Below are 55,849 nucleotides of genomic sequence, written 5' to 3'. Positions count from 1 at the left end.
GATCATCGTCTTCCTGGCGGGTCTGGCGGTGTTCGGCCTGAAGGCTCTGCCGGCCGGTGTCGAGCCGTGGTGGGGCGTCGTGGGCGGATCCGTCGTGGCGGTCCTCATGCTCGCCGCCAGCGGCGCGTTGCGCTGGCGCGGGGGAATCGTCCTCGGGTGGGTGCTGCAGGTCGTCCTGCTCGCCGGTTCCGTGCTGGTGCCCGCCATCCTCATCGTCGCGCTCATTTTTGGTGGGATGTGGGCGTATGCGACGATCAAGGGGGCGTCGTTGGATCGACGCAACGCTCGCCTCGCGGCCGAGCCCGCCGACTCGAACGGAGACTGAATCACATGGCGACCGAAGAGACCCTCGTCCTGGTCAAGCCCGATGGCGTCGCACGCGGCCTCACCGGCGCGATCCTCGCTCGTATCGAGGCGAAGGGGTACGCGCTCGTCGATCTGCGACTCGTCGACCCCGACCGTGAGCGGCTGGAGCGTCACTACGAGGAGCACGTCGGAAAGCCGTTCTACGAGCCGCTGGTCGAGTTCATGATGTCGGGGCCCTCCGTCGCCATCCGCCTCGCCGGCAACCGGGTCATCGAGGGGTTCCGCTCGCTCGCCGGGACCACGGACCCGACCACGGCCGCTCCCGGGACCATCCGCGGCGACTTCGGGCGCGACTGGGGCGTCGCCGTGCAGCAGAACCTCGTCCACGGCAGCGACAGCCCGGAGTCCGCGGCCCGTGAGCTGGAGATCTGGTTCGGCTGACGCCGACTCAGCCGTTCGCGAACCCCGTCAGGTCGGTGCGCGACAGCACGAGCGAGTAGCCGCTCTTCTCGGCGCGGAGGCCGTTCTCCTCCGCTGCCGCGGCGAGGGAGACCCGCTGGCCATCGCCATCCTTCGTGTAGAGGTATGTCGTGGCGACACGCATGGTCGACGTCTCTGTCGCCAGGACGTTCAGGATCCGCGTGAGCGTCTCGGTCGAGACCCTGCCGGCGGGGTCGAGGGCCGCGGGGGCGAGCGTGACGGTGACGGTCAGGTCGCCGCCGAAGCTGGTCTGGTATGTCGCTTCCGCCGTGGTCACGCCGATGTCGGACGATTCGAGGACACGAGCGAGCGCATCGGCGCGGTCGCTCTGGGACGGTCCGAACACGGAGCAGCCCGAGAGGGCCAGGGCGAGAACGGCGGCGCCGACGATCAGCACGGCGCGGCGCGCAACGCTGCGCATCACGCCCCCAGCGCCCGTGCGCCCGTGAGGTCGCACGTGTCGTAGACGTCGGCGAGGCGGCGGATCACTCCCGCGTTGCGGGTGAGCCGCTCGGCGCGCTGCTGCATCTCGGCGAGGGCCGTGGTGCTCGCCGAGATCGCCGCGTCGGAGGCCTCGCCGCTCGTGGTGGCGCGAAGCGCGTCGATTCCCTGCCGCAGCTCCTCGGCCGCCGCGGTCAGCTCGGCCGCCTGAGAGTCGAGGCGAGCCGCCTGATCGATCAGCGGCCCGAGCTGGATGTCGATGTGCGCGGACACGGGGATCACCGCCCTCCGTGCTGGCGCAACTGAGCCACGATGGGCGAGGACTCGCCGAGAAGGGTTGCGGCCCGTGTCGCCGCGGCCTCCCTGGCGGCGGCCTGCGCGCGGGCGATCGTGCGGGTGAGCGTCGCCGCGAGCGCCGGCCCTGCCTCGGCATCCGAGTCCAGCTGGATGGCGGTGACCGCTCCCTCGACGCCGGCCGTCACGGCGCACTCGCCCCGTTCACTCCGCACGGTGGCGGTGATGGTGCGGAGCTGTTCGAGTCCGGAATCGAGGTCGGCGCGAGCCTCGCGGGCAGCAGCGAGCTGCGCGTCGAGTCGCGCCCGTGCCGCCTCCAGACGTGTATCGATGTCCGTGCTCATCCGTCACTCTCCTGTTCGTGCGACATAGACCTCTTCGACCGTGCCGTTGAGGAAGCTCCAGTCGTTCTTGAGGGCTCCGCCGTTGTCGAGATAGCCGGTGAAGTCCTTGTCGTAGTTGTCCGCGTTGTGGGTGTCGCCCGGGGACATGGATCCACCGGGGTCGGGGAGGACGACCCAGTCGACGTTGTCGGGAACCGTCGCGGTCGTGCCGAAGCCCGGCCCGAGCGGTCCGTTGTAGATCTCGGGGTGCCCTCTCACCGGCGTCTGAAGGTCGAGCTTGGCGACGGGATCGGAGACGTGCTCGACCTGCAGCACGGGAATGTTCCCGGGGATGTCGAACCCGTCGATGGGAGAGCCGTTCGTGACGACGCCCACCGTGTCGTAGGGGAGCGAGCCGTCCGCGGCGAGGTTGCCCGCCATGATCCCGCCCTGGCTGAAGCCCGACCACACGACGTCCGACCCGGGCGGGACCCCGGCGTCGGAGAGCGCCTGCATGACGGCCCGCTCGTACTGTGTGCGCAGCACCGGGTTGTTCATGACCATGAGGGCGATGTTGCTGTCGAGGTCGTTCATCGGACCGAGGTCGGCGAAGGTGTCCGCCCAGTCGCCCCCGAAGAACCCCTTGAGGACGCCCCAGTCCTGGGTGGACGGCAGGTTCACGAGCGTGTAGGTCGATCCGTCCGGGCGGCGCACCGTGGTGACGCTGATCGCGGTCTGCTCGTCGCCGCTGATGCGGTCGATCAGACGGTTGCCGGCGATGAGATCGGCGGGGGAGGTGATCTCGCCCCGCTCCATGAGCGCTTCGTACTGCGCCGGATCGGCTGCGTCCGCGGGATCGAGCTCACCGACCCGAGGGTCCGCGCGCAGGAGGTCTCCGAGCCCGGTGCCCAGCAGGTAGGCCAGCGGGCCGCCGATGATCCCGGTCAACGCCGGCAGCATCCGGCCCAGGAGGTCCCGCAGCACGACGAGGCCGTCCTCGACGATGGGCGCGAGCTCGGCGAGCAGCCGCGCGAGCTGCGCGACGGAGGTCAGGAGCGCGTCGATCAGGTCGCGGCCGAGCTCGACGACGTCCCAGGCCGCGTCCGCGAACCGTCGGATGTCGTTCAGCTTGTCGAGGGGGTTGAGCGAGAAGCCCACCATCGAGTCGGCGAGGCGGGCGAGGGACGAGAGCAGCCCGCAGACGGCGTCGCGGCAGGCCGTGACGAGCGTCGAGGCGAGTGCCAGCGCGGCGGAGGCGGCACCCGACCAGTCCCGTACGTCGCTCAGCAGCTCGGACAGCTCGCCGTGACGCTCGCGGAGCGCGCGCACGGTGCGCCCGTCGCCCTCGTCGAGTGCGCGGCGCGCCGCTTCGAGATCCTCCGCGACCTCGCCGACCGTCGCCTCGACGGTGCTCCACTCGGCGCTGCGGGCGGAGACGGCGCCCGGGTCGCCCTGCAGCTCGTCGAGCCACTGCGGAAGCGGCTGGACGTACGTCAGCACCCATCCGACGAGACCGGGGATCGAGGTGCACCCCTGGTCGGAGCCGCGAGGAACGCCCGCTGCCCACGTCTCGCTGCGCAGCCGTGCCGCAACGGTCGCCGCAATGCTCACGCGCTCGTACTCCCGCATGACGGCGACGGCTTCGCCCTCGACGTCGTCGAAGGCCGCGCGCGCGGTGTCGACGCCGCGTTGCATGGCGGCCGTCACGCGGCCGGCGTCGGTCAGAAGGCGCGCCGCCTGGTCGGCGAGGCCGTTGACCGCGGGGACGAGGATGCTCGATGCCAGCACTCCGAATGCCGAGGCCGGGACGTTGCCCGACGCGGCGGCTGCGGCGCTTCCGAGCGTCGAGGTCGCCTGAGCGAGCGTCGACGACTGTGCGTGCAGCACGTCCGTGTCGATCGCGATGTGCGTTCTGCCCGTCATGGCACCCCCGTTCTCCGCTCGCGGCCACCCTAACCGAGCGCCGGGGCGGAGCGCGGGGGCATCCGTCAGGGCTGTGGAGAACGCGCCGGCGTCAGAACAGCGTCCCGAGGATGTCGAGATTCAGCTGCGCCGCGCCGAAGATCACGATGTAGCCCGCGAGGCTGATGAGCGGCACCCACCAGACGAGGGCGCGGCCCACCCGGGCCAGCGCCGGGCCCGCCAGTCCCGCGGCCAGATTGCGCACGGTGGTCCCGGTCCACATCGGGATCACGACCAGGTACACGAGAGCGCACCAGGGGCACAGCGTGCGGATGTCGAAGATGCTCTCGAACGCGAGCCAGAAGACGAAGCAGATCGCGAACGTCAGGCCTGCGTTGAACAGCCACCAGAACCAGGCCGAGAACCGGGCTCGCGCCAGCAGCGCGACGCCGACCGCGACCGGAGCCGGGAACGTCATGAGACCGAGGATCGGGTTGGGGAAGCCGAAGACGCTGCCCTGCCACGAGCCGATGTTCTTGCCGCATTGCAGGTACGCGTTCACATTGCAGCTCAGGCCGGCATTCGGGTCCTGGAGCAGCGCGATGTCGTCCATCGTGAGTGAGAACGACGCGAGGAGCCCGAGCAGACCTCCCACGATCAGCAGGATGGCGAGGGCGGGGGAGCGGTGCGGCGCTGGGGCATCGGGCATGGGTCGGATTATCGCACCGCCCGCTGACCGATCGCCCGCCACACGGCCGGAAGAAAGCGTCGATCGCGCAGAAACGCGCCGAGGATGCGATAATGATCCAGATGCGTGCTGCGGCCGCGCCGCGCCGCGCATCATCGCAGACTTTCGGGCGACGAACGCCCGCCGCAGTTCGAGCGACGAGCCGACTGCAGACCGAGTGAGTTCGCGGCACCGCTGGTGCGGCGCCGCACCAGATTTCGCCGGGCGACGCGCGGTGTCGCCCCGCCAGGGAGTACGCCGGTGATGGCCGATGATGAGAACACGCAGACAGCACACGACGCCGCGGATGACGCGACTCTGACGTTCCCGGAGGAGACGGCGCCATCGCCGGCGCCGACCGGTGACGAGGCCACGGCGCCCGCTCCGGAGCCCACCGCGAGCGAGGAGGCCGTCGCGAGCGAGGAGCCCACCGCGAGCGAGGAGCCCGTCGCCCGGGAGGTGGACGAGCCCGTCGCGGAAGAGGGTCGAGCAGCCGACGCCGGCATCGTCGTCCGACGAGGCCGATCAGCCCGCCGCCGCGCCCGCGGAGGAAGCCGCCGCCCAGCCCGCAGCCGCGGAGCCGGCAGAGCCGGAGGCTCCTGTGACGGCCGTCTCGCTTGGGCTGCTGCCGGAGCAGTTCGTGTCCGCGGTCAGCACCGCGCTCCACTTCTACGCCCCCGAGATCGTGCCGCTGCCGGCCCTGCCCGACGAGGAGCCCGAGCGCACCGGTCCCGCCTCCGCGGGCTCGAACCGCCGACGCAACCGTCGCCGCGGCGAGGGCGGCGAGCAGAACGAGGCCCCGCGGCCTCCGCGCGCCGTCGAGGTCATCACCGAGCCGCAGCGCATCAAGGGCTCGACGCGGCTCGAGGCCAAGAAGCAGCGCCGTCGCGACGGCCGCGATGCCGGACGCCGCCGCCCCGTGGTCACCGAGGCGGAGTTCCTCGCCCGTCGTGAGGCGGTGGACCGCGTCATGGTCGTGCGCTCGAAGAACGGCCGGGTCCAGATCGCGGTTCTCGAGGACAACGTCCTCGTGGAGCACTACGTCGCCCGCAACCAGGACGCATCCCTCATCGGCAACGTGTACCTCGGCCGCGTGCAGAACGTGCTCCCGAGCATGGAGGCGGCCTTCGTCGACATCGGCCGTGGCCGCAACGCGGTGCTGTACTCGGGCGAGGTCGACTGGGACAACGTCGAGACGGGCAATCAGCCGCGCCGCATCGAGCTCGCGCTCAAGAGCGGTGACCGCGTCCTCGTCCAGGTCACGAAGGACCCGGTGGGCCACAAGGGCGCGCGGCTGACGAGCCAGATCTCGCTCCCCGGCCGTTACCTCGTGTACGTGCCCGCCGGTGCCATGAACGGCATCTCGCGCAAGCTTCCCGACACCGAGCGTGCGCGCCTCAAGCGCATCCTCAAGGAGGTCCTGCCCGAGTCCTCCGGTGTCATCGTGCGCACGGCCGCGGAGGGGGCGACGGAGGAGCAGCTCACCCGCGATGTGCAGCGGCTCACGGCTCAGTGGGAGCACATCAGCCGTCAGGTCGAGTCGATGCAGGCTCCCGCTCTGCTCCACTCCGAGCCCGACCTGCTCGTCAAGATCGTGCGCGACGTCTTCAACGAGGACTTCACGAAGATGCTCATCCAGGGCGAAGAGGCGCAGCAGACGATCGAGAGCTACCTCCAGAGCGTGGCCCCGGACCTGCTCGAGCGTGTCGAGCGGTACGAGGGCGATCACGACCCGTTCGACGAGTTCCGCGTGACGGAGCAGATCGAGAAAGCCCTCGACCGCAAGGTGTGGCTGCCCTCCGGCGGGTCGCTCGTCATCGACCGCACCGAGGCGATGACCGTCGTCGACGTCAACACGGGCAAGTTCGTCGGCTCCGGCGGCAACCTCGAGGAGACCGTCACCAAGAACAACCTCGAGGCGGCCGAGGAGATCGTGCGTCAGCTCCGGCTGCGCGACATCGGCGGCATCATCGTCGTCGACTTCATCGACATGGTGCTGGAGTCCAACCGCGACCTCGTGCTGCGACGGCTCATCGAGTGCCTGAGCCGTGACCGCACGAAGCACCAGGTGGCCGAGGTCACCTCGCTCGGCCTCGTCCAGATGACGCGCAAGAAGCTCGGTCTCGGGCTGCTCGAGACCTTCAGCGAGCCCTGCGAGGTCTGCGCGGGCCGCGGCGTCGTCGTGCACCACGACCCGGTCATGAAGCACCGTGCCGCGTCGCCGGCGGGCGGCAACGCTCGTCGCAGCCGCCCGGCGGCGACAAGCCCGGCGCAGGGCGCGGGAGCGCACGTGATCACGGAGGGCGTGAAGTCCGCGCTGGCGCAGATCGCGGCATCCACGATCCACCACGAGCAGGAGCCGGAGGCGGCCCACGTCGTGGAGCCGGTCGTCGTCGAGGAGGTCGCCGAGGAGCGGCCCCGCAAGCGTCGCAAGCGTCCGGAGCCGCAGGCGCCCAAGACCGAGAAGGACATCCTGCTCGACTCCGTGCTGAACGCGCTGCCGGAGCCGAAGGCTCCCGGGCAGGGGCGCGCGCGGCGCCGTGTCACGACGGCCGCGTTGAGCGGGACGCCCGTCGTCCACACCCCCGAGTCGGAGTGACTCAGACGGCCCGGCGCTGCCGGGCCGTGATGCGCAGTCCCGAGGCGATGAGCGCACGAACGAGCGTGTGGCCGTCGACATGACGCGCGCCCGCCGCGACCAGGCGGGCGTGCGCCTCCTCGGGGACGTCGTAGTGATCGCGGTCGAAACCGCGGCGCGGGATGCCGTTGCGCGCGGCGAAGCGGTGCAGCTCCTCCAGGTCCGAGTCGCTGATCAGATGCGCCCACAGCCGTCCGTGCGCAGGCCAGCGGGGGTCGTCGATCAGCACGGTCATCCCGGCATTCTAGATTCCGCTCGCGACACGGCGATGCGCGCTTTTGCCCCTGGGCTCCGGATCCGGTAAAGTATTCCTTTGGTGCGTTGAGACATCCGCACCGCAGTCTTTGTTACCGGAGCCGAGCGCTCCCAGACGAAACAGGTGTGAAGTGGTCTACGCAGTTGTGCGCGCCGGCGGTCGGCAGGAGAAGGTCGAGGTCGGCACCATCGTCGTCCTCGATCGGCAGTCGGCCTCGATCGGCGACACGATCGAGCTCCCCGCCGTGCTGCACGTGGACGGTGACACCGTCACCACCGACGCCGACAAGCTCGCGAAGGTGACCGTCACCGCCGAGGTGCTCGGCGAGGAGCGCGGCCCCAAGATCGTGATCCAGAAGTTCAAGAACAAGACCGGCTACAAGAAGCGTCAGGGGCACCGTCAGGACCTCACGCGCGTCAAGATCACCGGCATCAAGTAAGGCCAAGAGGGGACGCTTCAGATGGCACACAAAAAGGGCGCAAGCTCCACCCGCAACGGCCGTGACTCGAACGCGCAGCGCCTCGGCGTCAAGCGCTTCGGCGGCCAGACCGTGAACGCCGGCGAGATCCTCGTCCGTCAGCGCGGCACCCACTTCCACCCGGGCGCGAACGTCGGCCGTGGCGGCGACGACACGCTGTTCGCGCTGTCCGCCGGTGCTGTCGAGTTCGGCACCAAGGGCGGCCGCAAGGTCGTCAACGTGGTGGCGGCCGCGGAGTAATCCACACTTCTCGACGAGGGGCGGGCTTCGGCTCGCCCCTCGTCTCGTTTCGAAAGCAGGCACCCTGATGACCACCTTCGTCGATCGAGTGACCCTGCATCTGCGTGCGGGAAAGGGCGGCAACGGCTGCGTGTCGGTGCGCCGTGAGAAGTTCAAGCCGCTCGCGGGACCGGACGGCGGGAACGGCGGGAACGGCGGCGACGTCGTGCTGGTCGCCGACCCCCAGACCACGACGCTGCTGTCCTACCACCACTCGCCGCACCGGTCCGCCGGCAACGGCGGGTTCGGCATGGGCGACCACCGTTCCGGCGCGCTCGGCGAGTCGCTCGAGCTCCCGGTGCCCGTCGGAACGGTCGTGAAGGACGCCGACGGCACGACCCTCACCGACATGATCGAGCCCGGCATGCGCTTCGTGGTCGCCCCCGGCGGCCGCGGCGGTCTCGGGAACGCGGCTCTGGCCTCGCCCAAGCGCAAGGCGCCGGGCTTCGCGCTGCTCGGCACGCCCGGCTGGGAGGGCGACGTCGTCCTGGAGCTCAAGACCGTCGCCGACGTCGCGCTGGTCGGCTTCCCGTCCGCCGGCAAGTCGAGCCTGATCGCGGCGATGTCCGCGGCGCGGCCCAAGATCGCGGACTATCCGTTCACGACCCTGCACCCGAACCTGGGTGTCGTCCAGGCCGGCGACATCCGATACACGATCGCCGACGTGCCCGGCCTCATCGAGGGCGCCAGCGAAGGTCGCGGGCTCGGTCTCGAGTTCCTGCGTCACGTCGAGCGGTGCACGGCGCTCGTGCACGTGCTGGACTGCGCGACGCTAGAGCCCGGGCGCGACCCGCTCAGCGACCTGGACGTGATCCTCGCCGAGCTCGGCGCCTATCCCGTGCCGGAGGGGCAGACACCGCTGCTCGAGCGCCCGCAGGTGGTCGCGCTGAACAAGATCGACGTGCCCGAGGCCCGTGAGCTGGCCGCCTTCGTGCGTGCCGACCTCGAGGCACGCGGCTACCGCGTCTTCGACATCTCCACCGTGAGCCGCGAGGGACTGCGTGAGCTCAGCTTCGCCCTGGCCGGAATCGTCGAGGAGCACCGCAAGGCGCTCGCCGACGCGCCCGCGCCCGAGCGCATCGTCATCCGTCCCCGCGGCGCGGAACGCGAGTTCAGCGTGCGTGTCGAGGGCGGCTCCTACGGGCCCGTCTACCGCGTGCTCGGCGAGAAGCCCGTGCGCTGGGTGCAGCAGACCGACTTCCAGAACGAGGAGGCCGTCGGCTTCCTCGCTGACCGCCTCAACAAGCTCGGCGTCGAGGACGAGCTCGTGCGTGCGGGTGCCGCGCCCGGCGCGACCGTCGTGATCGGCGAGGGGGACGGCATCGTCTTCGACTGGCAGCCGTCGATGACCTCGGCGGCCGAGGTCATGGTGGCCCCGCGTGGCACCGATCCGCGTCTGGACCAGAACCCGCGGCGCACGACATCGCAGCGCCGCGAGCGGTATCACGAGCTGATGGACGCGAAGGCCGCCGCGCGCGCGGAGCTGGAGACGGACCGGTTCGAGGAGGACGAGTGACCACACACGAGCGCGAAGAGCTCCCCGCGGCGCGGCGGATCGTCGTCAAGGTCGGCTCCTCCTCGATCAGCGGCGAGCACGCCGGCAACATCCAGCCGCTCGTCGAGCGCCTTGCGGCGGCGCACGGCCGCGGCACCGAGGTCGTGCTCGTCTCGTCCGGCGCGATCGCGACCGGGATGCCGTTCCTCGACCTCGACACGCGTCCGAGCGACCTGGCCACGCAGCAGGCAGCCGCCGCGGTGGGGCAGAACATGCTCATCTACCGGTACCAGGAGGCGTTGCGTCCCTTCGGGATCGTCGCCGGACAGGTGCTGCTGACCGCGGGAGACCTCGAGAACGCCACCCACCGTTCCAATGCGCGCCGCGCCATGGAACGGCTGCTGGGACTGCGCATCCTGCCGATCGTCAACGAGAACGACACGGTCGCGACCCACGAGATCCGCTTCGGCGACAACGACCGGCTGGCGGCGCTCGTCGCGCAGCTCATCCACGCCGACGCCCTCGTGCTCCTCAGCGACATCGAGTGCCTGTACACCCGGCCGCCGGACGAGCCGGGCGCGCGTCCCATCGAGCGGGTCGCACACGACGACGATCTCGCCGGCTTCCAGTTCGGCTCGGTCGTCGTCAACAGCGTCGGCACCGGGGGAGCGGCCACCAAGGTGTCGGCCGCCCGTGTGGCCGCGGCATCCGGCGTCGGGGTGCTCGTCACGAGCGTGGATCTCGTGGCGCAGGCGCTGGCGGGCGAGCCGGTCGGCACCTGGTTCGAGCCCGATCCGAACGCCGTCCCCGCTCCCGCGACGGGAGCGGTCGGCACGGTCGGCGCGCGTAGCTGACCTACTCCCGCCGGAGTACGCCGACCGCCTGCGAGAAGCCGATGCGGCGCTCGCGGCGCGGGCATAGCATCAGGGGATGTCGGTGCCCGATGTCCCCGTGAGCGTCGGCGGACGTCGCCCGAGCGCCCATGCGCGCCTGGTCCTGCCCGTGGCGATCTCGCTCGTCGTGCAGGTGCCGGCAGCGCTGTGGCACGCCGCCGTCCTCGCGAGGGCCGCGCCCGCGATGACCACCGTGCACGTGGTACTGGCGATCGCGGGTCCGCTGGTGCTCCTCGCCGCGCGGAGACTGCCCGGGCCGGTCGTCGCCGTCGTCAGCGTCTTCGCCGTCGTCGACGTCCTGGTTGTGCCGGGGGCCGGGCCGCCCTACGTCGCGCTGGCGTTCGCCATCGTCGGCGCGGTGGCACGCGGTGCGCTGGTCTGGGCGGCGGTCGCGGTGGGGGCGGGCTGGTCGCTCGTGGTCATCGCCGCGTCGCTGACCGACCGGGAGTGGCGGCCGCCGGTCGTGGTCGGCGCGACACTCGCGCTCGCCGCCTGTTTCGGGATCGGCACCGCGCTCCGTCACCGGGAACAGCGTCTCCGGGCCGCGCGGGAGGCGGCGGATCGGCATCGCGTGCAGGCCGAGGAACGCGAGCGTGTCCGCATCGCGCGGGAGCTGCACGACGTGCTCGGTCACGCGCTGTCGCAGATCAGTGTGCAGGCCGGCGTCGGTCTGCACCTGTTCGACCGCGATCCCGAGCAGGCACGGGCGTCGCTGACGCACATCCGGGATGCGGCCGGACTCGCTCTGGACGACGTCCGCGGCGTCCTCGGGGTCCTGCGTGACGGCGAGGCTCCGCTGGCCCCCGCGGGCGACATCGATGCCGTGGGCGACCTCGTGAGCCGCACCCGCGGCCCGGGCCTCCGCGTCGAGCTCGATGATCGCCTGGGAGGTGCACGGCCGTCGCCGGCGACGCAGCTGGCGGCCTACCGGATCGTGCAGGAGGCGCTCACCAACTCGCTGCGCCACTCGGCCGCGTCCCGCGTCGTCGTCACGCTCGAACGGTCGGGGGAGGCGCTCGTCGCCGCGATAGAGGACGACGGCGTGGGCGTGGGAGCGGTCGGCGACGGTCACGGCCTGCGGGGCATGGGAGAACGGGCTGCCCTGCTCGGCGGCGACGTCGAGATCGGGAACGCCGCCTCCGGCGGGGCGCGGATCATCGCCCGGCTGCCGTGGACGGAGAACCCGTGATCCGGGTGGCGCTGGCAGACGACCAGCTGCTCGTGCGGGCCGGCTTCCGCGCATTGCTCGACGCCGAGAGCGACATCGACGTGCGCGTCGAGGCATCCACGGGGCGCGCCCTGATCGAGGCCCTGCGTGAGACGCCGGTCGATGTCGTGCTGATGGATGTGCGGATGCCGGACGGCGACGGGCTGTGGGCCACCGAGCAGATCGCCGCGGACCCGGCGCTCGTCGGCATCCACGTCGTGATCGTCACGACCTTCGAGCTCGACGAGTACGTCATCCGCGCCGTGCGGGCCGGTGCCGCGGGCTTCCTCGTGAAGGACACGGACCCCGCGGACCTCGTGCGCGCCGTGCGCGCCGCAGCCGCCGGTGATGCGTTGCTCTCGCCGGGCGTGACCCGGCGGCTGCTGGCCCGCGTCGCCCTCGGCGCGCGGGATGTGCCTGCCGCCACCACGCTCGACGTGCTCACGGAGCGGGAACGCGAGGTGCTGCGCCTGGTCGGCCTCGGGTTGAGCAACGAGGAGATCGCCCGCGAGCTGTTCCTGAGCCCCCTCACGTCGAAGACGCACGTCTCGCGCATCATGACGAAGCTGCACGCCCGGGACCGGGTGCATCTGGTGGTCGTCGCCTACGAGACGGGACTGGTCGCCCCCGGCTGGCAGTGACGTACTCCGGAGGGAGCACGGGCAGTGTCGCCTGCCGCCGGATTCGCCCGATGCCCTCGCGGACGAGAGTGGATCGAGCCGGCCGATGGGCGGCCGGCTCGATCGAAAGGTCATGTCATGTCCACTTCCCTCACCATCCTGTCCGCGATGCCGGTCGCGCACTGGATGGGTCCCCACCCGGGGCCGTTCCTGTTCCTGATCCCGCTCGTCTTCCTCCTGCTCGTCGGGGCCCTCGTCTTCGCCCTCGTCTTCCGGCGTCGCCGTTTCGCTCCTCAGACCGGCCCCTGGGCGGCACCGTCACGAGGCAGCTCGGCGGAACAGATCCTCGCCGAGCGGTTCGCGCGCGGCGAGGTGGACGAGCCCGAGTACCGCGCGCGGCTGGAAGCCCTCCGTGCCCACCGTCCCGACGCCTGAGGAGCCGGCCGTCGGGCCGGTCCTGCTGGCTAGAATGACGGAATGAGCCTCACCACGACGACCGCGCGGGAGCGCATGGTGCTCGCGAAGGATGCCGCCCGCCAGGTGGGCCTTCTGGGCGACGCGGAGAAAGCCGAGCTGCTGCGCGCGATCGCCGCAGCGATCGAGGCGGCGACGCCCGACGTCGTCGAGGCCAACGAGGAAGACCTGCGCCGGGGTGTCGAGAACGGCCTCTCCGACGCGTTGCGCGACCGGCTGCGTCTGGATGAGGGCCGCATCGCCGCGCTCGCCGCCGCCGTCCGCGACGTCGCCGAGCTCCCCGACCCGGTCGGGCGGGTGATCGAGCAGCGCACGCTGCCGAACGGGCTCGAGCTCACCAAGGTCTCGGTCCCGTTCGGGGTGGTGGGTGCGATCTACGAGGCACGGCCCAACGTGACGGTCGACATCGCCGCCCTCGCGCTGCGCTCCGGCAACGCCGTCGTGCTCCGCGGCGGGACGGCCGCGGAGCTCACGAACGCGGCGCTCGTCGAGGCGATGCGCGCGGCGCTCGCCGATCAGGGCGTCGATCCCGAGGCGATCCAGACGCTGGACTCTTTCGGACGAGACGGTGCCGCCGAGCTCATGCACGCGCGAGGTCTCATCGACGTCCTGGTGCCGCGCGGCAGCGCCGCCCTGATCGAACGGGTCGTGACCGAGTCGACCGTGCCCGTCATCGAGACCGGTGCCGGCGTCGTGCACATCTTCCTCGACGAGTCGGCGCCGATCGAGCGTGCGCAGGAGATCGTCGTCAACGCCAAGGTCCAGCGGCCGAGCGTCTGCAACGCGGTCGAGACCGTGCTCGTGCACCGCGCCGCCGCCGACCGGCTCGTCGCACCCGTGACGGCCGCGCTGCAGGAGGCCGGCGTCACGGTGCACGGCGACGCAGATGTCGCGGCTCGGGCGGAGGGCGTCGTCCCCGCCGATGAGACCGACTGGGCGACGGAGTACCTGTCGCTCGACATCGCGATGCGCGTCGTGGACGACCTGGACGGCGCCCTCGCGCACATCCGCGACTACTCGACGCAGCACACCGAGTCGATCATCACGGAAGACCCGGACGCGGCGGAGCGGTTCCTGGCCGAGGTCGACTCCGCCGTGGTGATGGCCAACGCCTCGACGCGGTTCACCGATGGGGGCGAGTTCGGCTTCGGCGCCGAGGTCGGCATCTCGACGCAGAAGCTCCACGCTCGTGGTCCGATGGGCCTTCCCGAGCTGACCAGCCAGAAGTGGCTCGTGCGCGGCGACGGCCAGGTGCGCCGGTGAACGATAGACTGGCTCGACCGTTGACGTCGCCCACCCGATCGGAGTCCTGATGATCGTCGCCACGCTGCTGGCCGCCGCTGCAGAGACCGAGCACCACGGCAACGTGATGCTCGAGACGATCGGCTACCCGATCGTCGCGGCGATCGTCTTCCTCTTCCTCGGGCTCGTGACGCTGTCCTACCGTCATGTCTCCAACCGTCACCCGCGCAAGTCGGCGGTCTACGCAGAGAAGCACGCGAAGGATCTGCAGCCTCACGGGCACGGCCACTGAGGCACATGACGGCGACGCGCGCCCCGCGGATCGGGGTGATGGGCGGAACGTTCGATCCCATCCATCACGGTCACCTGGTCGCGGCGAGCGAGGTCGCCGCATCCTTCGACCTCGACCGGGTCGTCTTCGTCCCGACGGGGCAGCCCTGGCAGAAGTCGAAGGTGTCGCCCAGCGAAGACCGGTATCTCATGACCGTCATCGCGACGGCGTCGAACCCCAGCTTCACCGTGAGCCGCGTTGACATCGATCGCACAGGCCCGACCTATACGATCGATACCCTGCGCGACCTGAAGCGGCAGCATCCGGAGGCGGAGCTGTTCTTCATCACGGGAGCCGACGCCGTGGCGCAGATCTTCAGTTGGCGAAACCATGACGAACTGTGGGACCTCGCGCACTTCGTGGCGGTGTCCAGACCGGGACATGCGCTGTCGGCCGCGGAGCTTCCGGAGGGCAAGGTGAGCCTGTTGGAGATCCCTGCCCTGGCGATCTCGTCAACGGATTGCCGCGACCGCGTGAGACGAGATAAGCCGGTGTGGTACCTCGTCCCGGACGGAGTCGTCCAGTACATTGCGAAGCATCACCTCTATCGGAGCAAGGCATGAGCACCCCTGACCAGCCGAGCACGCCGCCGCTGACGCGGCGCCAACTGCGGGAGATCCGCAACACGGGATCGACCCCGATCGTCTCGGAGGAGACGACGGAGGAACCCACGGCGCCGGAGCAACCGGCGCCTCCGGCTCCGCTCCCGCGCGCGGCGGAGCCCGCCGCGGTGGCTCCCGCGCCGCGGCCGGATGCGAGTGTCGATCTCGGGGTGTCCCCCCTCACCCGGCGTCAGGCGCGTGAGCAGGAGCGCATCCGCACGGCGTCCATCCCGGTCGTCTCGGCGGATGTCGCGCCCGAGCCCGCGTTCCCCCCGGTGGTCGTGCCGGCTCTCGACGTCGAGCCCGTCGTGGACGTGCCGGCCGTCGATGCCGAGGCCGCGGCGGAGGTGCCCGTCACCCGCGCGGAGGAGGCGCTCGGCACCGCCCCGTCGTCGGAGGCCGAGGCTCCCGTCACGGTCTCCGAGAAGCTCGGCAGCAAGCTGCTGAAGGGCCAGGCGCCCGACGCCGCGCTTCCCGCGTCGTTCGATCAGCTCCTCACCCGCGACAGCTCGTCGACCGGGGCGGTCGCGACGCCGAACGCGCTCATCCTCACCCAGACGCCTTCTGCGCCGCTCGTGGGCCCTGTCACCGCGACGGGGGAGGTCATCATCACGGGGACGTTCGATCTTCCCGAGGGACTCGGATCGCGCGGACACGCGACGGGCGCGGCCGACGGCACCGAGGTCGATGCGGTGCTCATCGACGGTGAGCTGCCGCCGGCGTCGTCGCCGACGCCGATCGCGGCGAGCGCTGCGATCAGCACCGTGAAGGCGGCCGACGAGATCATCCGGCCTCCGGCGCCCGAGAAGGGCAGCCGACTCATGCTCGCGCTTGCGATCACGGCCGGTGCCCTGGCGCTCGCTCTCGTGGGCGTGCTGATCCTGGCCTTCGTGACGGGGGTGTTCTCGTGACGGCGACCGACACGGTGTTCGAGGTGCTGCAGATCGCCGCGCGTGCGGCGGATGAGAAGGGCGGGGAAGACCTCGTCGCCCTCGACGTGTCGGGTCCGCTTCCCCTCGTCGACGTGTTCCTGCTCGTGACGGGGCGCAACGAGCGCAACGTCGCGGCGATCGCCGACGCGATCGAGGAGAAGCTTCTCGAGGCGGGGGTGAAGCGGCTGCGCCGCGAGGGTCGCGAGGAGTCGCGCTGGGTGCTCCTCGACTTCGGTGATCTGGTGGTGCACGTGTTCCACGAGCAGGAGCGGGTGTTCTACGGCCTGGAGCGCCTGTGGAAGGACTGCCCGGTCCTGCCGATCGAGCTTCCCGTGCCGAGCTCGGATTGAGTCGCACCCCGTTCGGGCGATCTCCGCGATCCGCGCAACATCAGCAGGCTTCGGCCGATTCGACTGAGATTGTGCGGATCTCCGCGTTTCGGGGAGCTCGAGGCCGACTCGATTGGCTCATCCGCGTCCGCGTGTAGTAGTCTTTCAGGGTTGCCCCGCGAGGGGCGGCGAGGGCCTGTGGCGCAGCTGGTAGCGCACCTGCATGGCATGCAGGGGGTCAGGGGTTCGAGTCCCCTCAGGTCCACCACATCGGTCTTTTGAGAACAAACGGCTTTGTAAGAGCCATTCGCATGCGGCGTCACTCCTTCGAGAGGGGCGCCGTTTGCCATTTCGGACACGTACGTCAGAGGTTTTGGCCGTACCTTGCTGGTCGTCATTCTCAGCAACCGGCGGGGTCGGCGGTAGAGCATGCGAAGCCCACGAAGCGCTCGTGGCAGCGGTAGCTGTCACTCCGTCGGGGTGACGTGTCTCATGAGAGGGAAGTGTCGCGAGCTCCGACGACACCAGGGCATTCACTGAGTGCGCGGCTGATCTCATCGCCCGCGTGCGCGGGTGTACGCAGACCCTCTGTCGCCCGGACACCGGCCCGGGCGACAGAGGAGCCCCGATCAGCTATGCACGTCGCCGTTCGACGACGGGTGCGGCAGCGTGACCACGGTCTTCAGCGGCATGTGATCGGACGTGGTCGTCGCGATGACCTCGGCCGCGATCGGCGTCACCTCTGACGAGGTGAGTGCGTAGTCGATGCGCTCGCGCGGATTGGCGCTGTCGAACGTGTAGCCGGGGCCGTCGCCTACAACCGGCCAGGCATCGGAGAGCACCTGGGTGAATACGTCGTACTCGGCGGAGTCGGGCTGGGAGTTGAGGTCGCCGACGAGCACAGCGGGCATGCCGGCGGAAGCGGCCTTCTCGTTGAGGACAGCGGCCTGGTCGAGGCGGCCCTGCTCGCTCTGGTGGGTCAGATGGGTGTTGAACACGCGCAGCTCGACGCCGCGCACACGCACGTCTGCCTGAGCCAGTCCGCGCTGCTCGCCGCCGGGGTGGTTCGGCAGCAGCGTGTTCTCGCAGTCGTCCATCGGGTACGCCGAGAGGATCGTCGTGCCGTACTGACGCCGCTCGGTCTGGCCCGCCTCCGGGTCGAGGTCGAGGTTGGCCGAGTAACAGTACGACATGCCCAGCCGCTGCGCGAGCCATGCGGCCTGGTCGACGTATTCCGTGCGCGCACCGAAGTGACGGTCGACCTCCTGCAGGCCGATCACCTCCGCGCCGGAGTCCTCGAGCACCTGCGCGACGCGTTCAAGGTCGACCATGCCGTCGGCGCCCTGTGCATGCTGGATGTTGTACGACACGATCGTGAGCTCGACGGGAAGCGCATCGTCGGATGCGCTTGGGGCGCCGGAGCTCGAGCTCTCGGTGCTGGCGCAAGAGCTCAATGCCAGAGCGGGCAGGAGCACGAGCGCGGAAGCGACGATGCCGCTTCTCCGTCGGTGCAATCGGGCGCGGGACATGGGCGACTCCTTCACGTCGAGGTAACAATGCGTCGCAAGTGTGACATATCGACGCAGATTGTACATAGTCGTTTCACGGGGCTGTTACGGAGTCCGTGCAGCCGTGCGTCGGCTGCTCGGGTTGCCGTCACAGGGTGATGCAACATGACACACTCGAGCCATGACTGCGCACCGCTCCACGCTCAGAGCCGCCCACGCCCATGCCACGCGCATGCGAATCATCGACGCATACGTGGAGTGCATCGAAGAGGTTCCGGCCGACAGTGTCACCGTCACGCTCATAGCCGACCGAGCGGGCGTTGCCACCCGGACGATCTACCGTCACTTCCCGACTCGCACGGACCTCCTCGCTGGCCTCTCCGAGTGGAGCCTGGAGCACTTCCTCCCGATCATCGAGTTCACTCATCTCACGGAACTGCCGAGCGTCTATCGCGAGGTCGCTCGACGAATGGACGCGCGTCCGCAACTTGCGCGAGCACTGGCTTCCTCGCAGGTGGGCCGCGAGGTATACGGCGGTGTCGTACACGCCGTGCGAACCCTCATCGAGGCTGCTGTCGACCGCGACCTCCCGCACCTCCGGCCCGCCCGACGAACACAGCTGATCGCTCTCCTCATTCTGCTGGACAGTGCGCCCGCCTGGTCTCACCTTTCCGAAAACTTCGGCCTCCAAGCCGACCAGGTTTCGGAGGCGGTGGGGTGGGCAATGACGGCGCTCGTCGCTGCTGCCGCGAACGAGCACGACCCGACGAGCGGGGACATCTGATCGCCTGCATCGTCCTCAATGCGCCGGCACGAAGACGTGGAGCCGGCCCGCACGGCGGTCGCCGATCTCCATCGCGTACCTTGCTACCGCCACGCTGACGGTGCGCCGCTCCATCGACGCGCACGCATCGGCGGGCTCGTGTTCCCCGCGTGCCGCCCGCGTACGCTTCGCGAGTTCTACGACTGGCATCCGCTCGACGTCGCACCAGAGCTGGCGGCGGAGAGCATCGCCGGTGGCGAAGCCGTCATCTGAAGCGAGACGCCCACGGACGTCACGTCTCCGCCTGTCGGGACTTCCCGGGTTCGCGGAGCGCGCATGGGCGCCCGTCGTGCGCGATGAGCGCTCCAGTTCGTTTGGTCGAAGCTGTCGAGCGTGCTCGGCAATCGGGACTGCCTGCGGTGGACACGCGAGTGTGTGTCCGATCGGGCTTTCGCGTTCAGCCCGCACGTGGCCTTCTCCAGGTTCGGGGAGTCGTCCCGGCTAGGCCGTGGGGATGTATGCGGTCGACACGAAGACGTTGAGTCCGAGGACGCGGGAGAGGTAGGCGGTCGCGATCTGGCCTCGCACGCTGTTGCCCACCCCGTCCAGCCGCGGCGCGTAGGCTGCGATGCCGGCCTTGCCGGGCGCGACCGTGAGCAGTCCGCCGGAGACGCCGGACTTGCCTGGCAGCCCGACCTCGAACAGCCACTCCCCGGAGTTCTCGTACAGCCCGGATGCCGCCATCACCGCGAGCGTGTCGCGGGCGACGTCCGCCGCGACTACCCGGACGCCCCTGACCGGGTTCACGCCGCCGTCGGCGAGGGTCGCGCCCATCACCGCCAGATCGTGCGCGTCGACGAGCAGTGAGCATTGGCGCGTGTAGACGTCCACGACCTCCGCGGGGTCCTCGGTGATACGGCCGTAGCTCGCCATTAGCTGCGCGATCGCGCCGTTGCGCTGATTCGTCGCCGCCTCCGATCGGTAGACCTCTTCGTCGAGCGCGAGGTCCCTTCCCGCGAAGAGGGAGAGACCGCGCTGGATGAGGTGCCACCGGTCGGCGGCGTCCGACGCCGGAAGGAGCGCTGTGGTCGCCAGTGCTCCGGCATTGACCATCGGATTCATTGGATGGCCGTCGTTCAGTTCGATCGCGACGACCGAGTTGAACGCGAGACCGGTGTTGTTGACACCAACGACCGCCAACGCTTCCTCATGGCCGACAGCGTCGCACAGCAGCGCATAGACGAAAGCCTTGGAGATCGACTGGATGGAGAACCGGCTGCCCGTGTCGCCCGCCTCGTGCGCCTCGCCGTCGACTCCGACGACGCTCAGCCCGAAGAGGGCCGGGTCTGCGGATGCCAGTGCGGGGATGTAGTCCGCGACCGCCCCCTCGGCATGCCGGGAGGCGTGAGCGAAGGCGGCGTCGACGAGTCGGTCGATGCGGTCGCCGGCCGGCAGGGTTCCGTGGCCGCATGCTGCGGCACGGATGCGACGTCAAGCTCCATGCCCGGACCTCTTCGCTCTCTCGCGGGGCGGCACCGTGGGACTCCTCGGGGCGCGCGGCACGTCACCACGCTAGTGCTTTCACGCCACCTAGGCAGGGGAGTCCGGGTGCGAACGTCCTGTCGCCGCCGCATCGCCTGATCCGGCGCGCAGGAGAGCACGCAGGGTCTGGATCGTGTCGGCCTCATCGGGACGTTTGTCGTCGCGGTAGCGCTTGACGCGCGCGAAGCGAAGCGCGATGCCGCCGGGGTACCGCGTGGAGCGCTGGACGCCGTCGATCGCGATCTCCACGACGACCCGGGGCTCGACCCACACGGTGCCCGGCGTCTCACGGACCGCGATCCGGGGGAACCGCTCCGTCTGCCACGCGAGCAACGCGTCGGTCAGGCCTTTGAACGTCTTGCCGACCATGACGAAACCCCCGCCGAACTCTCCGGTCTCGTCGCGCGCGCCCAGATGCAGGTTCGAGAGGAGTCCGGTGCGGCGTCCGTAGCCCCACTCCGCCGCCAGCACCACGAGGTCGAACGTGTGGACGGGCTTGACCTTGATCCAGCTCGCGCCGCGTCGGCCGGCCGCGTACGACGAGTCGGTCGCCTTGACGACGACGCCCTCGTGCCCTGCGGCCAGCGCCTCGACGGCGACGCGCTCGGCGACGGCGGGATCATTCGTGACCTCGCCCGGGACCCGGTACGCTGCGGCGACGCGGCCGAGCTCTTCGCGGCGCACGCGCAACGGCTCGTCGATGAGGTCACGCCCGTCGACGTGCAGGATGTCGAAGAACCACGGACGCAGCGCGACGTCGCCCGCGTGATCGGCGCCGAAGCGCGCCATCGTGTCCTGGAACGGACGGGGCGCGTCGTTCTCGTCGAGCGCGAGCGTCTCGCCGTCGAGGATGACGTCGTGCACCGGCATCCGCCTCACGATCTCGGCGACATCTGGGACACGGTGCGTGATGTCGGCCAGGGTGCGGGTGAAGATCCGCACGTCGTCGCCGCGGCGGTGCACCTGGATGCGGGCACCATCGAGCTTGTACTCCACGGAGGCCTCGCCGGTCGTCGTGATCGCCTCGGTCGCGCTTCCTGCGGTCGCGGCGAGCATGGGCAGGACGGCGCGCCCCACCACGAGACCGACACCGGCCAGCGCCTCCGCCGAGCCGGTGAGCGCGATGCGCGCCGTCTCTCCGAGGTCGCCCGAGAGCATCGCAGCCCGGCGCACGAGCGCGGCGTCCCGGTCCGACGCGCGCGCGATCGCATCGAGCAGCACCCCTTCGAGCGCCCCCGCGCGAAGCTCGCCGAGGATCACGCGTCGGAGGAAGTCCCACTCGGGCGCGGTGGCGCGGCGGGCAAGCTCCGCGAGGGCATCGGCGCGCACGGCGACCGACCCTGCTCCCGCCGCAGACGCCAGGGTGTCGAGCGCGCGGTCGACATCCTCGAGCGACAGCGTGGCCGCGGCAGCCGGATCCGCCGTGACCGCGGCGATCCCGCGCCATCCGGTGCCGATGCGCCCCTGGCGCGGTGTGGCCACGAGGAGGCCGATCGCGATCGGGATCTCCGGCTCGTGGACCCGCTTCAGCAGTGCGGCGAGCGCGTCGACCTTCGCCAGCCGGGACCGCGTGCCGGCGACGGACTGCACGGTCTCGACGACCTCACTCAACAGCATCCCCCCATCGTTCCACCCGCCCCCGACATGGGGGAGTGACGACCGATCCCGCCCTGGTGGGTCGGCGATCCTCCGGCATCGCGAAGGCCCCGGCATCCATCGATCGGATGCCGGGGCCTTCGTCGTCGCGGGTCTCAGCTCATGGCACGCTTCGTGCGACGGCGCATGAGGAGCGCGCCGCCGATGATGAGCAGCGCGCCGCCGATGCCGCCGACGAGCACCACGGGGGTGTCGTCGCTGCCCGTCGCGGGCAGCTGCGCAACGGTGCCCGACGAGGTCAGTCCGGCGGCGGTGGTTCCCGAACCTGTCGTCGATGATCCTGTGGTCGACGCCGGCAGCGCCGCGTTGACGATGTAGTGCGCGACTGTCGTGCCGTCCTGCGCCGTGGCCGTGATCGTCACGGTGCGGCCCGACACCGCGGCGGATGCCGTGGCGTTCGGGTTCGTCGTCGTAACCGTGACGCCGCTGGTCGTGAGCGTCGTCTGCGGGTCGGTGATCGTGGCTCCGGCGGCACTGGCCGCGGCGTCCAGGGGCACCGAGACACCGTCGACGGTGATCGCGGAGACCGTCGCGTCGTTCGAGACGAGGAGGTTCGTGCGCAGGGCCGCGAAGTCCTGGTCGGTGAGGCCGATCGTCTTGCGCAGGTAGGAGTCGATGCCGCCGTACTTCGAGTCGACGTCCGACTCGAACGTGCCCTGCAGAAGCGCGGGTGTTGCCCACGTGACGTTGAGCTGGGTGTTGGACAGCAGGTAGTCGTGCAGGATGTCCGACTCGCCGACGCCGAGGATGTTGTACAGCAGGTCCATGACCGTGCCGGTGCGGTCCATGCCGTGCGAGCAGTGGATCAGCACGGTGCCGGTGGTGTCCTGCGCGATGAGGCGGAGGATCTGCGCATACGCGGTGATCATCGGGCCGCGGTCGGACGGCCCGTTGTAGCCCTTGTCGACGAGGTCGTGGTACATCACCGTGTCGTCGTTGTAGTTGCCGTCGGCGCCGAACATCGAGATGTTCACGGTCTGGGCTCCGGGCACGGGTACGTCGGGCTTGGCGGCGACCTGCGTGGGCGTGCGCAGGTCGATGACGAGGTTCACGTGGTACTCGTTGGCGAGTGTCGCGGCGCCGGCGCTGGTGATCTTGTCGAGCGACTCGGTGCGCAGCAGGCGCGGGGCGTTGACGAGCTGCCCGTTGAGACCGGCGAACGAGCCGAGCTCACGGCCGTTGACCAGGCCGGGGACGTCGGTGATGGCGTGGTCCTTCGAGGTCAGCGGGGGCTGGTTGGACGGCGAGGCGGCATTGGCGCTCGTGGCGCCGAAGCCGATGGAGCAGGCGACGACGGCGGCAGCGAGGGTGGTCGCGCCGAGTCGGCCGAGGGTTCCGCGTCGGGTGCGGTAGGCGGTCACTTGTTTCCTTACAGTCGGGGACGGGTGTCCGGATCTCTCGCGCCGGTCGGGCACGGCGAGCGGACGGTCACTCAGACTGCGTGGACTGCACGGCGCGCGTGACAACCCGTCGTGAACCGCGGCTGACGGGATCCGATGGCTTTCGTCGGCGCGGGTTATGCGAACGCTGGGAGCCCGTGTTCGCGCGAACACGGCGGTTCGCTCCCCCCAAGACCCGCGTCCCGCTGTGCTCAGGGCACGAACACGGTCCGCACGCCAGGCTCCTCCGGAGCGATCCAGACCGCCCGGACGTCGGCGATGCGTGCTGTTCGCGTCGTGACGTCGATACGGCCGTCGTCGATCGCGTCGACGAGGGAGGGGAGCTCTGCGAGGTACTCGCGGCCTCCGATCGATCCCTGCCCGCTGCCGATCAGCCGGAGATGGGCGGAGCGCAGGGCGGCCGAGGGCAGCGAGATGTCGGGGCCGGCGACGGATCCGATCTCGATCCAGTCGATCGCGCGACTGCGATCGGCGCGCGCCCGGAGGAGGGCGGGGATCGCCGCCTCCGTCGGCGCGCCCCACAGATAGTCCAGCACGACGTCGACATCCGCGGCGACCTCGGCCAGGGCGGCGGCCGAGGCGCGCGGGTCGTCGGCGAGGGCGACCGTGGCGTCGGCGCCGAGCGCCGTCAGCCGCGCGAGGCGCTGCGTGTCGCGTCCGGCGGCGACGACGACCGACCCGACACCGAGGAGCTTGGCGATCTGCACCGCCATGGTGCCGGCGTTGCCGGTCGCGCCCAGCACGAGAACCGCCGCACCGGGAGCGAGCGCGATCCGCCGGCGCAGCGCGACCCAGGAGGACATCGCGGGGTTCATGGCGGCCGCCACGCGGACGACGTCCGCGCCGTTCGGCAGCGCGATCACGCGCCGCGGGTCGACGATCACGCGCGTCGCGAGCGAGCCGAACCGGTCGTCGTCGAGCGCGAAGTACACGAGCGAGCCGTCGTCGCGTCGCCCGACACCGTCGATCCCGGGGACGAGGGGGAGGCGTCCGGTGCTGGTGTAGTGGGACCCGCTGGCGCCCGAACGCACCCGTGGATGCAGACCCGCAGCGAGGACGTCGACGAGCTCCTCGCCTTCACGCAGAGGACGGAGGTCGATCGAGCCGTAAGCCGGTGGCTCGGCGAGATCGGTGACGACGGCGGCGTTGATCCGGACCATGGAGGTCTCCTGACTAGTTCGTGTTACGTACTAATATAGTACGCGATACGAACTATGTCGATAGGATGTCGGCATGACCGACCAGCAGCTCTCGCCCGCCGACGCGCTCGCACAGCTCGCCTTCCTGGTGACGGCGAAGATCGAGGAACGCTCCGCGGCCAACGGCCTCTCGGTGATCCAGGGGCGGATGCTGGGCATCCTGCGCGACCGAGTGCCGCTCATGAGCGAGCTCGGCGCCCGGCTCGGTCTCGACAAGTCGAGCGTCAGCGGTCTGGTCGACCGCGCGGCCAAGCGCGGGCTGGTCGAGCGGGTGCCCTCGACCGAGGACCGGCGCGCGGTCCACGTCCGATTGACACCGGAGGGGCGTGCAATGGCCGCGGCCGGCGCCGACGGATTCGAAGCCGACGTCACGGGGCTCCTCGCACCCCTGAGCGACGATCAGCAGCGCGCGCTCGTGGCTCTCGTGGCGCAGCTGCTCGAGGCGCACGCGGAGGCGGAGGGCTTCGACATCCGTTGAGCGCTGCGCGGCCCGCGGCCGTGCAGGAGCGATCGGGCTCACCGACCCCTCCGTCGGTCATCAGCCCGAGCGGGAACCCTCCGCGATGCGGCGGAGCGCTGCACGGATCGGCTCCGCCCGCGCGGCGAACGCTCGTTGCTGCGCGGCGTACATGCGCTTTCCCGCATACGTCTCGACGGGGATGGGCTCGACGCCCCAGTCGCGCAGATCGTAGGGCGAGGCCCGCATGTCGACCACGCGGATGTCGCGGGCCAGCTCGAACGCGTCGAGCAGAAGCTCGCCCGGGGTGAGCGGCCCGAGCTTGACCGCCCACTTGTACAGGTCCATGTTGGCGTGCAGGCAACCCGGCTGCTCCTGCGTCGCCTGCTGCTCGCGCGAGAGCCGCACCGTGTTGCGGGGCTCCGCATCCGCCGTGAAGAAGCGGTACGCGTCGAAGTGCGTGCAGCGCAGCTCATGTGCCTCGACGACCTCGTCCGTCCCTGCCGCGCCCAACCGCAGCGGGACGGCGTGCCGTGTATGCCGGTCGCGGTACACCATCGCCCACTCGTGCATCCCGAAGCAGCCGAAGCCCGCTTCGCGCCCGGCGGTCGCGCTCAGGATTCCGGCGACGGCCCGCAGCAGCGGTCCTCGCTCCCGGCGGAACGCGTCCTCGTCCACCTCGACGCCCTCCGGGCGCGGACGGTACCACCGCCACGACGCTCGTTCGTCGCCGTCCGCCAGCACGGTCCCACCGCCGGGATGCCAGCGGCGCAGCAGCGACGGCTTGTACGAGTAGTAGGTGTAGAGGAAGTCGTCGACGGGATGCGTGGCGCCCCGGGCGGCGCGCTCGCGTCGACCGGCGGTCAGCCCATCGGCCCGATCGACGTGCGCTGCCTCTCGATCACGCCACTCGGCGCGATCGAGCACGGACACGGCGGCGATCACCCACCGAGGATAGCGGCCGCGGCGGGCGTGACCACGCGTCAGGGCTCGGAGACGGGGTCGATCAGCCCGGGGTCGTCGTTGCGCGCATCACCGACACGCGGCGACACGATCTCCACCTCGAGGGTGTCCGCGACGGCGGGTGCCGCATCCATCGCCGCGTCGAGGACGTCGCGCACGTTGTCGGTGTCCGTGTCGAGCCAGGCGTCGGCGAAGTCCTCGTCCACGAACAGCGGCATCCGGTCGTGGACGGAGCCGAGGGCGCCGATCGAGTCGCGCGTGAGGATCGTGAACGAGAGGAGCCAGCGGTCCGGGTCGCCGTCGGGCTTGGACGCGTCCTTCCACCACTCGTACAGACCGGCGAGGAACAGGGGCGCGTCACCCGCAGGATGGATGTAGTGCGGCGTCTTCGTGCCCGCGTCCTGCTTCCACTCGTAGTAGCCGCTGACCGGGACGATCGCACGGCGCGCGTGGAAGGCGTTGCGGAACATCGGCTTGTCCTCGAGCTCTTCGGCGCGGGCGTTGAACGCGCGCACGCCGATCGAGGGGTCCTTCGCCCACCCCGGGACGAGACCCCAGCGGGCGGGCTCCAGACGGCGTGTGGGCGGGTCGGTCTTCGCAGAGTCGAGCACGATCGCGGCGGTCGCGGTCGGCGCGACGTTGAAGGACGGGAGCGGCAGGCGGTCGCTGCGCTGGTCCACGGCGAGCACGCTCACCAGCTCCTCCGCGGGCCTGGCCACCACGAATCGCCCGCACATGGGCTCCAGCATAGGGGCGCGACAGAGGTCGCAGGATCGCACGGATGTCGCAGCAGCCGGCCGGAATCCTGCGACATCCGTCGTGTTTTGCGACGCTCGCGTCGATCCGCGCCGAGGTCAGTCGCTGAGCACCCCGTGCTCGACGAGCCGGTCCATGATCTCGGCGCCGTCGACTCCCGTCACCCAGGGGACCGCCGCCGCGGAGTGGTCGTCGACCACCGTGCGGCCTCCCGCGAGCACCGCCTCGGCCGGCGTCAGACGCCGGATCGCGACGGCGGCGACGTTGTCGGGATGCGCCGCGGTGAACGTCGTGTACAGCTCGTCGTCGTGCTGGCCGTCGTCGCCGACGAGCAGCCACGCGATGCGCGGGAACTCGCGCGCCAGGCGCTGCAGGTTCTCGGTCTTGTGCGCGCGGCCGCTGCGGAACCAGCGATCGTGCGTGGGACCCCAGTCGGTGAGGAGCATCGCGCCCGCCGGGAACAGGTGGCGGCGGAGGAAGCGTGCGAGCGTGGGAGCGACGTTCCAGGCGCCCGTCGACAGATAGACCATGGGGGCGCCGGGATGCTGCTGCACGGCGCGTTCGAGGAGGACGGCCATCCCGGGCACGGGCTGGCGTGCGTGCTCGTTGACGACGAACGAGTTCCAGGCCGCGAGGAGCGGCCGGGGGATGGCGGTGACCATCACGGTGTCGTCCACGTCCGAGACGACGCCGAAGCGCACGTCGTCGGCGACGACGAAGACGCGGCTCTCTATGGGGTCGGATCCTTCGACCGACATCGTCAGCGTCCGCCACCCCGGGGCGAGCGTGGCCGGGAGCACCGTGTCGACGACCCCGCCGCGGTCGGCGACGACCTCGTGCGTCGCGCCGTCGATCGTGACGCTCACCCGCGCGAGCCCCACCGGAACGGCCGCGAAGCTGCGCCAGCCACGCATGCCCGAGTAGGGGTCGGCCCGGCGCCCGGGCTTGGGTGCGATCAGCACCCGTCCGAGGACGCGCACCCAGGTCTCGGAGCCGTAGCCGGGGAAGGCCGCCACCGTCGCGGTGCGACCGCGCCGCCGGGCGCGGTGCTCGCGCCAGGCCTGCACGCGCCGTTCGAGGCGTGCGAGCCACAGGACCTTGACGGGGGTCGGAGACGGTGAGGTCACACGCCTCAGTCTTCCACGCCGTGCGTGGCCGGATCGTCCGCGTCCGCGAGGTGACGTCGCTCGAGGTGGGTGATGAGCTTCTTGGCGCCCAGGACCAGCACGAGGAAGACCACGACGACGGCGACGAAGATGTATCCGGCGAAGTGGATGCGCTCCGACAGCTCGCGGTAGGTCCCCGCCGCGGCGACGGCGAACCCGATGTAGAGCCCGGCCCAGATGGCGCACGCCGGGGCGCTCCACGCCAGGAAGCGACGGTACGAGTAGCGGCTCATCCCGACCGTCAACGGCACGAGCGAGTGCAGCACGGGCAGGAACCTCGAGAGGAAGATGGCGGGTCCGCCGCGGCGTCTCAGATACCGCTCCGACCGCGACCAGTTCGCCTCGCCGATCCGCCGTCCGAGAGCCGAGCGGCGCAGCCAGGGGCCGAGGTAGCGGCCCAGCAGGAACCCGATCGACTCGCCCGCGAGGGATCCCGCGACGACCGCCAGCCAGAGCACGACGCCCTCCGCGGGTGAGCCGACGCCCGTGCCGGCAACGATGACGATCGTGTCGCCCGGGACGATGAGGCCCACCAGCACGCTGGTCTCGAGCATCATGGCGATCCCCGCGATCACGATGCGCAGCTCCGCCGGCACCGTCTGCACGGCGTCGAGGATCCAGGTCAGGACGTCGTTCACGGCACTGAGCCTAGGGTTCGCCCGGTGGCCGTAGCCTGGGAATGTGCATCCGTCGTACACCGTCGTCGAGCTGCCGCCGGGATGCACGCCCGAGCGGGCCTTCGCGGCCGTGCGCGACGAGCCGCACGCCTTCTGGCTCGACGCCGGCCCGGGCGCCGTCCGCGGCTGGAGCATCCTCGGGACCGGTCGTCCGGCGGATCCCGCCGAGGTCGCGGCCACGCCGCTGTCCGAGGGGCCGGCCCCGCGGCACGAGGCGGGTCCGCTCCGCTCCGGCTGGGTCGGCTGGATCGGCTACGAGGCGGGCGCCGCCGCGGCCGGTGCGCCGCTCGATCCCGCGCCGGACCCGATGCCCGCGCAGTGCTGGATCCGCGCGGAACGGATCGTCTCGTTCGACCATGCGACCGGGAGGGCGTGGGTGAGCGCCCCGGATGCCGACGCCCTGGCGACGCGCATCGCCGCGGCATCCCCGGTTCCCGCCCCCGTGCCCGTCCCGAACCCGGTGGCCTCCGTCGCCCGGGTGAGCCCCGCCGAGTACGCGGCCCGGATCGAGCGATGCCGGGCGGCGATCGGACGGGGCGACGCCTACCAGCTGTGCCTCACGACCCGGTTCGAGGTCGACGGCGAGTTCGAGCCGGACACCGTGCACGCCGCGCTCCGCTCGTCCTCGCCCTCGCATCACGGCGCCTACATCCGCTCCGCCGGGCACGCGCTCATCGGTGCGTCGCCGGAGGTCTTCCTCGAGGTGAGGGACGGCATCGTCCGCACCGCGCCGATCAAGGGCACCCGGCCGCGCGGCGAGTCACCGGAGGAGGACGTCGCGCTCGCGCACGAGCTGCACGCCAGCCCGAAGGAGCGTGCCGAGAACGTCATGATCGTCGACCTGATGCGCAACGACCTCGCCACGGTGTGTGAGACCGGGACCGTCAGCGTCGAGCGCCTGCTCGAGGTGGAGAGCTATCCCGCGGTGCATCAGCTGGTCAGCGCCGTGGCCGGCCGCATCCGCGGGGGGACGACCGTCGCCGATCTGCTGCGCGCCGCCTTCCCGGCGGGCAGCATGACGGGTGCGCCGAAGCTGTCGGCGATGACCCTGCTGCGGCAGATCGAGGCGGCGCCCCGCGGCGCGTTCGCGGGCTGCCTGGGATGGATCGGCGACGACGGATGTCTCGATCTCGCGATGACGATCCGCACGGTCCTCGTGCACCCCGACGGCGCATACGTCGGGGCCGGCGGCGGCATCACCTGGCACTCGCACGCCGCCGAGGAGGTCGCGGAGGTCGGGCTGAAGGCGCGCGCGCCCCTCGCCGCGCTCGGAGCGACCGTCCCGCCGGGCTGGTGAGCGCTTCGGGTAACCTGAAAGACGCGCATCGCGCAGGAATTCCCGACATCCCTTCCGTGAGGTCCCCTCTTGTCTTCGATCACGCCGTCCGACACCGCTTCGTCCGCACCCGAGAACGGGTTCGACGTGCACGCGATCCAGGAGAAGTGGCAGCGTCGCTGGGAGGAGCTCGACCCCTTCCGTGCCGGTGGCGACGACGACACCCGGCCGCGCAAGTACGTGCTCGCGATGTTCCCCTACCCCTCCGGCGATCTGCACATGGGGCACGCGGAGAACTACCTCTACTCCGACATCGTGGCGCGCTTCTGGCGCCACCGCGGCTACAACGTCCTGCACCCGATCGGCTGGGACTCGTTCGGGCTGCCCGCGGAGAACGCCGCGATCAAGCGGGGCGCGAACCCCGTCACCTGGACCTATGACAACATCGCCCAGCAGCGCGCGAGCCTGAAGGCGTACGGCGTCTCGTTCGACTGGTCGCGCGTGCTGCACACCTCCGACCCGGAGTACTACCGCTGGAACCAGTGGCTGTTCCAGCAGCTGTTCGAGCGCGGGCTCGCATACCGCAAGGACGCGCTCGTGAACTGGGACCCGGTCGACCAGACCGTGCTCGCGAACGAGCAGGTGCTCGCCGACGGGACGAGCGAGCGCAGCGGCGCGCTGGTCGAGAAGAAGAAGCTCACCCAGTGGTTCTTCCGCATCACGGACTACGCCGACCGTCTCCTCGACGACCTCAACCAGCTCGAGGGGTTCTGGCCGCAGAAGGTCATCCAGATGCAGCGCAACTGGATCGGGCGTTCGGTCGGCGCCGACATCGACTTCGAGATCGAGGGCCGCGCCGAGAAGGTGACGGTCTTCTCGACGCGTCCCGACACGCTGTACGGGGCGACGTTCATGGTCGTCGCGCCCGACTCCGATCTGGCCGCCGAGCTCGCCGCGGGCGCCAGCGCCGAGGTCCGCATGCGCTTCCAGGACTACCTCGACACGGTGCGCGCGACGACCGACATCGACCGTCAGAGCACCGATCGCCCCAAGACCGGCGTGTTCCTCGACCGTTACGCGATCAATCCCGTCAACGGGGAGCGGCTGCCGATCTGGGCGGCGGACTACGTGCTGGCCGACTACGGGCACGGCGCCGTCATGGCGGTCCCCGCCCACGACCAGCGCGACCTCGACTTCGCCCGCGCGTTCGACCTGCCGGTGCGCGTCGTGGTCGACACGACCGCGCCGATCACGGGCGCGATCCCGGTCATCGAGCTCGACGAGAACGGCGTCCCGATCGATCCGCTCGAAGGCGCTGACACGCTCGAGGAGATCGACCCGGTCCGCACCGGCGTCGCCTTGAGCGGCGAGGGCCGCATGATCAACTCCGGGCCGCTGGACGGGCTGAGCAAGCGGACCGCCATCTCGCGTGTCATCGAGCAGCTCGAGAAGAGCGGCACCGGGCGCGCCGCGAAGACGTACCGGCTGCGCGACTGGCTCATCTCACGACAGCGCTACTGGGGCACGCCGATCCCGATGCTGCACACCGAGGACGGCCGCATCCTGCCGGTCCCCGACAGTGAGCTGCCGGTGCGGCTGCCCGAGGCCGCCGGCCTCGACCTGCTGCCCAAGGGCACCTCGCCGCTGGGCGCGGCGACCGGGTGGGTCGAGACGACCGAGCCGGGCACGGGGCAGCCGGCCCGCCGCGATCCCGACACGATGGACACCTTCGTCGACAGCTCGTGGTACTTCCTGCGCTTCCTGTCGCCGCGCAACGAGCACGCGCCCTTCGACGGCGCGCAGGCCCTCAAGTGGGCGCCGGTCGACTTCTACATCGGCGGCGTCGAGCACGCGATCCTGCACCTGCTGTACGCGAGGTTCATCACCAAGGCCCTGTACGACATGGGTCACCTGGACTTCACTGAGCCGTTCTCGAGCCTGATCAACCAGGGCATGGTGATCCTCGACGGCGCGAAGATGTCCAAGAGCAAGGGCAACCTCGTCCTGTTCCAGGAGGAGCTGGACGCGCACGGCGCCGACGCGCTGCGCGTGGCGCTCGCCTTCGCGGGCCCGGTCGAGGACGACAAGGACTGGAAGGACGTCTCGACCACGGGCGCCCAGAAGTTCCTCGCGCGTGCGCTGCGCATCGCCGCGGATGTCGACAGCCCGAAGGACGTCGTCTGGGCCGAGGGCGACAGCGCGCTTCGTCGTGTGACGCACCGCCTCTGGGCCGACGCGCCCGGACTCATCGAGCAGACCAAGTTCAACGTCGTCGTCGCGCGGCTCATGGAGCTCGCGAACGCGACGCGCAAGACGATCGACTCCGGCGCCGGTCCGACCGATCCCGCGGTGCGCGAGGCCGCGGAGGCCATCGCGATGGTGCTCGACCTGTTCGCGCCGCACACGGCCGAGGAGATGTGGGAGCAGCTCGGCTACGAGCCCTCGGTCGGACTCGTGACCTGGCGTGCGGCCGACCCGACGCTCCTCGTCGAGGAGGCCGTGACCGCCGTCGTCCAGATCGACGGCAAGGTGCGCGCGACCCTGGAGGTCCCGGCGCGGATCGATGGCGCCGAGCTCGAGCGTCTCGCCCGCGAGGATGCCCGCGTCGTCCGCGCCCTCGGCGGCAAGGACATCGTGCGCGCCGTCGTGCGCCCGCCCAAGGTGGTCAGCTTCAGCACGCGCTGAGCGGGCCCGCTCTCGGGCGGATCATAGCTGGCAGCGGGGCTCCTCCCATCCTCCGCTGCCAGAGTCCATGCGTGTTGTGCGCTCTCCCGCCTCGTCCTGCCCTGAGCATCGCCTCGTGAGGCGCCGTCTGTCGCGGCGCGAGCCCATCGCGCAGCATGGACGTCTGCGCAGTCCCGGCGTCCTGTCGCAGCTGTTGACCTTCGTCGGGGTGTCTGTCGCGGTGGTCGCGGTCTCCGCGATCGCGGTGGTCGGGTACTCGGCCTACAGCCTCACGTCGAGCTTCGCGGCGAACCAGTTCACCCTCGAGGGCGAGACGGCGCTGCCGCCCGACATCGGCTCGATCGAGGGCGGCCTCGACCTGCTGCTCGTCGGCTCGGACGAGTGCGATCCGAGCTTCTCGGCGATGTTCGGGGACCGGTGCGACGGCCCGGACGCGGAGGGGGCCCGCAACGACGTCACGATCCTCGTGCACATCTCGGACTCTCCGCGCCGTATCACCGTGATCTCCTTCCCGCGCGACCTCGAGATCCCCATCCCCGCGTGCACCGACCAGACGACGGGCCAGCCGATCTCCGCCATGAGCAAGCAGATGCTCAACTCGACCCTCGATCCCGGCGGCGTCTCGTGCGTGGCCAAGACGATCACCCAGCTGAGCGGCCAGAAGATCGACATGGCCGCCAAGGTCACCTGGGGCGGCGTGATCAACATCACGGACGCGATCGGCGGCATCGACGTGTGCGTGCAGAACGGCATCGACGACCCGGATGCGGGCCTGCACCTGCCCGCGGGCGTCACGACCGTCCAGGGCGCCGAGGCTCTCGCGTTCCTGCGCAGCAGGCACGGGGTGGGCAACGGGGGCGATCTCGCGCGCATCTCGAACCAGCAGCAGTACTTCTCCGCGCTCGCGCGCAAGATCACGAGTCCGGAGGTGCTGTCGGACATGCCGACGCTCTACCGGCTGGCGACGACGGCCGTGCAGAACATCAGCCCGAGCGCGAACCTCGCGAACCCCCTGACGCTCATCCAGATCGCGCTGGCGGCCAAGAGCGTGCCCGCCGACCAGATCGTGTTCCTGCAGTACCCGACCAAGACCGATCCGGACGACCCGAACCGGGTCGTGCCCGACGAGACCGCCGCCTCCGCGCTGTGGACGGCCCTCGCGAACAACACCGCGCTCCAGATCAGCGGCGGGGTGAGCCCGGCGGGCGGAGTCGAGCAGGTCTCTCCCACGGGGGCTCCCATCCCGTTGCCGTCGACCAGCGCGACGCCGTCGCCGGATCCGTCGGCCAGCGCCACCCCCGGAGCGGACACGAGCGTGCTGCCCTCGGCGATCACCGGCACGAATGCGAGCCAGCGCACCTGCTCCAACGGCAACGGGTGAGCGGCTCGTCCGCGGGACGCCCGGGCGCGGTGGGACGGCCGCTGCGTGGTGTCGTCTCGGCCCGGGGCGCGCCTGCGCGACGTTCCTCCACAGGCGCGCGCGGGGGTCGGTCCCTCCACCGATAGGGGTGGGCTCGCGCCGTCACGACGCGGGGATGCCTAGCGTCGGGGCGTGGAGAACGAGAAGGCGGATGCCGCCCGTCGCCGCATGCGGATCGGCGTCGGCGCGGCGCTCACGCTGCTGGTCGGAGGATTCGCCCTCGTCGTCGCCACCGGCATGCTCCGCGGGGTGGTCGGCGCGGAGCCCGTTCCCGTCGTCTCACCGACAACGACGGCCTCGCCGGGCGCCGCGGACGTGCGGGAGGCCGCGGTGTACGTCCACGTCGCGGGCGCGGTGCGGTCACCGGGGCTGTACGTGCTGTCGGCCGGCTCGCGCGTGGTCGACGCCGTGGGCGCGGCCGGCGGCCTGGCCGACGACGCGGACGCGGCCGCGCTGAACCTGGCGCGGCCGCTGTCGGACGGGGAGCAGATCCGCGTGCCGCGGGTGGGGGAGAGCGCGCCCGCGGCCGGAACCGGCGTACAGGCGCCCACGGACGGCGTCGTCGACCTCAACACGGCCGACGCGGCGGCGCTCGACACGCTGCCGCGCGTCGGCCCGGCGATCGCCCAGCGCATCATCGAGTGGCGCGAGGCGAACGGAGCGTTCACGAGCGTGGACGACCTGCTGGCGATACCGGGGATCGGGGAGAAGATGCTCGAGTCGCTCCGCGACCGGGTGCGGGTGTGACGCGCGCGGCGTTGCGTCTGGTTCCCGCGGCCGTGGTCGCGTGGGCCGCGGCGGCGCTGTGCATCCTGACGCCGGGCGCGGCCGTTCCCCTCGCGCTCGTCGGCGCGCTCGCGGCGCTCGCCGCCACCGCGCTGCTGGCCCGAGCGGGCTCGTCCCGTATCCGCCGACGCCTCCTCGCCGTCGTCGTGGCCGCCGGCGCCGCTGCGGCGGTCGGTCTCGCGGTCGCCGCAGCGGAGCCGGGTCGGTCGGCGGTCGCTGCCGCGCAGACCGGGGGAGGACGAGCGCTGGTCGCGGACGTCGTCGTCACCGGGAAGCTCGATCGCACGGCCGCCGGCGGACTCCGCGCAGACGCGACGCTCATCGACCTCCGGGCGGGTCCCCACGTCGTCAGGGGACCGGCTCCCGTCGTGCTGCTGCTGCAGGACGCCCCGCCGGGACTCGACATGGGCGCTGGCGTGCGGCTGCGGGCGACGGCGTTCGCGGCCGGGCCGGGGGAGCGTGCCGTGCTGGTGCTGCGCGCCACCGGCGTCGAGGCCGCGTCGGCGCCCACGGGGCTGCTCGCCGTCGCGGCCGACCTGCGCGGACGGCTGCGGACCGCATCCGCCGGCCTTCCCGGACCGGGTGCCGGGCTCGTCGCGGGACTCGCCGTCGGCGACACGCGTGCGGTGTCCGCCGACGTCGACGCCGACATGAAGGCCGCCTCGTTGACCCACCTCGTCGCCGTCTCCGGGGCGAACTGCGCCATCGTGGTCGGAGCGGGGTTCGGTCTCGGGGCGCTGCTCCGGCTCCGGCGGGGGATACGGGTCGCGATCGGCGCCGTGTCCCTGTGCGGCTTCGTCGTGCTCGTGACGCCGGAGCCGAGCGTCGTGCGCGCGGCGGCGATGGCAGGCATCGCCATGCTCGCGCTGCTCACCGGCCGCGCGGCATCCGGGCTCTCGCTCCTGAGCATCGCCTCGACGACGCTGCTCGTGATCGATCCCTGGCTCGCCTTCGAGCTCGGCTTCGTGCTCTCGGTCGCCGCGACGGCAGCCCTCCTCGTCCTCGCCCGGCCGCTGGCCGCCGGGTTGCGCAGGTGGATGCCGGGCTGGCTCGCGCTCGCGCTCGCGGTGCCGCTCGCCGCGCAGATCGTCTGCGGTCCGATCATCGTGCTCATCGCGCCGCAGCTCACGACCTACGGAGTGGTCGCGAACCTGCTCGCCGCTCCCGCGGCGCCGGTCGCGACGGTGACGGGCCTTCTCGCCTGCCTCGCCGCCGCGGCGCCCTGGGCCCAGAGCGTGCTGCTGTGGCTGGCGTGGGTCCCCGCCTCGTGGATCGCCGCCACCGCGCACGGCGCGGCATCCCTCCCGGGAGCGCTGCTGCCGTGGCCGGAGGGCATCGCGGGGCTCGTATGCCTCGCGCTCGCGGGTGGCGTCGTCGTGTGCGCCGTCGTCGTCCGCGGCGACCACGCCTGGGCGCGTGTGGGCGGGGGAGCCGCCCGCGGCGCGGTCGCCGCGCTCGCGGGGTGCGCGGCCGGCGCGGTCGTGCTCACGAGCGTCGCGGCCCCCGCCACGGTGCCGAGCGCCTGGTCGCTCGCCGCCTGCGACATCGGCCAGGGCGATGCGATCGTGCTGAGATCCGCGGGGCGCGTCATGCTCGTCGACGCCGGGCCGAAGCCCGAGCCGCTCGAGGTCTGTCTGCGCCGGCTCGGCGTCGGCCGCATCGACGTCGCCGTGCTCACGCACTTCGATCTCGATCACGTCGGCGGCGCGCCGGCACTCGCGGGGCGGGTCGACACGCTGCTCCACGGACCGGTCTCACCGGGCGAGGACCGCGTCCTCGCCACCGTCGGGGCGGCGGAGACCCTCGCCGCGACGGCGGGGATGACCGGCACGCTCGGCGACGCCGCGTGGCGGGTGCTGTGGCCGCCGGCCCGGTCGCGTCTCCCGCCCGGCAACGACAGCAGTGTCGTGCTCGAGATCGCGGGCGGCGGCATCCCGCGGTCGATCCTGCTCGCCGACCTCGGTGCCGAGTCCGAGCGCGCGCTCGCGGCGTCCGGCGAGCTGCGCCCGCCGTATCAGGTCGTGAAGGTCTCGCATCACGGCTCGGCCGATCAGGACGCCGGGTTCTACCGGGCGCTGCGCGCCGCGGTGGCGATCGTGTCGGTGGGGGCGGACAACGACTACGGTCATCCCCGCGCCGAGACCCTGGCCCTGCTGACCGCGAGCGGGACGGCGATCGCGCGGACGGATCTGAACGGGATGCTGATGCTCGACGCCTCTCGCGGCGCGCTGACGTGGTGGCGCGAGCGCGCGCCTCCGGAGACGGCGACGTCGGAGCCGGCGGATACGCTGGAGACATGGCAGCACCGAGGCGATCGACTCCCGCGAAGTCGGCGATCCCGCAGCTGCCCTGGCGTTCGCCGCGGCCCGCTCCCATCGTGCTGGTCTCCGGTCCCGAGGAGATCTGCGCCGAGCGGGCGATCGCCGGGGTGCGCGACATCCTCCGCGCCGAGGATCCGAGCCTCGAGGTGAGCGACATCGATGCGTCCGACTACACGTCCGGAACGCTGCTCGTCGTGACCTCGCCCTCGCTGTTCGGCGAGCCGCGCCTCGTGCGGGTCAGCGGTGTGGAGCGATGCTCGGACGCGTTCCTCTCCGAGGCGCTGTCGTATCTCGCGGCGCCGCAGGAGGGCGCGACGGTCGTGCTGCGGCACACGGGTGCCTCCGTTCGGGGCAAGAAGCTGCTGGACGCGATCCGCTCGGGGACGGGCGGCGGGGTCGAGATCGCCTGTCCGGCGGTCAAGCGCGACTCCGACCGCTACGACTTCGCGGCGGGCGAGTTCGGCGCGGCGTCCCGGCGCATCGCCCCCGCCGCGCTCCGTGCCCTCGTGGGGGCGTTCAGCGACGACCTCACGGAGCTCGCGGCGGCCTGCCAGCAGCTCATCGCGGATGTCGACGGCGACGTCACCGAGCAGATCGTCGACCGCTACTACGGCGGACGGGTCGAGACATCCGCCTTCACGGTCGCCGACACCGCGATCGCGGGCCGCTACGGCGAGGCGCTGCTCGCACTGCGCCAGGCGCTCGCCTCCGGCTCCGACCCGGTGCCGATGGTGGCGGCGTTCGCGGCGAAGCTGCGGAGCATGGCCCGGGTCGCCGGCAGCCGAGAGCCCGCGGCGGCCCTCGCCTCCCGGCTGGGCATGAAGGACTGGCAGGTCGATCGCGCCCGGCGTGATCTCTCCGGGTGGTCGCAGGAGTCGCTGGGTCGCGCGATCCAGGCGTGCGCGCGCGCCGACGCCGAGGTCAAGGGCGCCTCCCGCGACCCGGTCTTCGCCCTCGAGCGTCTGGTGACGGTCGTGGCGACGCGGGCGCCTTTCGGCGCGTGAGCCTCCGTCCCGCGGCTCCCGATGGAACGACGAAGGCCCGCCCCCCAGCGGGACGGGCCTTCGGCAACGGTACGGCGGCTCAGAGAGCGGCGACCTGCTTCGCGATGGCCGACTTGCGGTTCGCGGCCTGGTTCTTGTGGATGACGCCCTTGCTGACGGCCTTGTCGAGCTTCTTGGACGCCGTGACCAGCGCCTTCTCGGCGGCGGCCTTGTCGCCGCCGGCGACGGCCTCGCGCGTGCGGCGCACGGCGGTCTTCAGCTCGCTCTTGACGGCCTTGTTGCGCTCGCGCGCCTTCTCGTTGGTCTTGTTGCGCTTGATCTGCGACTTGATGTTTGCCACGTGTCGTCTGACTTTCGTATCGGTAGGACGGGATTGTTGCCGTGCGCAGGTAGAGGGGCTGCGCCCCGGCGATCGTGGGGTTGGGATGACCCACACGCAAGCCAAGGACCAATGCTACCAGCCCGAACGCCCTCAGCGAATCAACGCCCGTCTGCCGAATCCACATCCGAGGCGCGCGTATCCGGTGTGGAGTCGGCAGGGGTGTATGGACTCGCGGGGGAGGCGGCCGTGACCGTCGCGAGCGCGAGGGCCAGCACGGCGTTGAAGACCTCGGGGCGCATCGCGGTGACCAGGTGCGACGTGCGCGGCACCACGACGAGCTCGGCGTGCGGCACGAGCCGGGTGAACAGCCGCTCGTTGACGCGCAGCTGGTCGTACTGCCCGTTCACGAACCACGTCGGCACGCGGATGCGGGAGAGCGCCGTCGCGAGATCCAGACCGGCCAACGCCGCCAGGGCCACGTGCTGGGTGTCGAGCGCGTAGCCGCCGGCGCCGAAGTCGGCGCGGGTCTGCGCGGGCAGCGTGCGGTCCAGGACGTACTCCGCCGCCCACATCCCGCGGTCGGGCAGCACGTCGGCGGAGCGCACGAGCGCGCGGTAGGTGGCCAGCGCCGCACCGCGCGGTATCGCCGTGCAGGACGCCGCGACCAGCGCTGCGAGGGGCGGGGAGGGGTCCGAGCCCGCGTACTCGACGCTCAGCAGGCCTCCCATCGAGTGCCCCACCAGGATGACGGGACCCGAGGCGGCCGCCTCCCGCACGGCGCGGTCGATCGTGGCGAACGCCTCCGCCAGCGTGAAGTCCTCCGACATCCGTGTGCCGTGCCCCGGAAGGTCGAGCGCCACCGTGCGCACGTCCCGCTCGTCGAGGTACTCGCGCTGTGCGCGCCACATCGTCGCGGACGTGCGGATCCCGTGGACCATCACCGCCGTCACCGTCACCACGACAGAGTACGTCCGGCGCGCCCGTAGAATCGTCGGAACATGTCACCGCGCGCCCTGAAGCCCCTCGAGCCGTCCGCGACCCCGCCCGAGCTGATCCGCAACTTCTGCATCATCGCCCATATCGACCACGGCAAGTCGACCCTGGCCGACCGGATGCTGCAGATCACCGGCGTGGTCTCCGACCGCGACATGCGGGCGCAGTACCTCGACCGCATGGACATCGAGCGCGAGCGCGGCATCACGATCAAGAGCCAGGCGGTGCGGATGCCGTGGGCGACCGTCGACGGCACCTTCGCGCTCAACATGATCGACACGCCGGGTCACGTCGACTTCACGTACGAGGTCAGCCGCTCGCTCGCCGCCTGCGAGGGGGCGATCCTCCTGGTGGACGCGGCACAGGGCATCGAGGCGCAGACGCTCGCGAACCTGTACCTCGCGCTCGAGAACGACCTCACGATCATCCCGGTGCTGAACAAGATCGATCTGCCCGCGGCCGATCCGGAGAAGTACGCGGCGGAGCTGGCCAACCTCATCGGCGGCGACCCCGCCGACGTCCTGCGCGTGTCGGGCAAGACCGGTGTCGGCGTCGAGGACCTGCTCGACCGCATCGTCGGCGAGATCCCGGCACCGACCGGCGACCCGGATGCGCCGGCGCGCGGCATGATCTTCGACTCCGTGTACGACGCCTACCGCGGCGTCGTCACCTATGTGCGCATGGTCGACGGCAAGCTCGAGCCGCGCGAGCGGATCCAGATGATGTCGACCAGGGCCACGCACGAGCTGCTGGAGATCGGTGTCTCCAGCCCCGAGCCGGTGCCCACGAAGGGGCTCGGCGTCGGGGAGGTCGGCTACCTCATCACCGGCGTGAAGGACGTGCGCCAGTCGAAGGTCGGCGACACGATCACGAACCACCGCAAGCCGGCCTCGGAGGCCCTGGCCGGGTACACCGATCCGAAGCCCATGGTCTTCAGCGGCATCTACCCGATCGACGGCAGCGATTACGCCGACCTCCGCGAGGCGCTCGACAAGCTCAAGCTCTCCGATGCATCGCTGCAGTACGAGCCCGAGACCTCGGTCGCGCTCGGCTTCGGCTTCCGCTGCGGGTTCCTGGGGCTCCTGCACCTCGAGATCATCACCGAGCGGCTCTCCCGCGAGTTCGATCTCGACCTCATCACGACGGCCCCCTCCGTGACGTACGAGGTCACGACGGACACGGGCGAGACCGTCACCGTCACCAACCCCAGCGAGTACCCCGACGGGCGCGTCGCCTCGGTCTCCGAGCCGGTCGTGAAGGTCGGCATCCTGCTGCCGAAGGACTACGTGGGCACGGTCATGGAGCTGTGCCAGTCGCGGCGCGGCACGCTCCTGGGCATGGACTACCTCAGCGAGGACCGCGTCGAGCTGCGGTACAACATGCCGCTCGGCGAGATCGTGTTCGACTTCTTCGACCAGCTGAAGTCGAAGACCCAGGGCTACGCGAGCCTCGACTACGAGCCCGCGGGCAGTCAGGAGGCCGACCTCGTCAAGGTCGACATCCTGCTGCAGGGGGAGAAGGTGGATGCGTTCAGCTCGATCGTGCATCGGGAGAAGGCGTACTCGTACGGCACCATGATGACCGAGCGGCTGCGCAAGCTCATCCCGCGACAGCAGTTCGAGGTGCCGATCCAGGCGGCGATCGGCGCGCGGATCATCGCCCGGGAGAACATCCGCGCGATCCGCAAGGACGTGCTCGCCAAGTGCTACGGCGGTGACATCACCCGCAAGCGCAAGCTGCTGGAGAAGCAGAAGGAGGGCAAGAAGCGCATGAAGATGGTCGGGCGCGTCGAGGTCCCGCAGGAGGCGTTCATCGCCGCGCTCTCCGGCGACGTCGAGACGAAGAAGTAGGCGGTTCAGCGCAGCAGGTGCCGCAGGTAGCGGCCCGGCGAGTCGAGGTACGAGCGCCAGTGCTGCACGAGCTCCAGGTCCTCCCACGCGGTCGCGCGCATGCCCCACTCGCCGAGCTCCAGGATCCGGGCGCCGGGCATCGCCGCGAGCACGGGTGAGTGGGTTGCGCACAGCACCTGCCCGCCGTCCTCGACGATGCGGGACAGGGTGGCGATGAGCGACAGCGTCGAGGTGAACGAGAGCGCCGCCTCCGGCTCGTCGAGGCAGTAGAACCCGGGCGAGTCGAAGCGCGTGTCCAGGATCGACAGGAACGACTCGCCATGGCTCATCTCGTGGAACACCGGCTCCGACCCCGGCCGCGCCGTGGGGTTCTCCTCCAGGTAGGTGTAGAACGAGTGCATCGTCTCCGCGCGCAGGAAGAACCCCCAACGGGAGCCCCCGAGCCCCCGTTGCACGCGCAGCCACGACGAGAGGGCGGACTCGCTCGGCCGGGTGGAGTGGCGAGCGGATGCGGACCCTCCCTCGGGCGAGAAGCCGTAGGCGATAGCGATCCCTTCCAGCACCGTCGACTTGCCCGAGCCGTTCTCGCCCACGAGGAAGGTGACGCCGTCCGAGAGCTCCATCCCCTCCCTCAGCAGCTGAGCCACGGCGGGCACGGTGCACGGCCACACGCCGGGAGTGGTGGCCGCGTCCGGCCATGTCCGCACGGCCACGACCGGCGGCTGCCGGAAGTCCTCTGTCCTCACCCCCGGAAGTCTGCCAGCCTCGTGCGGCCCGTCGGAACCCGCTGCGCGGCCGGCCGACGGCGCACGGCGCGCGTGGTGGATTCCCACCCCCGAGGGAGCGGCGGAGGCCGCACCCAGGTCTGCTCGGTACTCTTGACCTCATGCGACGCGGGACCTTCAGGGACGAGACCGTCGACTACGCGGCCGTCGGGGCCACGCAGGCGTCCGACCTGCTGCAGTATCCGCCGGAGCGGAGCATCCCCTCGCACGAGTCGTGGAAGATCGGCAGCGGCGAGGAGCGGTTCCGCGCCGCGGGCGAGGCGCTGCTGTCCTGGCACGCCCAGCGCGACGCCGGACTCGAGCTCGTCGACGTGCGCCCCGCATCCGGGCCGGCCTACACCGGCGTCAGCTTCGACGAGGAGGGGCACCCGATCGCCCCGACGAGGCTCGAGACCGACCAGCGCTTCGACGAGGACGGCGTGCCCTATGTCGGCGCCGGCACCACGTTGCGCGTCCGCGGGCGCATCGCGGGCCATCGGAGCGACGCCGAGCTGCGGGTCATCTTCGTCGTCGAGGAGAAGCGACGCATCGGCTTCGCGCTCGGCACGGTCGGCGAGTCGGTCGTCAGCGGCGAGGAGTCGTTCATGCTCGACTGGTATGAGAACGACGAGGTGTGGTTCACGGTCCGCGCCTTCGACGCCCCGGTCTCGCTCGCCTACCGCCTGCTGCCCGTTCTCATGAAGCGGCGACGCCGAGCGCTCGCGCTCGGGTACCTCCGAGCCATCTCGCCGATGTACACGTCGGCGTCCTGATGGCTCCGTCCGCGCTGCCCGTCGGGGACCCGGTCCCCGCAGACGGGCGGCTCCCGCTCGCCTCGGTCGACTCGAGCACCGACTTCGGCGTGTACGTGCACGTCCCCTTCTGCCGTGTCCGGTGCGGGTACTGCGATTTCAACACCTACACGGCGGAGGAGCTGCGGGGCGTCCGCCGCGACGACTACCCCGGCTCGGTCGCGGCCGAGGTCGCGCTGGCAGCGTCGGTGCTGGGCGAGCTCGGTCCGCTGCGCCGCGCCGCCACGGTCTTCTTCGGCGGCGGCACGCCGACGCTGCTCGCGGCCGAGGCGCTGGCGGGGATGCTGGACGACGTCCGGGACGCGTTCGGCCTCGAGGACGGCGCCGAGGTCACCGTCGAGGCGAATCCCGACACGGTGACCCCCGAGCTGGCCGAGCGGCTCGCCGCGGCCGGGGTGACCCGGCTGTCGATCGGGATGCAGTCCGCGGTTCCCGAGGTGCTCGCGATCCTCGACCGCACGCACGACCCCGAGAACGTCGCCACGGCGGTGCGCTCCGCGCGCGCCGCCGGGCTCGACGTGAGCCTCGATCTCATCTACGGCGCGCCGGGGGAGACGCTCGCGCAGTGGCGCACCTCGGTCGAGACCGCGCTGGAGCTGGGCACCGACCATCTGTCGGCGTACGCGCTGATCGTGGAGGAGGGCACGCCCCTGCATCGCCGCATCCGTCGTGGCGAGCTCGCCCTGCCGGACGACGACCTGCAGGCCGACATGTACGAGCTCGTCGACGATCTCGCGGAGGCCGCGGGGCTCGGATGGTACGAGGTGTCGAACTGGGCGCGCGACGAAGCCCGCCGCTCGCGCCACAACCTCGCCTACTGGCGCGGCACGGACTGGTGGGGATTCGGACCCGGCGCCCACAGCCACGTCGGCGGCGTGCGCTGGTGGAACGTCAAGCACCCGGCTGCCTATGCGCAGCGGCTGGCGGCCGGCTCCTCGCCCGCGGCGGCCCGCGAGATCCCGGATGCGGAGGCGGCGCGGCTCGAGCGGGTCCTGCTCGGATCGCGCATCCGAGAAGGCCTCGCCCTCGCGGAGCTTCCCGCCGACTCCCGTCGCGCCGTCGCGCCGCTCATCGCGGACGGACTGGTCGACCCCGGCGCCGCTTTCGGAGGCCGTATCGTGCTGACGCGGCGGGGTCGTCTGCTCGCGGATGCGGTCGTGCGCGCGCTCGCCGTCTGAACGTCGTCGCCCCGCGGTAGACTGGCACTCTCATCGAACGAGTGCCAATCGGGAGGAGCGCAGGTGGTCAGCGAACGCGGACTCGAAGTGCTGCGCGCGATCGTGCAGGACTACGTCGCCACACGTGAGCCGGTGGGCAGCAAGTCGATCGTCGACCGGCACTCCTTCGGCGTGTCCGCCGCCACGATCCGCAACGACATGGCCCTGCTCGAAGACGAGGAGCTCATCGTGGCTCCGCACACGTCGTCGGGTCGCGTGCCCACCGACAAGGGCTTCCGCGTCTTCGTCAACCACCTCGCCGAGCTGCGCCCGCTGACCGCGGCCCAGCGCTCGGCGATCAGCGCGTTCCTGGCCGACCCGGCCGACCTCGACGACCTGCTCGCGCGGACGGTGCGTGCGCTCACTCAGCTCACGGGCCAGGTCGCGCTCGTGCAGTACCCCTCTTTCGAGCGCGCCAACGTCACCCACGTCGAGCTCGTGCATCTGGGCGGCACGCGGATCGTCGCGATCCTGGTGACGGACACCGGACGCGTCTCGCAGCGCGTCGCCGTGCTGCCGGACGAGCTCGACGAGACGGACGTCGCCGCGCTGCGCGCGCGCGTGTCCGTTCTGGTGACGGGGCGCTCGGTGCGTGAGGGCGTCACCGTCGTGGAGCAGGCGGTCGCAGCGCTGCGGGCCGACGGCCCGCGCGGCGACCGTGCGGTGCGCGCCGCGCTCCGGGTCGTGGCCGAAGAGCTCGAGGAGTTCCGTCAGGACCGCCTGGTCATGGCCGGCGCCGCCAACCTCGCCCGGAGCGAGGGCGACTTCCGCGGCAGTATCTTCCCGCTTCTCGAGGCGATCGAGGAGCAGGTGACCCTGCTGCGGCTGATGGGCGAGATGGTGGCCGATGAGCAGGGGCTGGCGGCGTCCATCGGCCGGGAGAACGAGCCCTTCGGGCTGGCGGAGGCGTCCGTGGTCACGAGCGACTACGAGACCGGCGTGGGGGCGGCGCGCATGGGCGTGCTCGGCCCCGTGCGCATGGACTACCCGAGCAACCTCGGCGCGGTGCGGGCGGTGGCCCGGTACCTCAGCCGGCTGCTCGACGAGGACGAGCGCGCCCGCTGAGGCGGGCGCAGACGATCTCCGCGCGGTGCGCGGACGGGAAGGCGGAAGTGGCTGACCACTACGAGGTTCTGGGCGTGTCCCGCGACGCGACCCCGGACGAGATCAAGAAGGCGTACCGGCGACTGGCGCGTGAGCTCCACCCCGACGTGAACCCGGGCGAGGACGCGTCGGAGCGCTTCAAGCTCGTGACGCACGCGTACGACGTCCTGAGCGACCCGGAGCAGCGCCGTCGCTACGACATGGGCGGCGACTCCGGCGGAGGCTTCGGCGGCGCGGGCTTCGGCGGCTTCGGCGACATCTTCGACACGTTCTTCGGCGGGGGCGGCCAGCGGTCGCGTCCGCGGTCGCGCCGGGAGCGCGGTCAGGATGCGCTCGTGCGCGTGAACCTCGAGCTCGGCGACGTCGTGTTCGGAGTCCACCGCGACCTCGAGGTCGACACCGCCGTGCTCTGCGAGACGTGCGAGGGCAGCTGCTGCCAGCCCGGCACGGCGCCCGTCACGTGCGACGTCTGCCACGGCGCCGGCAACGTGCAGCGCACGGTCCGCAGCCTGATCGGCAACGTCGTGACCAGCCAGCCGTGCACCGCCTGCCAGGGGTACGGCACGACGATCCCGTACCCGTGCGCGACCTGCCACGGCCAGGGCCGCGTGCGTGCGCGCCGGACCGTGTCGGTCGACATCCCCGCCGGTGTCGAGACCGGGCTGCGGCTGCAGCTGCCGGGCTCGGGCGAGGTCGGGCCCGCCGGCGGCCCCTCGGGCGACCTCTACCTCGAGATCACCGTCGCGCCCCACGAGGTGTTCAGCCGCGACGGCGACGATCTGCTCGCGACCCTCGACGTGTCGATGACGGACGCGATCCTCGGCACGACGACCCGCATCGAGTCCCTCGACGGGCCCGTCGATCTCGAGCTGCGTCCCGGCGTGCAGGCCGGGGACGTGCTCACGATCAAGGGACGCGGCATCACTCCGCTCCGCGGCTCGCAGCGCGGCGACCTCCGCGTCGGCGTGCACGTCGTGACCCCGACGCGGCTCGATGCGAAAGAGCGCGCGCTCATCGAGGAGTTCGCCAAACGCACGAAGGCGCCCGCGCCGCGCCTCGCCGAGTACCAGCAGGGCCTGTTCGCGAAGCTCCGCGACCGCTTCCGGAACGGCTGACGGATGCCGCTGCACTTCGTCGCCGACGCCGCCGGCGCCGCGTACCCCGGCGACGTCGTCACCCTCGAGGGCGCCGAGGCGCACCACGCCGCGACGGTCCGCCGCGTGCGGGTCGGCGAGGAGGTCACGGTCGGCGACGGTGCGGGCACCTGGCTGACGGGCGCCTGCGAGACCGTGTCGCCCCGGGAGGTCGTGGTCCGCGTCGCGGAACGGAGCGAGGTCCCGGCCGCCGCCCCCCGGCTCGCGCTCGCCCAGGCGCTCGCGAAGGGCGACCGGGACGAGCTCGCGATCCAGGCGGCGACGGAGCTCGGCGTCGACGAGGTCGTGCCGTGGCAGGCGGCGCGGAGCGTGTCGCGCTGGGAGGGGCTGAAAGCGCAGAAGGGCAGAGCGCGGTGGGAGGGCATCGTGCGCGAGGCCGCCAAGCAGGCGCACCGCGCGTGGATCCCCGCCCGTCGTCCCGCTCGCGGGCACGGCGGACCTCGCGGCACGCGCGGACTCGGCGCTCGTCATCGTCCTGGACCCCGGCGCCGCGCAGCCGTTGACCGCGCTCACCGAACGGGTGCGTGCCGCGACCGATGTCGTGCTCGTCGTCGGCCCGGAGGGCGGGATCGCGCCGGAGGAGGGGGAGCGGCTGCGCGCGGCCGGCGCGGTGTCCGCGCGCCTGGGCCCCGAGGTGCTGCGCACCTCGACCGCCGGTCCTGCGGCGCTCGCGGTGATCGCGGCCCTCCTCGGGCGCTGGTGACCGGGCTCGATGTCGGAGCGCTCGATAGACTGGGCACCATGAGCGAGCCTTCCATCTTCACGCGCATCCTGGAGGGCGAGATCCCGAGTGAGATCATCGCCCAGACCGACCGGGTCTTCGCCATCCGCGACATCGCTCCTCGTGCGCCCCTTCACCTGCTCGTCATCCCCAAGTCCGCCCAGTACCGCGATGTGGTCGAGCTCGCCGCGGGCGATCCGTCGCTGATGGCGGAGATGGTCGCGCTCGCGCAGCAGCTCGCCGACGAGCACGCCGACGGCGACTTCCGTCTCATCTTCAACCGGGGCGCCGGTGCCGGGCAGACGGTGTTCCACGTGCACGCCCATGTGCTCGGCGGCGGCCTCACCGAGGGGAGCCTGGGTGACTGACGCCCCCGAGGGCACGGTCGTCGAGCACCTGTTCGCCGACGGCATCGCGATGGTCCGGCTGCTCGGTCCCGACGACCGGCTCCTGCGCGTCGTCGAGCGGGAGCATCCGGATGTCGATGTGCACGTGCGCGGCAACGAGATCACGCTCTCCGGAGCCCCCGCCGCGGTCGCCGCCGCTCGTACGCTCGTCGAGGAGATGCTGGAGATGACCCGCACGGGCGTCGACCTCGCTCCCACCGACGTGGCCTCCTCGCAGCGCATCCTCGCCGACGGGCAGGGAGTGCGGCCGTCGGAGGTCATGGGCGAGGCGATCCTGTCGTCCCGCGGGCGCGTCATCCGGCCCAAGACCCTGGGGCAGAAGGCCTACGTCGATGCGATCGACGAGAACACCATCGTCTTCGGCATCGGTCCCGCCGGCACCGGCAAGACGTATCTCGCGATGGCCAAGGCCGTGCAGGCGCTGCAGCGCAAAGAGGTCGACCGCATCATCCTCAGCCGGCCCGCGATCGAGGCGGGGGAGCGGCTGGGATTCCTGCCCGGCACGCTGACCGACAAGATCGACCCGTATCTGCGGCCGCTCTACGACGCGCTCAACGAGATGCTCGATCCGGAGCTCGTGCCCAAGCTCATGGCGACGGGCACGATCGAGGTCGCCCCGCTGGCGTACATGCGCGGGCGCACGCTCAACAACTCCTTCGTCGTTCTCGACGAGGCGCAGAACACGACGCCCGAGCAGATGAAGATGTTCCTCACCCGTCTCGGCTTCGGCACGAAGATGGTCGTGACCGGCGACATCACCCAGGTCGACCTGCCCCAGGGCGCCTCGGGTCTCCGGCTCGTGACCCAGGTGCTGAGCGACATCGACGACATCCACTTCTCGACGCTCACGAGCGATGACGTCGTGCGCCACTCGCTCGTCGGTCGCATCGTCGACGCCTACACCGCCTACGACGAGAAGCGTCTCGCCGCGCGACGGGAGCGCGACGAGGCCGCCGAGTTCGCCAATCGTGCGGAGCGCCGCTCGGGCGCCCGTGACCGCCTTCCCAAACGAGGACGACCATGACGATCGAGATCACCAACGAATCCGGCGTCGAGGTCGACGAGACGGTGCTGCTGCGGCTCATGGAGAGCAACCTCGCCGAGCTGCGGGTGAGCCCGGACGCGGATGTCGCCATCCTCCTGGTCGATGAGGGCGCCATGGAGGCGCTCCACGTGCAGTGGATGGACGAGCCGGGGCCGACGGACGTGCTCAGCTTCCCGATGGACGAGCTGCGGCCCGGCACGGACGACAGTCCGACGCCGGCGGGTCTGCTGGGCGACATCGTGCTGTGCCCGCAGGTCGCGCAGACCCAGGCCGCGCAGGCGAGCCCGCCGCATCCGCTCATGGACGAGCTGGTGATGCTGACCACGCACGGCCTGCTGCACCTGCTCGGGTTCGACCACGCCGAGCCGGCCGAGGCGAAGGAGATGTTCGGTCTGCAGCGCGATCTCATCGTCTCGTTCACGCTGGGCGAGCGTCGACGATCCCGATGACCGTCCTCCTGCTCCTCCTGCTCGCGGTCGTGCTGATCGCGTTCGGAGGCCTCATGTCCGCGATCGACGCGGCGCTGGGGGTCACGTCCCGGCAGGATCTGGCCGAGCTCGGCGAGACCGGTCGCAACGAGAAGGCGCTGCGGCGCATCGCCGCCGACCCGGAGGCGCACGCGAACGCGGTGGCGTTCATCCGGGTGCTGGCCGAGACGGCGGCCGCCGCCGTCGTCACGGCGGCGTTCATGCTGGTCTTCGACAGCATCTGGTGGGCGCTGCTGGCGGCCGTCGTGATCATGACGGGCATCTCGTTCGTCGCGGTGGGCGCGAGCCCCCGCGCCGTCGGCCGTCGCAACGCACGGGGCCTGCTGCGCGGCTCGGCGCGCATCGTGCGCGGCGTGCGGATCCTGCTCGGCCCGCTCGCGCACGGTCTGGTGGCGCTCAGCAGCCGCGTCACGCCCGGGGGCGCCCGCGCGTCGTCGTTCGACTCGGAGGAGCAGCTGCTCAGCATGGTCGACGAGGCCGCCATGCAGGACCTCATCGAGGAGGACGACCGCGACCTCATCCACTCCGTGTTCGAGTTCACGGACACCTACGTGCGGCAGGTCATGGTGCCGCGCACCGACATGGTCGTGATCGGCGCGGACGCGACGGCGCGCGTCGCCCTCGGGGTGTTCCTCGACAAGGGCGTCTCGCGCATGCCGATCATGTCCGACGACGGTGAGGAGGTGGAGGGCATCCTCTACCTCAAGGACCTCGTCCAGTTCGCCTTCCGGGACGAGCGCGCCTGGGAGGATCTCCCGGCCGTGCGGATCGCTCGTCCGCCGGAGTTCGTCCCGGAGTCGATGCGGGCCGAGACCCTGTTGCAGCAGATGAAGCGCGATGCCGTGCACGTGTGCATGGTGGTCGACGAGTACGGCGGCATCGCCGGTCTCGTGACGCTCGAGGACCTCATCGAGGAGCTCGTGGGCGAGATCTCGGACGAGTACGACGCGCCGAACGCCGAGGTCGTCGAGCTCGAGCCCGGTCGCTACCGGGTGAGCGCACGGCTCGGGCTCGACGAGGTCGGCGACCTCTTCGGGCTCGAGCTCGACGACGACGACGTCGACTCGATCGGCGGTGTCCTCGCCAAGGTGCTCGGACGCGTGCCGCAGCCGGGCGATACGGTCGAGTACGAGGGTCTCGAGATCACCGGGGGCACGTCACGTGGCCGGGGTCGGGGGCTCGCGACAGTGTTCGTGGAACGGAAGGACGCCGACGATGACTGACCCCGGGTTCCGCAGCGGCTTCGTGACCTTCGTCGGACGCCCCAACGTGGGCAAGTCGACGCTCATGAACGCCCTGGTGGGAGAGAAGATCGCGATCACGAGCGAGAAGCCGCAGACCACGCGTCGCGCGATCCGCGGCGTCGTCAACCGCTCCGACGGTCAGCTGATCGTCGTCGACACTCCCGGCATCCATCGCCCGCGGACGCTGCTCGGGCAGCGGCTCAACGACCTCGTCGAGGACGTTCTGGGCGACGTCGACGTGATCGCCTTCTGCGCTCCCGCGACCCAGGACGTCGGGCCCGGCGATCGACGCATCGCCGAGTCCCTGGACGGCTACCCGCGTGCGAAGAAGATCGCGCTGGTGACCAAGACCGATGCGGCCTCGCGCGACCAGATCACGCAGCGGCTCATGGAGGTCGACGCCCTGCGCGAGGACTGGGCGGCCGTCATCCCGCTGTCCGCGGTGGCGGGTGCGCAGCTCGACGTGCTCGTGACCGAGCTGCTGGCCCTCCTGCCCGAGGGGCCGCCGCTGTACGAGGACGGCGTCGTCACCGACGAGTCGACCTCGGACCGCATCGCCGAGATCATCCGCGAGGCGGCGTTGGAGGGGGTGCGCGACGAGCTCCCGCACTCGATCGCGGTCACGATCGACGACCTCGAGGAGCGCGAGGGCGGCGGGCTGACCGACATCTACGCCAGCATCGTCGTCGAGCGCGACAGCCAGAAGGCGATCATCATCGGGCACAAGGGCTCGCGCCTGCGGGATGTCGGTTCGCGAGCCCGCGCGCAGATCGAGCCGCTGGTGGGCACCAAGGTCTTCCTGAAACTGCACGTGCGCGTCGCGAAGGAGTGGCAGCGCGATCCCAAGCAGCTGGGACGGCTCGGGTTCTGACAGGGAGCGGGCCGAGCATCCGCGCCCGTCGTTCACCTGTGACCGGCCGCAAGTGCTCGCACGTCGTGAGCGGTGTCCCTAGGATGACGCGCATGGACGATCCCACGAAGGAGCAGCTCGAGGCCTCCGACAAGGTCGAGAAGCGCACGGTCGGCGACGAGATCCGCTACTACCTCAAGGACATCACGGCGCACTGGCCGGTCGTGGTCGAGCAGCACCCCGACGCCGCGGGCCACGAGGCCTGGTGGACCGCGGACGGCAGGTTCCACGCGACGCACGAACAGCTGCGTCGTGACGCCATGATCGGGGGGATCGTCTGAGCGGTCGGCTCGGCGACCCGCGCCTCCCCTCGGTACCCGAAGGATGGGCAGGCCCGAGGTCGTCGCGGAAGCCGCTGCAGATGATGACGGCCGAGATCTTCAATCGCAGCTTCACACCTGCGCCGGATGCGACGATCCACGTGGCCCCGCTCAAGCGTCCGCCGCTCGCGCTCGTCATCGCGTTCGGCGTCATCGCCGCGGTGTTCGGCCTGATCGTGTGGGCCGTCCTCGCGCAGGCCGGGCAGACGCCGTCGATGCAAGGACCCATGCCCTTCGTGATCGCGACGCTGTTCGGCGTGTTCGGCCTGTACTTCCTCCTCACCTTCATCAACGGCGTCGTGGCCCTGAACACCCGTGGATCGTGGGGGAACCGGGAGTGCGTCGGGCTGGGGCGCAGCGGGATCGTTCTTCGCACCCAGGGCGGTGCCGTCGACATCCCCTGGCAGGAGGTCACCGCCGTGCGCGCGATGCACACCAACACCGAGAGCGTCCGGCGGCTCGCGCGCGCGCACGTCCCGGTGCTCCGGCTGGAACGCGGCGACCGGCACTGGGACATCGGTGTCTTCGTGCTGGATGCGGCCCCCGTCGCGGTCTACGCGGTGCTGCACTACTACTGGACGCACCCCTCCGACCGGGCCGAGCTCGGCACGACGTTCGCGCAGCAGCGGATGGATCTGCAGGCGGGCGTGCCGCCGACATCCCTCGCCCCCGGAGTCACCCGCTACGGCGCCTGAGCGCACCGCGTGTGCGTCGCCGCGTGGGTCGGGTGTAGCCTGTCCGTATGCGTGCAGGCGTTCTTCTCCTTCTTAGCCGCCGCGGCGAGACCTCGTTCTAGGGCCTTTCTCGTCGCGGAGCTCGTCGTCGGCCCGCATCATCTGACGAGAGAGAAGCGATACCAGCCATGGAGAACACCCAGAAGCCGTCGGGCATGCCGACGCACAAGTACCGGCCGTTCCACGAGCAGATCCGCGTCGACCTGCCCGACCGCACCTGGCCGGACGCCCGCATCACGACCGCGCCCCGGTGGTGCGCGGTCGACCTGCGCGACGGCAACCAGGCGCTCATCGACCCGATGAGCCCCGAGCGCAAGCGCGTCATGTTCGAGCTGCTGGTGCGCATGGGCTACAAGGAGATCGAGGTCGGCTTCCCCTCCGCGAGCCAGACCGACTTCGACTTCGTGCGCGAGCTGATCGAGCAGGACCTCATCCCGGACGACGTCACGATCCAGGTGCTGACGCAGGCGCGCGAGCACCTGATCGCGCGCACGTACGAGGCCATCGCCGGCGCCAAGCGCGCCATCGTGCACCTGTACAACTCCACGAGCGTGCTGCAGCGCGAGGTCGTGTTCCGCTCGGACAAGCAGGGCATCATCGACATCGCGACGGCGGGCGCCCGCCTGTGCCGGCAGTACGAGAAGACGGTGCCCGAGACGCAGGTGTTCTACGAGTACTCGCCCGAGAGCTACACCGGCACCGAGCTGGAGTTCGCGGTCGAGGTGTGCAACCAGGTGCTCGAGATCTTCGAGCCGACCCCGGAGCGCAAGGTCATCATCAACCTGCCCGCGACGGTCGAGATGGCCACGCCCAACGTGTACGCCGACTCGATCGAGTGGATGGGGCGTCACCTCAACCACCGCGAGAACGTCATCATCTCGCTGCATCCCCACAACGACCGCGGCACGGCGGTCGCCGCAGCGGAGCTGGGGTACATGGCCGGTGCCGACCGCATCGAGGGGTGCCTGTTCGGCAACGGCGAGCGCACCGGCAACGTCGACCTGGTCGCGCTCGGGGTGAACCTGTTCACGCAGGGCATCGACCCGCAGATCGACTTCAGCGACATCGACCAGGTCAAGCGCACGGCGGAGTACTGCAACCAGCTGCCGGTGCCCGAGCGCAGCCCCTGGGCGGGCGATCTGGTCTTCACCGCCTTCAGCGGCTCGCACCAGGACGCGATCAAGAAGGGCTTCGAGGCGATGGCGGCGAAGGCCGACGCCGCGGGCGTCACGGTCGACGAGATCGAGTGGGCGGTTCCCTACCTGCCGATCGACCCGAAGGACCTGGGCCGGTCGTACGAGGCCGTCATCCGCGTCAACTCGCAGTCCGGCAAGGGCGGCGTCGCCTACCTGCTGAAGAACGATCACGCGCTCGACCTGCCCAGGAAGCTCCAGATCGAGTTCTCCGGCGTCGTCCAGGCCAAGACCGACGCCGAGGGCGGCGAGGTCACGAGCGACGAGATCTGGCGCATCTTCACCGACGAGTACCTGCCGGCCGAGGTCGACGAGGAGCGGTGGGGCAGGTTCGAGCTGCTCGGGACCCGCACGCAGAGCGATCTCTCCGGCGACGTGCGGCTCGACGTGACCCTGCGCGACGGCGACCAGCGCTTCGACGCCTCCGGCGCGGGCAACGGCCCGGTCGCGGCGTTCATCGAGATCGTGCGGGAGCAGGGCTTCGAGGTGACGCTGTACGACTACGTCGAGCATGCGATGAGCTCGGGCGGCGACGCGCAGGCCGCGGCCTACGTCGAGCTGCAGGTCGACGGCGAGCGCCTGTGGGGCGTCGGAATCGATGGCGACATCTCCACCGCGTCCCTCAAAGCGATCGTGTCGGGCGTGAACCGGGCGATCCGCACGCGGGAGCGCTCCGGCGAGCTCGCCGCCGTCTGACCCGTCCCTGACCGCGAGACCAGTCTCGTGCGCCGAGACCGGTGGGTAACCCGCCGGTCTCGGCGCGGCGGACTGGTCTCGCGGTCAGTCGGCGGGCGGGGGGACGATCGGGATCGCCGCCGTCTCGACGGCGACTTTGCGCCGGTGCAGCATCCGCTGCTCCGGGAGCGACACGTCGAACACGACGGCGAGGATGCGGATGACGGTCGTCACCGTGATCCCGACGATCGCCGCGACCACGATCTCGACCCCGAACACGTGCAGCACACCGAGCACGAGACATCCCGCACCGGCAGCGACCGCGTAGAGCGATCCCACGTGCATGATCGCCACCGGCAGCCCCATCATGATGTCGCGAAGGACGCTGCCGCCCACCGCCGAGCATGCGCCAACGAACACGGCGGGAACGAGCGGCAGCCCGAGCGCGAGCGCCTTGCTGGTCCCGAACGCGCCGAACAGCCCGATGACGAGGGCGTCGAGGATCACGATCACGCGGTTGAGGCGCTGGAACACGTTCGCGAGCAGCATCCCGACCAGTGAGGCGGCGATCGCGGTGAGAAGGTACCCGTTGGTCTGAAGGGTCGCCGGAGCGACCCCGAGCAGCAGATCGCGGATGAGGCCGCCGCCCATGCCGATGATGATGCCGATGATCGTGACCCCGAGCAGATCCAGGCGCCGTTGTCCCCGGAACCCCGACGCGAAGAGCGCGCCCTGGACGCCGCCGAGCCCGACGGCGGTCAGGTCGGCCCACAGCGGTATCGAGAACAGCGGCTCGGTCACGCATCCATTGTCCGCCACGGGTGGGAGGATCGAGGGGTGCCCACCTATCGCGACGAGGTCGTGGTCCTGCGCACCCACAAGCTGGGTGAAGCCGACCGCATCGTGACGATGCTGAGCCGTCATCACGGCAAGGTCCGCGCCGTCGCCAAGGGGGTGCGGCGAACGACCTCGCGCATCGGTGCCCGGCTCGAGCCGTTCATGGTCGCCGAAGCCCAGTTCTTCGTGGGCCGCAATCTCGACATCGTGCAGCAGGCCGTGACGCTCGGCACGTACGGCGCCGACATCGCCGCCGACTACGACCGGTACACCGCCGCCAGCGCCATGGTCGAGACGGCCGACCGGCTGGGGGATGCCGAGGCCACACCGCAGCAGTATCTGCTCCTGCTCGGCGGCCTGCGTTCGCTCGCCGCGGGCGCGCACGGCTCGCGCAGCATCCTGGACTCCTATCTGCTGCGCGCGATGGCGTTGTCGGGATGGGCGCCCGGCCTGGACGCCTGTGCCCGCTGCGGCACCGAGGGCGCGCACGGCTGGTTCCTCGCCCAGGCGGGCGGCATGGTGTGCGACGCCTGCGCCCCCGCCGGGTCGGCACGGATCGAGCCGGGGACCGCGTCCCTGCTGCGCGCCCTGCTGTCGGGCGACTGGGAGACCGTGGACTCGTCGGCGCCCAGGTCGGCGGCGGCCGCATCCGGTCTCATCGCCGCCTACGCCCAGTGGCACCTGGAGCGCGGCATCCGTTCGTTCTCGCAGTTGGAGCATGCCCGGTGACCCCGAAGCCCTACACGCACCGCGATGCGGTGCCGTTCCGTCCGGTCGACTGGACGGGGGAGTACCCGCCTGCGTTCGGCCGCGTGCCCCGGCACGTCGCGATCGTCATGGACGGCAACGGCAGGTGGGCCAATCGTCGTGGTCTCACACGCGTCGAGGGGCACAAGGCGGGCGAGGCCGCGCTGCTCGATGTCGTGGCCGGGGCGATCCAGGCCGGTGTGCGCCACCTGAGCGTCTACGCCTTCTCGACCGAGAACTGGAATCGCTCGCCCGACGAGGTGCGGTTCCTCATGGGCTTCAACCGCGATGTGCTGCATCGCCGCCGCGATCAGCTCAACGAGTGGGGCGTGCGGGTGCGGTGGGCCGGTCGGAAGCCGCGGCTGTGGGGATCCGTCATCAAGGAGCTGCAGTTCGCCGAGCAGCTCACGCGCGACAACGACGTCCTGACGTTGACGATGTGCGTGAACTACGGCGGCCGGGTCGAGCTCGTCGACGCGATGCG

Annotated in this window: 57 protein-coding genes, 1 tRNA gene and 2 pseudogenes (2 of these 60 cut by a window edge); 41 read left to right on the top strand and 19 right to left on the bottom strand. The window is 71.0% G+C overall.

Annotation, left to right across the window (positions count from 1 at the left end; all coding sequences use genetic code 11):
* Both QE381_RS04180 and ndk read left to right on the top strand, forming a co-directional pair.
* A protein-coding gene (locus QE381_RS04180; protein ID WP_307215754.1) for a DUF4233 domain-containing protein crosses the window boundary here: on the top strand, positions 1–325 show its 3' portion. The gene continues 65 nt to the left of window position 1, outside the view; 325 of the gene's 390 nt are visible here — the last part of the coding sequence; its start codon lies beyond the left edge, outside the window; its stop codon occupies positions 323–325.
* Between the two features lie 5 nt (positions 326–330).
* A complete protein-coding gene (gene ndk, locus QE381_RS04175) occupies positions 331–747 on the top strand; it encodes a nucleoside-diphosphate kinase (protein WP_307215753.1) in 417 nt (138 codons plus the stop codon).
* Positions 748–754: 7 nt separating this feature from the next.
* On the opposite strand, the gene QE381_RS04170 is transcribed toward ndk, so the two are convergent.
* The 5 genes from QE381_RS04170 to QE381_RS04150 form a co-directional block, all read right to left on the bottom strand.
* Positions 755–1,210 carry a hypothetical protein gene (locus QE381_RS04170; RefSeq protein ID WP_307215752.1) on the bottom strand — a complete coding sequence of 152 codons (456 nt, stop codon included), beginning with the start codon at positions 1,208–1,210 and terminating at the stop codon, positions 755–757.
* Positions 1,207–1,500 carry a PPE domain-containing protein gene (locus QE381_RS04165; RefSeq protein ID WP_307215750.1) on the bottom strand — a complete coding sequence of 98 codons (294 nt, stop codon included), beginning with the start codon at positions 1,498–1,500 and terminating at the stop codon, positions 1,207–1,209. Before QE381_RS04165 ends, QE381_RS04170 begins: the two co-directional genes overlap by 4 nt.
* A 5-nt stretch (positions 1,501–1,505) precedes the next feature.
* Positions 1,506–1,865 (bottom strand): YbaB/EbfC family nucleoid-associated protein, encoded by a 360-nt coding sequence (locus QE381_RS04160; RefSeq protein ID WP_307215748.1) that lies wholly within the window; start codon positions 1,863–1,865, stop codon positions 1,506–1,508.
* 3 nt (positions 1,866–1,868) lie between these two features.
* A complete protein-coding gene (locus tag QE381_RS04155; protein ID WP_307215746.1) occupies positions 1,869–3,767 on the bottom strand; it encodes a hypothetical protein in 1,899 nt (632 codons plus the stop codon).
* A 91-nt stretch (positions 3,768–3,858) separates the two neighbouring features.
* Positions 3,859–4,455, bottom strand: coding sequence for a vitamin K epoxide reductase family protein (locus QE381_RS04150; protein WP_307215744.1), 597 nt, complete (start codon positions 4,453–4,455; stop codon positions 3,859–3,861).
* A gap of 282 nt (positions 4,456–4,737) precedes the next feature.
* On the opposite strand from QE381_RS04150, the pseudogene QE381_RS04145 reads away from it, so the two are divergent.
* Positions 4,738–7,072: pseudogene (locus QE381_RS04145) on the top strand (Rne/Rng family ribonuclease).
* A gap of 1 nt (position 7,073) precedes the next feature.
* Here the strand turns inward: QE381_RS04145 and QE381_RS04140 are convergent.
* Positions 7,074–7,346: a DUF4031 domain-containing protein gene (locus QE381_RS04140; RefSeq protein ID WP_307215741.1), complete on the bottom strand. Its 273-nt coding sequence runs from the start codon at positions 7,344–7,346 to the stop codon at positions 7,074–7,076.
* Positions 7,347–7,497: 151 nt separating this feature from the next.
* On the opposite strand from QE381_RS04140, the gene rplU reads away from it, so the two are divergent.
* From rplU to QE381_RS04075, 13 genes are all read left to right on the top strand, one after another.
* Entirely contained in the window at positions 7,498–7,806 is a 309-nt protein-coding gene (gene rplU / locus QE381_RS04135) for a 50S ribosomal protein L21 (RefSeq protein ID WP_307215739.1), read from the top strand.
* A 21-nt stretch (positions 7,807–7,827) separates the two neighbouring features.
* The gene (gene rpmA, locus QE381_RS04130; RefSeq protein WP_307215738.1) at positions 7,828–8,085 is read left to right on the top strand and encodes a 50S ribosomal protein L27; all 258 of its coding nucleotides are present in this window, start codon (positions 7,828–7,830) and stop codon (positions 8,083–8,085) included.
* A gap of 67 nt (positions 8,086–8,152) precedes the next feature.
* Positions 8,153–9,640 (top strand): GTPase ObgE, encoded by a 1,488-nt coding sequence (gene obgE / locus QE381_RS04125; RefSeq protein ID WP_307215737.1) that lies wholly within the window; start codon positions 8,153–8,155, stop codon positions 9,638–9,640.
* The gene (gene proB / locus QE381_RS04120; RefSeq protein ID WP_307215736.1) at positions 9,637–10,473 is read left to right on the top strand and encodes a glutamate 5-kinase; all 837 of its coding nucleotides are present in this window, start codon (positions 9,637–9,639) and stop codon (positions 10,471–10,473) included. Before obgE ends, proB begins: the two co-directional genes overlap by 4 nt.
* Before the next feature lie 76 nt (positions 10,474–10,549).
* Complete coding sequence (locus QE381_RS04115; protein ID WP_307215735.1) at positions 10,550–11,701, top strand: sensor histidine kinase; 1,152 nt, start codon at positions 10,550–10,552, stop codon at positions 11,699–11,701.
* A complete protein-coding gene (locus tag QE381_RS04110; protein WP_307215734.1) occupies positions 11,698–12,360 on the top strand; it encodes a response regulator in 663 nt (220 codons plus the stop codon). The genes QE381_RS04115 and QE381_RS04110 overlap by 4 nt, the downstream gene beginning before the upstream one ends.
* Before the next feature lie 117 nt (positions 12,361–12,477).
* On the top strand, positions 12,478–12,774 hold the full coding sequence (locus QE381_RS04105) for an SHOCT domain-containing protein (RefSeq protein WP_307215733.1): 297 nt from the start codon (positions 12,478–12,480) through the stop codon (positions 12,772–12,774).
* A gap of 42 nt (positions 12,775–12,816) precedes the next feature.
* The gene (locus QE381_RS04100; protein WP_307215731.1) at positions 12,817–14,076 is read left to right on the top strand and encodes a glutamate-5-semialdehyde dehydrogenase; all 1,260 of its coding nucleotides are present in this window, start codon (positions 12,817–12,819) and stop codon (positions 14,074–14,076) included.
* A 49-nt stretch (positions 14,077–14,125) separates the two neighbouring features.
* On the top strand, positions 14,126–14,347 hold the full coding sequence (locus QE381_RS04095; RefSeq protein ID WP_307215730.1) for a hypothetical protein: 222 nt from the start codon (positions 14,126–14,128) through the stop codon (positions 14,345–14,347).
* 5 nt (positions 14,348–14,352) lie between these two features.
* The gene (gene nadD, locus QE381_RS04090) at positions 14,353–14,949 is read left to right on the top strand and encodes a nicotinate-nucleotide adenylyltransferase (protein WP_307215728.1); all 597 of its coding nucleotides are present in this window, start codon (positions 14,353–14,355) and stop codon (positions 14,947–14,949) included.
* Entirely contained in the window at positions 14,946–15,899 is a 954-nt protein-coding gene (locus tag QE381_RS04085) for a hypothetical protein (protein WP_307215726.1), read from the top strand. The genes nadD and QE381_RS04085 overlap by 4 nt, the downstream gene beginning before the upstream one ends.
* Positions 15,896–16,270 (top strand): ribosome silencing factor, encoded by a 375-nt coding sequence (gene rsfS / locus QE381_RS04080; RefSeq protein WP_307215724.1) that lies wholly within the window; start codon positions 15,896–15,898, stop codon positions 16,268–16,270. Before QE381_RS04085 ends, rsfS begins: the two co-directional genes overlap by 4 nt.
* Before the next feature lie 171 nt (positions 16,271–16,441).
* A tRNA-Ala gene (locus QE381_RS04075) sits at positions 16,442–16,517 on the top strand.
* Between the two features lie 361 nt (positions 16,518–16,878).
* Here the strand turns inward: QE381_RS04075 and QE381_RS04070 are convergent.
* On the bottom strand, positions 16,879–17,778 hold the full coding sequence (locus tag QE381_RS04070; RefSeq protein ID WP_307215722.1) for an endonuclease/exonuclease/phosphatase family protein: 900 nt from the start codon (positions 17,776–17,778) through the stop codon (positions 16,879–16,881).
* Between the two features lie 160 nt (positions 17,779–17,938).
* On the opposite strand from QE381_RS04070, the gene QE381_RS04065 reads away from it, so the two are divergent.
* Together QE381_RS04065 and QE381_RS04060 are read left to right on the top strand one after the other, a co-directional pair.
* A complete protein-coding gene (locus QE381_RS04065) occupies positions 17,939–18,541 on the top strand; it encodes a TetR/AcrR family transcriptional regulator (RefSeq protein ID WP_307215720.1) in 603 nt (200 codons plus the stop codon).
* Between the two features lie 18 nt (positions 18,542–18,559).
* Positions 18,560–18,793 (top strand): hypothetical protein, encoded by a 234-nt coding sequence (locus QE381_RS04060; RefSeq protein ID WP_307215719.1) that lies wholly within the window; start codon positions 18,560–18,562, stop codon positions 18,791–18,793.
* 228 nt (positions 18,794–19,021) lie between these two features.
* Here QE381_RS04060 and glsA read toward each other — a convergent pair whose 3' ends face one another.
* From glsA to QE381_RS04040, 4 genes are all read right to left on the bottom strand, one after another.
* Complete coding sequence (glsA, locus tag QE381_RS04055; RefSeq protein ID WP_373426981.1) at positions 19,022–19,957, bottom strand: glutaminase A; 936 nt, start codon at positions 19,955–19,957, stop codon at positions 19,022–19,024.
* Positions 19,958–20,110: 153 nt separating this feature from the next.
* Entirely contained in the window at positions 20,111–21,679 is a 1,569-nt protein-coding gene (locus QE381_RS04050) for an ATP-dependent DNA ligase (RefSeq protein ID WP_307215717.1), read from the bottom strand.
* Between the two features lie 134 nt (positions 21,680–21,813).
* Positions 21,814–23,079 carry a tyrosine-protein phosphatase gene (locus QE381_RS04045; protein WP_307215716.1) on the bottom strand — a complete coding sequence of 422 codons (1,266 nt, stop codon included), beginning with the start codon at positions 23,077–23,079 and terminating at the stop codon, positions 21,814–21,816.
* A 230-nt stretch (positions 23,080–23,309) separates the two neighbouring features.
* Complete coding sequence (locus QE381_RS04040) at positions 23,310–24,278, bottom strand: zinc-binding alcohol dehydrogenase family protein (RefSeq protein WP_307215714.1); 969 nt, start codon at positions 24,276–24,278, stop codon at positions 23,310–23,312.
* A 73-nt stretch (positions 24,279–24,351) separates the two neighbouring features.
* Between QE381_RS04040 and QE381_RS04035 the strand changes: the two genes are divergently transcribed.
* The gene (locus QE381_RS04035; RefSeq protein ID WP_307215712.1) at positions 24,352–24,795 is read left to right on the top strand and encodes a MarR family winged helix-turn-helix transcriptional regulator; all 444 of its coding nucleotides are present in this window, start codon (positions 24,352–24,354) and stop codon (positions 24,793–24,795) included.
* A gap of 60 nt (positions 24,796–24,855) precedes the next feature.
* On the opposite strand, the gene QE381_RS04030 is transcribed toward QE381_RS04035, so the two are convergent.
* The 4 genes from QE381_RS04030 to QE381_RS04015 all read right to left on the bottom strand — a co-directional run bounded on the left by QE381_RS04030 (position 24,856) and on the right by QE381_RS04015 (position 28,297).
* Positions 24,856–25,719, bottom strand: a complete 864-nt coding sequence (locus QE381_RS04030) for a 3-methyladenine DNA glycosylase (protein WP_307215710.1) — start codon at positions 25,717–25,719, stop codon at positions 24,856–24,858.
* A gap of 38 nt (positions 25,720–25,757) precedes the next feature.
* Positions 25,758–26,474, bottom strand: a complete 717-nt coding sequence (locus QE381_RS04025; RefSeq protein WP_307215707.1) for an SOS response-associated peptidase — start codon at positions 26,472–26,474, stop codon at positions 25,758–25,760.
* 117 nt (positions 26,475–26,591) lie between these two features.
* Positions 26,592–27,620: an App1 family protein gene (locus QE381_RS04020; protein ID WP_307215705.1), complete on the bottom strand. Its 1,029-nt coding sequence runs from the start codon at positions 27,618–27,620 to the stop codon at positions 26,592–26,594.
* 5 nt (positions 27,621–27,625) lie between these two features.
* Complete coding sequence (locus QE381_RS04015; RefSeq protein ID WP_307215704.1) at positions 27,626–28,297, bottom strand: DedA family protein; 672 nt, start codon at positions 28,295–28,297, stop codon at positions 27,626–27,628.
* A gap of 43 nt (positions 28,298–28,340) precedes the next feature.
* Here QE381_RS04015 and QE381_RS04010 point away from each other — a divergent pair, with 43 nt between their 5' ends.
* From QE381_RS04010 to holA, 6 genes are all read left to right on the top strand, one after another.
* Positions 28,341–29,633 (top strand): anthranilate synthase component I family protein, encoded by a 1,293-nt coding sequence (locus QE381_RS04010; protein WP_307215702.1) that lies wholly within the window; start codon positions 28,341–28,343, stop codon positions 29,631–29,633.
* A 69-nt stretch (positions 29,634–29,702) separates the two neighbouring features.
* Complete coding sequence (leuS, locus tag QE381_RS04005) at positions 29,703–32,297, top strand: leucine--tRNA ligase (protein WP_307215701.1); 2,595 nt, start codon at positions 29,703–29,705, stop codon at positions 32,295–32,297.
* 115 nt (positions 32,298–32,412) lie between these two features.
* Complete coding sequence (locus tag QE381_RS04000) at positions 32,413–33,678, top strand: LCP family protein (protein WP_307215699.1); 1,266 nt, start codon at positions 32,413–32,415, stop codon at positions 33,676–33,678.
* A 207-nt stretch (positions 33,679–33,885) separates the two neighbouring features.
* On the top strand, positions 33,886–34,464 hold the full coding sequence (locus QE381_RS03995) for a ComEA family DNA-binding protein (RefSeq protein WP_373426980.1): 579 nt from the start codon (positions 33,886–33,888) through the stop codon (positions 34,462–34,464).
* Positions 34,461–36,974, top strand: a complete 2,514-nt coding sequence (locus tag QE381_RS03990) for a ComEC/Rec2 family competence protein (RefSeq protein WP_307215696.1) — start codon at positions 34,461–34,463, stop codon at positions 36,972–36,974. Before QE381_RS03995 ends, QE381_RS03990 begins: the two co-directional genes overlap by 4 nt.
* On the top strand, positions 36,881–37,828 hold the full coding sequence (gene holA, locus QE381_RS03985) for a DNA polymerase III subunit delta (protein ID WP_307215694.1): 948 nt from the start codon (positions 36,881–36,883) through the stop codon (positions 37,826–37,828). Before QE381_RS03990 ends, holA begins: the two co-directional genes overlap by 94 nt.
* A 79-nt stretch (positions 37,829–37,907) precedes the next feature.
* Here holA and rpsT read toward each other — a convergent pair whose 3' ends face one another.
* Together rpsT and QE381_RS03975 are read right to left on the bottom strand one after the other, a co-directional pair.
* Positions 37,908–38,168, bottom strand: coding sequence for a 30S ribosomal protein S20 (rpsT, locus tag QE381_RS03980; protein WP_307215692.1), 261 nt, complete (start codon positions 38,166–38,168; stop codon positions 37,908–37,910).
* Between the two features lie 140 nt (positions 38,169–38,308).
* The gene (locus tag QE381_RS03975) at positions 38,309–39,106 is read right to left on the bottom strand and encodes an alpha/beta fold hydrolase (protein ID WP_307215691.1); all 798 of its coding nucleotides are present in this window, start codon (positions 39,104–39,106) and stop codon (positions 38,309–38,311) included.
* A 42-nt stretch (positions 39,107–39,148) separates the two neighbouring features.
* Here QE381_RS03975 and lepA point away from each other — a divergent pair, with 42 nt between their 5' ends.
* The gene (gene lepA, locus QE381_RS03970) at positions 39,149–40,993 is read left to right on the top strand and encodes a translation elongation factor 4 (protein WP_307215689.1); all 1,845 of its coding nucleotides are present in this window, start codon (positions 39,149–39,151) and stop codon (positions 40,991–40,993) included.
* Between the two features lie 5 nt (positions 40,994–40,998).
* Here the strand turns inward: lepA and QE381_RS03965 are convergent, their stop codons facing one another.
* Entirely contained in the window at positions 40,999–41,739 is a 741-nt protein-coding gene (locus QE381_RS03965; protein ID WP_307215688.1) for an AAA family ATPase, read from the bottom strand.
* Positions 41,740–41,879: 140 nt separating this feature from the next.
* Between QE381_RS03965 and QE381_RS03960 the strand changes: the two genes are divergently transcribed.
* The 13 genes and pseudogenes from QE381_RS03960 to leuA all read left to right on the top strand — a co-directional run bounded on the left by QE381_RS03960 (position 41,880) and on the right by leuA (position 53,802).
* The gene (locus QE381_RS03960) at positions 41,880–42,530 is read left to right on the top strand and encodes a DUF1990 family protein (RefSeq protein WP_307215687.1); all 651 of its coding nucleotides are present in this window, start codon (positions 41,880–41,882) and stop codon (positions 42,528–42,530) included.
* Positions 42,530–43,747: a radical SAM family heme chaperone HemW gene (hemW, locus tag QE381_RS03955; protein WP_307215685.1), complete on the top strand. Its 1,218-nt coding sequence runs from the start codon at positions 42,530–42,532 to the stop codon at positions 43,745–43,747. Before QE381_RS03960 ends, hemW begins: the two co-directional genes overlap by 1 nt.
* A gap of 63 nt (positions 43,748–43,810) precedes the next feature.
* Positions 43,811–44,851, top strand: a complete 1,041-nt coding sequence (gene hrcA, locus QE381_RS03950; RefSeq protein WP_307215682.1) for a heat-inducible transcriptional repressor HrcA — start codon at positions 43,811–43,813, stop codon at positions 44,849–44,851.
* Positions 44,852–44,898: 47 nt separating this feature from the next.
* Positions 44,899–46,005, top strand: coding sequence for a molecular chaperone DnaJ (gene dnaJ / locus QE381_RS03945; RefSeq protein ID WP_307215681.1), 1,107 nt, complete (start codon positions 44,899–44,901; stop codon positions 46,003–46,005).
* Positions 46,006–46,008: 3 nt separating this feature from the next.
* Positions 46,009–46,747 (top strand): annotated as a pseudogene (locus tag QE381_RS03940) (16S rRNA (uracil(1498)-N(3))-methyltransferase).
* Positions 46,748–46,785: 38 nt separating this feature from the next.
* The gene (locus tag QE381_RS03935) at positions 46,786–47,133 is read left to right on the top strand and encodes an HIT domain-containing protein (protein ID WP_307215680.1); all 348 of its coding nucleotides are present in this window, start codon (positions 46,786–46,788) and stop codon (positions 47,131–47,133) included.
* Entirely contained in the window at positions 47,090–48,196 is a 1,107-nt protein-coding gene (locus QE381_RS03930; protein ID WP_373426909.1) for a PhoH family protein, read from the top strand. Before QE381_RS03935 ends, QE381_RS03930 begins: the two co-directional genes overlap by 44 nt.
* Positions 48,193–48,666 carry an rRNA maturation RNase YbeY gene (ybeY, locus tag QE381_RS03925; protein WP_307215678.1) on the top strand — a complete coding sequence of 158 codons (474 nt, stop codon included), beginning with the start codon at positions 48,193–48,195 and terminating at the stop codon, positions 48,664–48,666. The genes QE381_RS03930 and ybeY overlap by 4 nt, the downstream gene beginning before the upstream one ends.
* Positions 48,663–49,928 (top strand): hemolysin family protein, encoded by a 1,266-nt coding sequence (locus tag QE381_RS03920; RefSeq protein ID WP_307215676.1) that lies wholly within the window; start codon positions 48,663–48,665, stop codon positions 49,926–49,928. The genes ybeY and QE381_RS03920 overlap by 4 nt, the downstream gene beginning before the upstream one ends.
* Entirely contained in the window at positions 49,921–50,820 is a 900-nt protein-coding gene (gene era, locus QE381_RS03915) for a GTPase Era (RefSeq protein ID WP_307215674.1), read from the top strand. The genes QE381_RS03920 and era overlap by 8 nt, the downstream gene beginning before the upstream one ends.
* Positions 50,821–50,912: 92 nt before the next feature.
* The gene (locus tag QE381_RS03910; protein ID WP_307215672.1) at positions 50,913–51,140 is read left to right on the top strand and encodes a hypothetical protein; all 228 of its coding nucleotides are present in this window, start codon (positions 50,913–50,915) and stop codon (positions 51,138–51,140) included.
* An 80-nt stretch (positions 51,141–51,220) separates the two neighbouring features.
* Positions 51,221–51,874, top strand: coding sequence for a hypothetical protein (locus QE381_RS03905; protein ID WP_307215671.1), 654 nt, complete (start codon positions 51,221–51,223; stop codon positions 51,872–51,874).
* A 167-nt stretch (positions 51,875–52,041) separates the two neighbouring features.
* Entirely contained in the window at positions 52,042–53,802 is a 1,761-nt protein-coding gene (gene leuA / locus QE381_RS03900; RefSeq protein ID WP_307215669.1) for a 2-isopropylmalate synthase, read from the top strand.
* Between the two features lie 84 nt (positions 53,803–53,886).
* On the opposite strand, the gene QE381_RS03895 is transcribed toward leuA, so the two are convergent.
* Entirely contained in the window at positions 53,887–54,582 is a 696-nt protein-coding gene (locus QE381_RS03895) for a trimeric intracellular cation channel family protein (protein ID WP_307215667.1), read from the bottom strand.
* A gap of 36 nt (positions 54,583–54,618) precedes the next feature.
* On the opposite strand from QE381_RS03895, the gene recO reads away from it, so the two are divergent.
* Entirely contained in the window at positions 54,619–55,347 is a 729-nt protein-coding gene (gene recO, locus QE381_RS03890) for a DNA repair protein RecO (protein WP_307215666.1), read from the top strand.
* Positions 55,344–55,849, top strand: the 5' portion of a protein-coding gene (locus tag QE381_RS03885; protein WP_307215665.1) for an isoprenyl transferase. The gene runs 301 nt beyond the window's last position; only the first 506 of its 807 coding nucleotides appear in the window; the start codon lies at positions 55,344–55,346; its stop codon lies off the right edge, out of view. Before recO ends, QE381_RS03885 begins: the two co-directional genes overlap by 4 nt.

The organism is Microbacterium sp. SORGH_AS_0888 (assembly GCF_030818905.1).
GTDB lineage: Bacteria > Actinomycetota > Actinomycetes > Actinomycetales > Microbacteriaceae > Microbacterium.
The sequence above is the reverse complement of the archived record's forward strand: the minus strand, read 5'-3'. Positions and strand labels throughout refer to the sequence as shown.

Excerpts from the sequence above, each read along its gene's own strand:
- ndk (WP_307215753.1), top strand. The coding sequence starts at position 331 with ATGGCGACCGAAGAGACCCTCGTCCTGGTCAAGCCCGATGGCGTCGCA.
- QE381_RS04160 (WP_307215748.1), bottom strand. The coding sequence starts at position 1,865 with ATGAGCACGGACATCGATACACGTCTGGAGGCGGCACGGGCGCGACTC.
- QE381_RS04155 (WP_307215746.1), bottom strand. The coding sequence starts at position 3,767 with ATGACGGGCAGAACGCACATCGCGATCGACACGGACGTGCTGCACGCA.
- QE381_RS04150 (WP_307215744.1), bottom strand. The coding sequence starts at position 4,455 with ATGCCCGATGCCCCAGCGCCGCACCGCTCCCCCGCCCTCGCCATCCTG.
- QE381_RS04140 (WP_307215741.1), bottom strand. The coding sequence starts at position 7,346 with ATGACCGTGCTGATCGACGACCCCCGCTGGCCTGCGCACGGACGGCTG.
- rpmA (WP_307215738.1), top strand. The coding sequence starts at position 7,828 with ATGGCACACAAAAAGGGCGCAAGCTCCACCCGCAACGGCCGTGACTCG.
- obgE (WP_307215737.1), top strand. The coding sequence starts at position 8,153 with ATGACCACCTTCGTCGATCGAGTGACCCTGCATCTGCGTGCGGGAAAG.
- QE381_RS04115 (WP_307215735.1), top strand. The coding sequence starts at position 10,550 with ATGTCGGTGCCCGATGTCCCCGTGAGCGTCGGCGGACGTCGCCCGAGC.
- QE381_RS04105 (WP_307215733.1), top strand. The coding sequence starts at position 12,478 with ATGTCCACTTCCCTCACCATCCTGTCCGCGATGCCGGTCGCGCACTGG.
- QE381_RS04100 (WP_307215731.1), top strand. The coding sequence starts at position 12,817 with ATGAGCCTCACCACGACGACCGCGCGGGAGCGCATGGTGCTCGCGAAG.
- QE381_RS04095 (WP_307215730.1), top strand. The coding sequence starts at position 14,126 with ATGATCGTCGCCACGCTGCTGGCCGCCGCTGCAGAGACCGAGCACCAC.
- nadD (WP_307215728.1), top strand. The coding sequence starts at position 14,353 with ATGACGGCGACGCGCGCCCCGCGGATCGGGGTGATGGGCGGAACGTTC.
- QE381_RS04085 (WP_307215726.1), top strand. The coding sequence starts at position 14,946 with ATGAGCACCCCTGACCAGCCGAGCACGCCGCCGCTGACGCGGCGCCAA.
- QE381_RS04070 (WP_307215722.1), bottom strand. The coding sequence starts at position 17,778 with ATGTCCCGCGCCCGATTGCACCGACGGAGAAGCGGCATCGTCGCTTCC.
- QE381_RS04065 (WP_307215720.1), top strand. The coding sequence starts at position 17,939 with ATGACTGCGCACCGCTCCACGCTCAGAGCCGCCCACGCCCATGCCACG.
- QE381_RS04060 (WP_307215719.1), top strand. The coding sequence starts at position 18,560 with ATGCGCCGGCACGAAGACGTGGAGCCGGCCCGCACGGCGGTCGCCGAT.
- QE381_RS04050 (WP_307215717.1), bottom strand. The coding sequence starts at position 21,679 with ATGCTGTTGAGTGAGGTCGTCGAGACCGTGCAGTCCGTCGCCGGCACG.
- QE381_RS04040 (WP_307215714.1), bottom strand. The coding sequence starts at position 24,278 with ATGGTCCGGATCAACGCCGCCGTCGTCACCGATCTCGCCGAGCCACCG.
- QE381_RS04035 (WP_307215712.1), top strand. The coding sequence starts at position 24,352 with ATGACCGACCAGCAGCTCTCGCCCGCCGACGCGCTCGCACAGCTCGCC.
- QE381_RS04025 (WP_307215707.1), bottom strand. The coding sequence starts at position 26,474 with ATGTGCGGGCGATTCGTGGTGGCCAGGCCCGCGGAGGAGCTGGTGAGC.
- QE381_RS03995 (WP_373426980.1), top strand. The coding sequence starts at position 33,886 with ATGCGGATCGGCGTCGGCGCGGCGCTCACGCTGCTGGTCGGAGGATTC.
- lepA (WP_307215689.1), top strand. The coding sequence starts at position 39,149 with ATGTCACCGCGCGCCCTGAAGCCCCTCGAGCCGTCCGCGACCCCGCCC.
- QE381_RS03960 (WP_307215687.1), top strand. The coding sequence starts at position 41,880 with ATGCGACGCGGGACCTTCAGGGACGAGACCGTCGACTACGCGGCCGTC.
- hemW (WP_307215685.1), top strand. The coding sequence starts at position 42,530 with ATGGCTCCGTCCGCGCTGCCCGTCGGGGACCCGGTCCCCGCAGACGGG.
- QE381_RS03935 (WP_307215680.1), top strand. The coding sequence starts at position 46,786 with ATGAGCGAGCCTTCCATCTTCACGCGCATCCTGGAGGGCGAGATCCCG.
- QE381_RS03930 (WP_373426909.1), top strand. The coding sequence starts at position 47,090 with ATGTGCTCGGCGGCGGCCTCACCGAGGGGAGCCTGGGTGACTGACGCC.
- ybeY (WP_307215678.1), top strand. The coding sequence starts at position 48,193 with ATGACGATCGAGATCACCAACGAATCCGGCGTCGAGGTCGACGAGACG.
- QE381_RS03920 (WP_307215676.1), top strand. The coding sequence starts at position 48,663 with ATGACCGTCCTCCTGCTCCTCCTGCTCGCGGTCGTGCTGATCGCGTTC.
- era (WP_307215674.1), top strand. The coding sequence starts at position 49,921 with ATGACTGACCCCGGGTTCCGCAGCGGCTTCGTGACCTTCGTCGGACGC.
- QE381_RS03910 (WP_307215672.1), top strand. The coding sequence starts at position 50,913 with ATGGACGATCCCACGAAGGAGCAGCTCGAGGCCTCCGACAAGGTCGAG.
- QE381_RS03905 (WP_307215671.1), top strand. The coding sequence starts at position 51,221 with ATGATGACGGCCGAGATCTTCAATCGCAGCTTCACACCTGCGCCGGAT.
- leuA (WP_307215669.1), top strand. The coding sequence starts at position 52,042 with ATGGAGAACACCCAGAAGCCGTCGGGCATGCCGACGCACAAGTACCGG.